The 56,150-nt window shown below is 69.8% G+C and carries 51 protein-coding genes (1 of these 51 running past the window's edge); 24 read left to right on the top strand and 27 right to left on the bottom strand.

The window, feature by feature from the left end; all coding sequences use genetic code 11:
- The 4 genes from AB0F72_RS31930 to AB0F72_RS31915 form a co-directional block, all read left to right on the top strand.
- Positions 1 to 1,276 carry the 3' portion of an extracellular solute-binding protein gene (locus AB0F72_RS31930; RefSeq protein ID WP_360439048.1) on the top strand. Its footprint begins 227 nt before the window's first position, so the window shows 1,276 of its 1,503 coding nt (coding positions 228-1,503); the start codon falls outside the window, past its left edge; the stop codon is at positions 1,274 to 1,276.
- 36 nt (positions 1,277 to 1,312) lie between these two features.
- A complete protein-coding gene (locus AB0F72_RS31925) occupies positions 1,313 to 2,374 on the top strand; it encodes a sugar ABC transporter permease (protein WP_360439045.1) in 1,062 nt (353 codons plus the stop codon).
- Positions 2,371 to 3,258 (top strand): carbohydrate ABC transporter permease, encoded by an 888-nt coding sequence (locus AB0F72_RS31920; RefSeq protein ID WP_360439042.1) that lies wholly within the window; start codon positions 2,371 to 2,373, stop codon positions 3,256 to 3,258. Before AB0F72_RS31925 ends, AB0F72_RS31920 begins: the two co-directional genes overlap by 4 nt.
- Positions 3,259 to 3,480: 222 nt before the next feature.
- A complete protein-coding gene (locus tag AB0F72_RS31915) occupies positions 3,481 to 4,608 on the top strand; it encodes a substrate-binding domain-containing protein (protein ID WP_360439039.1) in 1,128 nt (375 codons plus the stop codon).
- A gap of 151 nt (positions 4,609 to 4,759) precedes the next feature.
- Here the strand turns inward: AB0F72_RS31915 and AB0F72_RS31910 are convergent, their stop codons facing one another.
- From AB0F72_RS31910 to AB0F72_RS31900, 3 genes are all read right to left on the bottom strand, one after another.
- Positions 4,760 to 5,800 carry an LLM class flavin-dependent oxidoreductase gene (locus tag AB0F72_RS31910; protein WP_360439036.1) on the bottom strand — a complete coding sequence of 347 codons (1,041 nt, stop codon included), beginning with the start codon at positions 5,798 to 5,800 and terminating at the stop codon, positions 4,760 to 4,762.
- Between the two features lie 9 nt (positions 5,801 to 5,809).
- Positions 5,810 to 6,313: an SsrA-binding protein SmpB gene (gene smpB / locus AB0F72_RS31905; protein WP_014445216.1), complete on the bottom strand. Its 504-nt coding sequence runs from the start codon at positions 6,311 to 6,313 to the stop codon at positions 5,810 to 5,812.
- 282 nt (positions 6,314 to 6,595) lie between these two features.
- Positions 6,596 to 6,889 (bottom strand): hypothetical protein, encoded by a 294-nt coding sequence (locus tag AB0F72_RS31900; RefSeq protein ID WP_360439032.1) that lies wholly within the window; start codon positions 6,887 to 6,889, stop codon positions 6,596 to 6,598.
- A gap of 162 nt (positions 6,890 to 7,051) precedes the next feature.
- On the opposite strand from AB0F72_RS31900, the gene AB0F72_RS31895 reads away from it, so the two are divergent.
- The gene (locus AB0F72_RS31895; protein ID WP_360439029.1) at positions 7,052 to 7,378 is read left to right on the top strand and encodes a putative quinol monooxygenase; all 327 of its coding nucleotides are present in this window, start codon (positions 7,052 to 7,054) and stop codon (positions 7,376 to 7,378) included.
- Positions 7,379 to 7,473: 95 nt separating this feature from the next.
- Here AB0F72_RS31895 and AB0F72_RS31890 read toward each other — a convergent pair whose 3' ends face one another.
- From AB0F72_RS31890 to AB0F72_RS31875, 4 genes are all read right to left on the bottom strand, one after another.
- Positions 7,474 to 8,604, bottom strand: coding sequence for a cellulose binding domain-containing protein (locus AB0F72_RS31890; protein WP_360439026.1), 1,131 nt, complete (start codon positions 8,602 to 8,604; stop codon positions 7,474 to 7,476).
- 147 nt (positions 8,605 to 8,751) lie between these two features.
- Entirely contained in the window at positions 8,752 to 10,137 is a 1,386-nt protein-coding gene (locus AB0F72_RS31885) for a heterodisulfide reductase-related iron-sulfur binding cluster (protein ID WP_360439023.1), read from the bottom strand.
- 115 nt (positions 10,138 to 10,252) lie between these two features.
- Positions 10,253 to 11,593, bottom strand: coding sequence for an FAD-binding oxidoreductase (locus AB0F72_RS31880; RefSeq protein ID WP_360439020.1), 1,341 nt, complete (start codon positions 11,591 to 11,593; stop codon positions 10,253 to 10,255).
- Entirely contained in the window at positions 11,594 to 13,114 is a 1,521-nt protein-coding gene (locus AB0F72_RS31875; RefSeq protein WP_360439017.1) for an FAD-linked oxidase C-terminal domain-containing protein, read from the bottom strand.
- A 175-nt stretch (positions 13,115 to 13,289) separates the two neighbouring features.
- Here AB0F72_RS31875 and AB0F72_RS31870 point away from each other — a divergent pair, with 175 nt between their 5' ends.
- From AB0F72_RS31870 to AB0F72_RS31860, 3 genes are all read left to right on the top strand, one after another.
- Positions 13,290 to 13,994 (top strand): hypothetical protein, encoded by a 705-nt coding sequence (locus tag AB0F72_RS31870; protein WP_360439014.1) that lies wholly within the window; start codon positions 13,290 to 13,292, stop codon positions 13,992 to 13,994.
- A gap of 780 nt (positions 13,995 to 14,774) precedes the next feature.
- Entirely contained in the window at positions 14,775 to 17,495 is a 2,721-nt protein-coding gene (ppdK, locus tag AB0F72_RS31865) for a pyruvate, phosphate dikinase (protein WP_360439012.1), read from the top strand.
- Between the two features lie 225 nt (positions 17,496 to 17,720).
- On the top strand, positions 17,721 to 18,131 hold the full coding sequence (locus AB0F72_RS31860) for a VOC family protein (RefSeq protein WP_360439009.1): 411 nt from the start codon (positions 17,721 to 17,723) through the stop codon (positions 18,129 to 18,131).
- A 115-nt stretch (positions 18,132 to 18,246) separates the two neighbouring features.
- On the opposite strand, the gene AB0F72_RS31855 is transcribed toward AB0F72_RS31860, so the two are convergent.
- Complete coding sequence (locus tag AB0F72_RS31855) at positions 18,247 to 18,663, bottom strand: DUF4259 domain-containing protein (RefSeq protein WP_360439006.1); 417 nt, start codon at positions 18,661 to 18,663, stop codon at positions 18,247 to 18,249.
- 721 nt (positions 18,664 to 19,384) lie between these two features.
- Here AB0F72_RS31855 and AB0F72_RS31850 point away from each other — a divergent pair.
- Positions 19,385 to 20,017, top strand: coding sequence for a YceI family protein (locus AB0F72_RS31850; RefSeq protein ID WP_360439164.1), 633 nt, complete (start codon positions 19,385 to 19,387; stop codon positions 20,015 to 20,017).
- An 88-nt stretch (positions 20,018 to 20,105) separates the two neighbouring features.
- On the opposite strand, the gene recQ is transcribed toward AB0F72_RS31850, so the two are convergent.
- From recQ to ribA, 3 genes are all read right to left on the bottom strand, one after another.
- The gene (gene recQ / locus AB0F72_RS31845; protein ID WP_360439003.1) at positions 20,106 to 22,019 is read right to left on the bottom strand and encodes a DNA helicase RecQ; all 1,914 of its coding nucleotides are present in this window, start codon (positions 22,017 to 22,019) and stop codon (positions 20,106 to 20,108) included.
- Between the two features lie 66 nt (positions 22,020 to 22,085).
- Positions 22,086 to 23,999, bottom strand: coding sequence for a SpoIIE family protein phosphatase (locus AB0F72_RS31840; protein ID WP_360439000.1), 1,914 nt, complete (start codon positions 23,997 to 23,999; stop codon positions 22,086 to 22,088).
- Positions 24,000 to 24,090: 91 nt separating this feature from the next.
- Entirely contained in the window at positions 24,091 to 24,753 is a 663-nt protein-coding gene (ribA, locus tag AB0F72_RS31835; RefSeq protein ID WP_360438997.1) for a GTP cyclohydrolase II, read from the bottom strand.
- A gap of 123 nt (positions 24,754 to 24,876) precedes the next feature.
- On the opposite strand from ribA, the gene AB0F72_RS31830 reads away from it, so the two are divergent.
- On the top strand, positions 24,877 to 25,782 hold the full coding sequence (locus AB0F72_RS31830; protein ID WP_360438994.1) for a dihydrofolate reductase family protein: 906 nt from the start codon (positions 24,877 to 24,879) through the stop codon (positions 25,780 to 25,782).
- A gap of 275 nt (positions 25,783 to 26,057) precedes the next feature.
- Here the strand turns inward: AB0F72_RS31830 and AB0F72_RS31825 are convergent, their stop codons facing one another.
- The 5 genes from AB0F72_RS31825 to AB0F72_RS31805 all read right to left on the bottom strand — a co-directional run bounded on the left by AB0F72_RS31825 (position 26,058) and on the right by AB0F72_RS31805 (position 31,268).
- Entirely contained in the window at positions 26,058 to 27,221 is a 1,164-nt protein-coding gene (locus tag AB0F72_RS31825) for a lysylphosphatidylglycerol synthase transmembrane domain-containing protein (RefSeq protein ID WP_360438991.1), read from the bottom strand.
- Between the two features lie 56 nt (positions 27,222 to 27,277).
- Positions 27,278 to 28,042, bottom strand: a complete 765-nt coding sequence (locus AB0F72_RS31820; RefSeq protein ID WP_360438988.1) for a class I SAM-dependent methyltransferase — start codon at positions 28,040 to 28,042, stop codon at positions 27,278 to 27,280.
- A gap of 246 nt (positions 28,043 to 28,288) precedes the next feature.
- Positions 28,289 to 29,614, bottom strand: a complete 1,326-nt coding sequence (locus AB0F72_RS31815) for a glycosyltransferase family 4 protein (protein ID WP_360438985.1) — start codon at positions 29,612 to 29,614, stop codon at positions 28,289 to 28,291.
- Positions 29,611 to 30,009 carry a 6-carboxytetrahydropterin synthase gene (locus AB0F72_RS31810; RefSeq protein WP_360438982.1) on the bottom strand — a complete coding sequence of 133 codons (399 nt, stop codon included), beginning with the start codon at positions 30,007 to 30,009 and terminating at the stop codon, positions 29,611 to 29,613. The genes AB0F72_RS31815 and AB0F72_RS31810 overlap by 4 nt, the downstream gene beginning before the upstream one ends.
- Positions 30,010 to 30,260: 251 nt before the next feature.
- Positions 30,261 to 31,268: a dehydrogenase gene (locus AB0F72_RS31805; RefSeq protein WP_360438979.1), complete on the bottom strand. Its 1,008-nt coding sequence runs from the start codon at positions 31,266 to 31,268 to the stop codon at positions 30,261 to 30,263.
- Between the two features lie 195 nt (positions 31,269 to 31,463).
- Between AB0F72_RS31805 and AB0F72_RS31800 the strand changes: the two genes are divergently transcribed.
- On the top strand, positions 31,464 to 32,216 hold the full coding sequence (locus tag AB0F72_RS31800; protein WP_360438976.1) for a CDP-alcohol phosphatidyltransferase family protein: 753 nt from the start codon (positions 31,464 to 31,466) through the stop codon (positions 32,214 to 32,216).
- 106 nt (positions 32,217 to 32,322) lie between these two features.
- Here the strand turns inward: AB0F72_RS31800 and AB0F72_RS31795 are convergent, their stop codons facing one another.
- A complete protein-coding gene (locus AB0F72_RS31795) occupies positions 32,323 to 33,207 on the bottom strand; it encodes a cobalamin-binding protein (protein ID WP_360438973.1) in 885 nt (294 codons plus the stop codon).
- A 63-nt stretch (positions 33,208 to 33,270) separates the two neighbouring features.
- Here AB0F72_RS31795 and AB0F72_RS31790 point away from each other — a divergent pair, with 63 nt between their 5' ends.
- Positions 33,271 to 34,230: an endonuclease/exonuclease/phosphatase family protein gene (locus AB0F72_RS31790; protein ID WP_360438970.1), complete on the top strand. Its 960-nt coding sequence runs from the start codon at positions 33,271 to 33,273 to the stop codon at positions 34,228 to 34,230.
- A 109-nt stretch (positions 34,231 to 34,339) separates the two neighbouring features.
- On the opposite strand, the gene AB0F72_RS31785 is transcribed toward AB0F72_RS31790, so the two are convergent.
- From AB0F72_RS31785 to AB0F72_RS31775, 3 genes are all read right to left on the bottom strand, one after another.
- Complete coding sequence (locus AB0F72_RS31785; RefSeq protein WP_360438967.1) at positions 34,340 to 34,915, bottom strand: hypothetical protein; 576 nt, start codon at positions 34,913 to 34,915, stop codon at positions 34,340 to 34,342.
- A 188-nt stretch (positions 34,916 to 35,103) separates the two neighbouring features.
- Positions 35,104 to 35,964, bottom strand: a complete 861-nt coding sequence (locus AB0F72_RS31780) for an alpha/beta hydrolase (RefSeq protein ID WP_360438964.1) — start codon at positions 35,962 to 35,964, stop codon at positions 35,104 to 35,106.
- Between the two features lie 157 nt (positions 35,965 to 36,121).
- Positions 36,122 to 36,490, bottom strand: coding sequence for a hypothetical protein (locus AB0F72_RS31775; RefSeq protein ID WP_360438962.1), 369 nt, complete (start codon positions 36,488 to 36,490; stop codon positions 36,122 to 36,124).
- 187 nt (positions 36,491 to 36,677) lie between these two features.
- Here AB0F72_RS31775 and AB0F72_RS31770 point away from each other — a divergent pair, with 187 nt between their 5' ends.
- From AB0F72_RS31770 to htpG, 3 genes are all read left to right on the top strand, one after another.
- Positions 36,678 to 36,947 carry a hypothetical protein gene (locus tag AB0F72_RS31770; protein ID WP_360438959.1) on the top strand — a complete coding sequence of 90 codons (270 nt, stop codon included), beginning with the start codon at positions 36,678 to 36,680 and terminating at the stop codon, positions 36,945 to 36,947.
- A 263-nt stretch (positions 36,948 to 37,210) separates the two neighbouring features.
- Positions 37,211 to 38,494 (top strand): nucleobase:cation symporter-2 family protein, encoded by a 1,284-nt coding sequence (locus tag AB0F72_RS31765; RefSeq protein WP_360439161.1) that lies wholly within the window; start codon positions 37,211 to 37,213, stop codon positions 38,492 to 38,494.
- 159 nt (positions 38,495 to 38,653) lie between these two features.
- Complete coding sequence (gene htpG, locus AB0F72_RS31760; protein WP_360438956.1) at positions 38,654 to 40,537, top strand: molecular chaperone HtpG; 1,884 nt, start codon at positions 38,654 to 38,656, stop codon at positions 40,535 to 40,537.
- 75 nt (positions 40,538 to 40,612) lie between these two features.
- Here the strand turns inward: htpG and AB0F72_RS31755 are convergent, their stop codons facing one another.
- Positions 40,613 to 41,455 (bottom strand): PfkB family carbohydrate kinase, encoded by an 843-nt coding sequence (locus AB0F72_RS31755; RefSeq protein WP_360438953.1) that lies wholly within the window; start codon positions 41,453 to 41,455, stop codon positions 40,613 to 40,615.
- Between the two features lie 78 nt (positions 41,456 to 41,533).
- Positions 41,534 to 41,692 carry a hypothetical protein gene (locus AB0F72_RS31750; protein WP_360438950.1) on the bottom strand — a complete coding sequence of 53 codons (159 nt, stop codon included), beginning with the start codon at positions 41,690 to 41,692 and terminating at the stop codon, positions 41,534 to 41,536.
- 136 nt (positions 41,693 to 41,828) lie between these two features.
- Here AB0F72_RS31750 and AB0F72_RS31745 point away from each other — a divergent pair, with 136 nt between their 5' ends.
- On the top strand, positions 41,829 to 43,160 hold the full coding sequence (locus tag AB0F72_RS31745; protein WP_360438947.1) for an MFS transporter: 1,332 nt from the start codon (positions 41,829 to 41,831) through the stop codon (positions 43,158 to 43,160).
- Complete coding sequence (locus AB0F72_RS31740; RefSeq protein ID WP_360438944.1) at positions 43,157 to 43,762, top strand: TetR family transcriptional regulator; 606 nt, start codon at positions 43,157 to 43,159, stop codon at positions 43,760 to 43,762. The genes AB0F72_RS31745 and AB0F72_RS31740 overlap by 4 nt, the downstream gene beginning before the upstream one ends.
- Before the next feature lie 34 nt (positions 43,763 to 43,796).
- On the opposite strand, the gene AB0F72_RS31735 is transcribed toward AB0F72_RS31740, so the two are convergent.
- Positions 43,797 to 44,399, bottom strand: coding sequence for a TetR/AcrR family transcriptional regulator (locus tag AB0F72_RS31735; protein ID WP_360438941.1), 603 nt, complete (start codon positions 44,397 to 44,399; stop codon positions 43,797 to 43,799).
- A 71-nt stretch (positions 44,400 to 44,470) separates the two neighbouring features.
- Here AB0F72_RS31735 and AB0F72_RS31730 point away from each other — a divergent pair, with 71 nt between their 5' ends.
- Both AB0F72_RS31730 and AB0F72_RS31725 read left to right on the top strand, forming a co-directional pair.
- The gene (locus AB0F72_RS31730) at positions 44,471 to 45,142 is read left to right on the top strand and encodes an SDR family oxidoreductase (protein ID WP_360438938.1); all 672 of its coding nucleotides are present in this window, start codon (positions 44,471 to 44,473) and stop codon (positions 45,140 to 45,142) included.
- A gap of 53 nt (positions 45,143 to 45,195) precedes the next feature.
- Positions 45,196 to 46,653, top strand: a complete 1,458-nt coding sequence (locus AB0F72_RS31725; protein WP_360438935.1) for a gluconate:H+ symporter — start codon at positions 45,196 to 45,198, stop codon at positions 46,651 to 46,653.
- Positions 46,654 to 46,777: 124 nt separating this feature from the next.
- On the opposite strand, the gene AB0F72_RS31720 is transcribed toward AB0F72_RS31725, so the two are convergent.
- Positions 46,778 to 47,557 (bottom strand): LLM class F420-dependent oxidoreductase, encoded by a 780-nt coding sequence (locus AB0F72_RS31720; RefSeq protein ID WP_360438932.1) that lies wholly within the window; start codon positions 47,555 to 47,557, stop codon positions 46,778 to 46,780.
- A 10-nt stretch (positions 47,558 to 47,567) separates the two neighbouring features.
- On the bottom strand, positions 47,568 to 48,032 hold the full coding sequence (locus tag AB0F72_RS31715; protein ID WP_360438929.1) for a hypothetical protein: 465 nt from the start codon (positions 48,030 to 48,032) through the stop codon (positions 47,568 to 47,570).
- Between the two features lie 256 nt (positions 48,033 to 48,288).
- Here AB0F72_RS31715 and AB0F72_RS31710 point away from each other — a divergent pair, with 256 nt between their 5' ends.
- Positions 48,289 to 50,271 (top strand): LamG domain-containing protein, encoded by a 1,983-nt coding sequence (locus tag AB0F72_RS31710; protein WP_360438926.1) that lies wholly within the window; start codon positions 48,289 to 48,291, stop codon positions 50,269 to 50,271.
- Between the two features lie 706 nt (positions 50,272 to 50,977).
- On the opposite strand, the gene AB0F72_RS31705 is transcribed toward AB0F72_RS31710, so the two are convergent.
- Entirely contained in the window at positions 50,978 to 52,375 is a 1,398-nt protein-coding gene (locus AB0F72_RS31705) for a DHA2 family efflux MFS transporter permease subunit (protein ID WP_360438923.1), read from the bottom strand.
- Positions 52,376 to 52,447: 72 nt separating this feature from the next.
- On the opposite strand from AB0F72_RS31705, the gene AB0F72_RS31700 reads away from it, so the two are divergent.
- Positions 52,448 to 53,002 carry a helix-turn-helix domain-containing protein gene (locus AB0F72_RS31700; RefSeq protein ID WP_360438920.1) on the top strand — a complete coding sequence of 185 codons (555 nt, stop codon included), beginning with the start codon at positions 52,448 to 52,450 and terminating at the stop codon, positions 53,000 to 53,002.
- Between the two features lie 28 nt (positions 53,003 to 53,030).
- Here the strand turns inward: AB0F72_RS31700 and folP are convergent, their stop codons facing one another.
- Complete coding sequence (folP, locus tag AB0F72_RS31695) at positions 53,031 to 53,900, bottom strand: dihydropteroate synthase (RefSeq protein ID WP_360438917.1); 870 nt, start codon at positions 53,898 to 53,900, stop codon at positions 53,031 to 53,033.
- A 218-nt stretch (positions 53,901 to 54,118) separates the two neighbouring features.
- Here folP and AB0F72_RS31690 point away from each other — a divergent pair, with 218 nt between their 5' ends.
- The 3 genes from AB0F72_RS31690 to AB0F72_RS31680 are packed head-to-tail and all read left to right on the top strand — an operon-like array spanning position 54,119 to position 56,063.
- A complete protein-coding gene (locus AB0F72_RS31690; RefSeq protein ID WP_360438914.1) occupies positions 54,119 to 55,012 on the top strand; it encodes a hypothetical protein in 894 nt (297 codons plus the stop codon).
- Positions 55,009 to 55,437, top strand: coding sequence for a phage holin family protein (locus AB0F72_RS31685; protein ID WP_360438912.1), 429 nt, complete (start codon positions 55,009 to 55,011; stop codon positions 55,435 to 55,437). The genes AB0F72_RS31690 and AB0F72_RS31685 overlap by 4 nt, the downstream gene beginning before the upstream one ends.
- On the top strand, positions 55,413 to 56,063 hold the full coding sequence (locus AB0F72_RS31680) for a DUF3618 domain-containing protein (protein ID WP_360438910.1): 651 nt from the start codon (positions 55,413 to 55,415) through the stop codon (positions 56,061 to 56,063). The genes AB0F72_RS31685 and AB0F72_RS31680 overlap by 25 nt, the downstream gene beginning before the upstream one ends.
- Positions 56,064 to 56,150 lie beyond the last annotated feature (87 nt).

Here is a 56,150-nt window from a genome sequence, read left to right as displayed (position 1 = left end):
CGACCGGGTGCAGGCCACCCAGAAGATCGCCGACGAGTTCACCAAGTCCACCGGCATCCCGGTGAAGATCGTCGCGACCGACGAGAACCAGTTCAGCAGCCTGATCACCTCAGCGGCCGCGGCCGGCACGCTGCCGGACGTGGTGGGCGCGCTCCCGCTCGCGGCGGTGGCGCAGATGGCCTCCAACCAGCTGCTCGACACGGACGCGACGAAGGCCGTGGTCGACCAGCTCGGCCCCGGCACGTTCTCCGCCCCGGCGCTCCAGCTGACCAGCCAGGACGGCGTCCAGTGGTCGGTGCCGTCGGACGGCTGGGCGCAGCTGCTCTTCTACCGCAAGGACCTGTTCCAGCAGGCGGGCCTCGCCGTCCCGGACACGTACGCCGCGATCCGTGCGGCAGCCGAGAAGCTGAACTCCCCGCAGGTCGCCGGCGCCGCGCTCGCCACCGTCGGGAACGACGCGTTCACCCAGCAGACGTTCGAGAACCTGGCCCTCGGCAACAACTGCCAGATGGTCGACGACGCGAAGACGGTGCTGCTCGACTCGCCGCAGTGCGTGGAGACGTTCCAGCTCTACTCGGACCTGGTGAAGAACTGGTCGGTACCGGGCGCCCAGGACGTCGACACCACCCGCGCCACGTACTTCGCGGGCAAGGCGTCCATGGTGGTCTGGTCGTCGTTCCTGCTGGACGAGCTGGCCGGGCTGCGCAACGACGCCCTGCCGACCTGCGCCGAGTGCAAGGGCGACCCGACCTGGCTGGCGAAGAACACCGGCGTGGTCACCGCGGTCTCCGGTCCGCAGGGCAAACCCGCGCAGTTCGGCGAGATCACCAGCTGGACGATCACGGCCGACGGCGCGAATGAAGGTAATGGGTCGAGCACAGATAGAGCCAAGCAGTTCGTCACGTACATGATGAACGAGGGCTACACGGACTGGCTGGGTATCGCCCCTGAAGGCAAGATCCCGGTTCGCAAGGGTACGGCCGACGACGCCACGAAATTCACGACTGCCTGGAACACCCTGCCGGCCGGGGTGGACACCAAGAAGCCGCTCGCCGACCTCTACCCGGAGGACGTGCTGACGGCCCTGCAGAAGAGCCCGGACACGTTCCAGCGCTGGGGTTTCCCGCAGAAACAGGGCGCCCTGGTCGGCGCGACGCTGGGTGAGCTGCCGGTGCCCAAGGCGATCAACAGCTTGACCACCGGCGAACTCGACGCCCAGGAAGCGGCCCAGCGCGCGGCCGAGGACGTCAAGACGATCCAGAAGTCCCTCGAGTAACGGCTCGCAGGCATGGCTGAAACGACGAACACCCCCGTGCCCCCAGCTCCCACGCCCGGCACCCCGCCCAGCACGCCGTCCGGCACGCCGTCCGGCACGCCCGGCACACCGGCCCGCACATCGCCGAAGCAGAAGCGCCCGCTCACCCTGCGCCAGAGGGAGAGCCGCGCCGGTCTCGCGTACCTGTCACCGACTTTGATCGTGGTCCTGGTCGTGGTCGTCCTGCCGATCATCTGGACGGTGATGCTCGCCTTCCAGCGGATCCGGCTGATCAATCTGCGGCGGGCCGGCGTCTTCGGCGAGTACACGCTGTCGAACCTGGAACTGGTACTGACCTCGCCCGGCTTCTGGTCGTCGCTCTGGACCACCATGGTCTACACGGTCGGCTCCACCGTCGGATCGATCGCTATCGGCCTGGTCGCGGCGCTCGCTCTCCGGGGCCGCTTCCGCGGCCGGACTCTGGTCCGGGCTTCGGTCCTGCTTCCGTACGTGGCGCCGGTGGTGTCCGTGACGTTCGTCTGGACCATCCTGCTCAGCCCGCAGTTCGGGCTCGTCAACAACTGGGGTGCGAGGTTCCTCGGCTGGGACCGGCCGATCGCCTTCCTGAGCCAGCGCGAGTACGCCCTCGACCTGAGCTTCTTCGGCCTGTTCAGCTGGCACCTGGACATCCCGCTCGCGCTGCTCACGGTGATCGCGTTCGAATCGTGGCGGTACTTCCCGTTCGCGTTCCTCTTCCTGCTGGCCCGCTTGCAGGCCGTGCCGCAGGATCTGGAGGAGGCGGCCCGGGTCGACGGCGCCGCGCCCACCCAGATCTTCCGGCACATCCTGCTGCCCCAGCTCTCCGCGGTGATCGCGCTGCTCTGCGTGCTGCGGTTCATCATGACGTTCAACAAGTTCGACGACGTCTACCTGCTGACCGGCGGCGGGGCCGGCACCGAGGTGGTCAGCGTCCGCGTCTACGAGTTCCTCACCGCCCGCTTCGACGTCGGCGCCGCGGCCGCGCAGGCGCTCGTCCTGGCCGCCGGCCTGATCGTCCTGCTCGCGATCTACCTGCGCTTCCTGGCTCCGCGCGTAGAGGGAGAGGACGGGGATTCATGAAAGATCGGGCCAGCACCAGAGATCGGGCCAGCATCGAGGCGCGGGTTCTTTCCGTCCTGCGTCCGGTAGTGATCATCGTGCTGCTGGTCGCGACCCTCTTCCCGTTCCTCTACATGCTGCTGCTCTCGGTACGCCCGATCGAGCAGCTCCTCCAGGACCCCGGCCAACTCTGGATCGCCCCGTCCGAGTGGACGCTGAGCACCTACCGCGAGGTGCTCACCTCGGTCGAGGCGGGCGGCCAGGGCTTCCTGCGTTTCCTCGCCAACTCCGCGATCGTCTCGGTGGCCGCCACGGCCCTGACGCTGCTGGTGGCGATCCCCGGCGCGTACGCGGTCAGCCGCCTGCGATTCGCCGGTCGCCGCCAGGTGCATTTCCTGTTCCTGTCGGTCTACCTGTTCCCGTCGATCCTGCTGGCGATCCCGCTCTTCGTGCTCTTCACCCGGCTCGGCCTGCGTGGTTCTCTGGGCGGGCTGACCCTGGTGTACATCGCGCAGACCGTCCCCGTCTCGATCTACATGCTGCGCAACTACCTCTCCACGATCCCGGAGAGCCTGGAGGAGGCGGCAGCCGTCGACGGCTACAGCCGGTTGCAGACGCTGCGCAAGGTCATCCTTCCGCTGGCCGCGCCGGCCGTCATGGCGAACGCGCTGTACGTCTTCATGATCGCGTGGAACGAATTCCTGTTCGCGCTGCTCTTCCTGGTGGAGGATCGCGCCGACTGGACGGTCTCGCTGGGCCTGGCGCAGCTCTCCGGTGGCATCGAGGTCAGCAAGACCGTCCTGATGGCGGGTTCCGTCGTGCTGACGCTGCCGATTGTGATCATCTTCTTCGCGGCGGAACGGCTGCTGACCGAGGGACTCACCGCAGGCGCCGAAAAGGGGTAAGAGCAAACACCCTGCCTATGGGTACGGAGCATAACCTCGCGATTACGGAAAGTTAATGTTCGGCAGTAACCCGTGATTGTTTGGCAGTACCGCGAGGAAAATGAATAATCTTGTTGCTCTGGCCCCCTCCCGATGTTGCCCCCGTGACGCGCTGGCCGATACTAGGCGGGCCGTTCAGCGCCCCCACGCAGCTCGGGACCCCCTGAGAGGACATATATCGCCATGCGCAAGTCTCTGCTCGCCCTGGTCGCCGCAGGCCTGTTGACCACTGTCACACTCACGGCCTGTGACGACGGCACCGACCCTGGTGACTCCGGCGACAGTGGCGCGGCGACCACCAGCAACGGTGGCCAATCGTCCGGCAAGGCGGGAATCGGCGTGATCCTGCCGGACACCAAGAGCTCCCAGCGCTGGAGTCAGGACGACCCGAAGTACCTGAAGGCCGCGTTCGAGGCCGGCAAGGTGCCCTACCAGATCGCGAACGCCGAGGGCGACAAGGAGCAGTTCAAGCGCCTCGCGGACAAGATGCTGGACGAGGGCGCCAAGGTTCTGATCATCGCGAACCTGGACTCGGCGAGCGGCAAGGCCGTGATCGAGGACGCCCACTCCCGCAGCGTCCCCGTCATCGACTACGACCGGCTCACCCTCAACGGCGGCGCTGACTACTACGTCAGCTTCGACAACGAGCGGGTCGGCGAGCTTCAGGCGCAGACCCTGGTCAGCTGCCTCAAGCAGAAGAAGATCGACAACCCGATCGTCGCCGAGCTCAACGGGTCGCCGACCGACAACAACGCGACCCTGTTCAAGAACGGCTACGACCGGGTGCTGGACCAGTACTACAACGACGCCAAGTTCACCAAGGGCCCGGACCAGTACGTGCAGGACTGGGACAACGACGAGGGTCGCGAGATCTTCGCCCAGATGCTCAAGCAGTACCCGAACATCGGTGGCGTTCTCGCCGCCAACGATGGCCTCGGCAACGCGGCCATCGAGGTGCTGAAGGAAAAGAAGCTGAACGGCAAGGTTCCGGTGACCGGCCAGGACGCCACCGTGCAGGGCCTGCAGAACATCCTCGCCGGCGACCAGTGCATGACCGTCTACAAGGAGATCAAGCTGGAGGCCGACGCCGCCGCCAAGCTCGCGATCAACCTGTACAAGAACGTCAAGCCGCCGGTCGACGACAAGCTGAAGGACCCGGAGTCGGGCGCCTACATCCCGTTCGTGAAGCTGGACCCGCAGCCGATCACCGCGAAGAACGTCAAGTCGGTCGTCGAGAGCGGCTTCGTCACGGCGAAGAGCCTCTGCACCGCGAAGTACAAGGCCGCCTGCAACAAGGCTGGTATCAAGTAGGGCCGGTATCAAGTAGGGCCGGTATCAAGTAGGGCCGGTATCAAGTAGGGCCCGTATCAAAGAGGGCCCGTATCAAGTAGCACGACGATGACGAGAAAGGCCGGCGGGTAATCCGCCGGCCTTTGCTCTCACCGTCACGATCAGGGCGCGCTCACGCGGCCAGTAGCTCGCGGACTCGCGGGATGACCTGCGTCCCGTACAGCTCCACGCACGTCATCAGCCGCTCGTGCGGCAGCGTCCCGTGCGCGTACTTCAGGTCGAACCGCTGAATCCCCAGCGCCCGCACCGTAGCAGCGATCTTCTGCGCCACGGTCTCCGGTGAGCCGACATGCCAGGCACCCTCGGTCACGTCCGCCACGAAACGGTCCTTGGTGGTCCGCGGCCACCCGCGTTCCCGCCCGAGCCGGTCCAGCATCCGCCGGGCGTGCGGCCAGAGCACGTCGATGGCCTCGTCGTCGGTCGCCGCCACGAAGCCCGGGCAGTGCACCGCGACCGGCTGCTCCGGCTGTTCCAGCTCCTTGAGCGCCCGGTGGTACAGGTCGACGTACGGCGCGAACCGGGCCGGCTCCCCACCGATGATCGCCAGCACCAGGGGCAGACCGTACTGAGCCGTGCGCACGACGGACTCCGGGCTGCCACCCACACCGATCGACGCCCGGATCCGGCCCGACTCCGTCTTCGGGTAGACCTGCTGGTCGGTCAGCGGCGGCCGCACCGACCCGGACCAGGTGATCGGCCCCTCGGTGAGCAGGTGCGACATCAGGTCGAGCTTCTCCGAGAACAACCGGTCGTAGTCCGCAAGGTCGAACCCGAACAGCGGGAACGACTCGGTGAACGAACCACGGCCCAGGATGATCTCGGACCGCCCTCCCGAGATCGCGTCCAGGGTAGCGAAGCGCTCGTACACCCGTACCGGATCGTCGGAACTCAGAACCGTGACCGCCGTCCCCAGCTTGATCCGCTCGGTCTTCGCGGCGATAGCCGCGAGCACGATCTCGGGTGACGAGATGGCGTAATCGTCACGGTGGTGCTCACCCACGCCGAAAGCGTCGACACCGAGCCGGTCGGCCAGCACCGCCTGCTCCACGACGTTCCGGATCACCTGCGCGTAGGGGAGTGCCGTGCCATCCTCGCCGACTGTCACATCGCCGAAGGTGTCCAGCCCGAACTCAATTGCTGATGGATCTTCCACTCGTAGATCCTAGCGACGACCTCCTCTCACCGACGGCGACCGGCCCTTCAACCGGCGGCCCATCTCCCTGGCGATCTCCTTCTTCGCGTCTCGTTCCGCCATGACCTGCCGTTTGTCATAGGACTTGAGACCTTGCGCGAGGCCCAGCTCGACTTTCGCCCAGCCGTCCTTGAAGTAGAGCGAGAGCGGCACCAGGGTGAGGCCGGAGCTCTCGTTCAGCTTGTTCAGAATCTTGATGATCTCGTCTTTGTGCAGCAGCAGCTTGCGGGTGCGGCGCGGAGCGTGGTTGGTCCAGCTGCCGAAGCCATACTCCGCGATGTGCAGGCCGTAGAGCATGATCTCGCCGTTGTGCTCCTGGGCGAACGTGTCCACGAGTGACACGCGGCCCAGGCGCAGCGATTTCACCTCGGTCCCGGCCAGCACGAGGCCCGCCTCGTACGTTTTCAGGATCGCGTAGTCGTGACGCGCCTTCTTGTTGGAGGCGATCAGTTTGGTCCCGGTCTCCTTGGCCACGGAAGAAACCCTATGCCACCCCGCCTAACACCACCGTGACAGCCATTGTCACGCCCTTGTTAGGCGCCTCGTGGTTGAGTACCCCGTGTCAGGTGAAAGCGGCACGGCTCGGTAGGAGGTGAGCTCGGTAGGAGGTGGGCTCGGTAGGAGGTGAGCTCGGTAGTAGGCGGGCTCGGTAGGAGGTGAGCTCGGTAGGAGGTGGGCTCGGTAGGAGGTGGGCTCGGTAGGAGGTGAGCTCGGTAGTAGGCGGGCTCGATAGGAGGTGGGCTCGGTAGGAGGTGGTCAGGACACCCCGGGAACAGCCGGCGGCTCGGCCGGAATCGGGCGGCGCATCGAGTACGTGACGCTGCTCAGCCGGTGCGGCTCGCCCATCACATGGATGACCGCGCGGTCGTAGGCCTGCCACCCGGCCGCACCCGCACGATTGAGGTGCCGGATGTCGTCGAAGCGCTCGTCGGTGCCCCAGCGCAGCACCCCACCGGGATGGTGGAACGTCGCCGTCCAGTCCATGAAGCGGTCGGATCCCAGCGTGCCCGCCGCGCGGTACTCGAGCCGCGCGTATTCCCAGTTGTCCACCGGATGATTATGCCGTCCGTTTCGGACAGCTACACCCTCTCGGAGATCACCGTTTCCCGGTCGGGTGGTCCGGAGCGGCTGAGGGTGGCGCAGGAGCGGCTGTGACGGGTGCTCCGGGGCACGGTATGGGGCAAGATGGGCGTCGAGGACGAAAGGTGATCAATGATGATCTTCATTACTGCGAAGTTCCTGGTCAAGCCGGAGCACGCCGAGGCCTGGCCGCGCCTTTCGGCGGCGTTCACCGAGGCGACCCGCGCGGAACCGGGATGCCTGTGGTTCGACTGGTCCCGGAGCCTCGACAACCCGCATGAGTTCGTTCTGGTCGAAGCGTTCCGTGACGGGGACGCGGGTGCCGCGCACGTGGGTTCCGCCCACTTCAAGCAGGCTCAGCAGGACCTGCCACAGTATCTGTCCGCCACGCCCAAGATCATTAGCCAGTCGATCGACCAGTCCGGCTGGTCCGAGCTGGGCGAGATGGCCGTCAAATAGCGACCGGGCCGCGCACGGGGCCGGAGACGCTCGTCCCCGACCCCAGCGCGCTCGGCCAGGAGGGCTGGCCAGGAGAGCCGGCCAGGAGAGCCGTGTCAGGAGATCGCCGCGACCACCGCCGGGTACCAGCGGTCGGCGATCTTGATGTTGCCGTCGTCGTCCGGGTGAACGCCGTCGTAGGTGTCGGCCGCCGTGTCGAAGCCGGTCCACTGGTCGACCACGGTGATCGGTGACGCGGCCGTGCTCAGCGACGCCGCCCACGCCGGGATCGCGGCGTTCAGCGTGACCACCCGCTGTCCGCAGTCGGCGCAGGTCGGCGGGTTCAGCGGGATGATCTGTGCGACAAGGATCTTCATGTTCGGGTTGGCGGCGCGCATCTGCCCGACCAGTTTCGTGTAGGCCGCAAGAATCGTGGCGGCCGGGATGTTGCTCCACGCGTCGTTGGTCCCGAAGTGCATCATCACGACGTCCGGGTCGGTGGCGGAGAGCCAGCCGGGCAGCAGATCCTGGTTGGCCACGTTGGTGACGAGGTAACCGCCGTGCCCCTCGTTCTCCCCGTCGTAGGCGAACCCGCACCCCTGCCCGGGTAGCGTCCCGACGAAGTCGACCTCGGCGGCCGGCAGCTTCTGCCAGAGCAGCGCCCGCCAGCACCCCGGCGAACCCGTGATCGAATCACCGAGCGCCATGATCTTGGTCGGTCCATCGCCGGAGGGCTGGGACGGGGACACCGAGGTCGACGGGGACACCGAGGTGGACGGGGACGCGGACGGGGACGGGGACGGGGACGCGGAGGTGGACGGGGGCGCCGACGGCACGACCCCACCGGTACAGACCATGCCGTTCAGGCTGAACGACGCGGGAACCGGGTTGGACCCGGTCCAGGAACCGTTGAAGCCGAACGATGCGGTCCCGCCGCTGGCCAGGCCGGCGTTCCAGGCGACGTTGCGCACGGTCACCGCCGATCCGGACTGCGTGACAGCGCCGTTCCAGAGCTGGGTGATCGTCTGTCCCGCGGCGAAGGACCAGGTCAGCGACCAAGAGGTGAGCGGGTCGCCGAGGTTCGTGACGGTGACCGCGGCCCCGAATCCGCCCGGCCACTGGCTGGACACGGCGTACGAGACGGAACAGCCTGCCGCGGCGTTGGCGCGGGTGGCTAGGGAGAGCGAACCGGCGGCGAGGGCGAGGACGGAGGCGCCGGCGAGGACTGCCAGTCGTCGTTGATGCATGGGGGATCTCCAATCCGCTGGGAGCGCTCCCATTAACCCACATCAATGGCGAAGCGGGAAATACGCCAGCGAGAACGGTCAGGCGAGGCGGTCAGGCGAGGGCGGTCAGACGCGGGCGGTCAGGCGAGGGGGGTCAGACGAGAACGGTCAGAGGAGCGCCGAAACGCCCAGCCCGCGAATCGACGCGTCGAGCACCTGCGCGGTGTGCGCCAGCGCGATCGACCCGCCCCGCCGCCGGATCGCCGCCGCCACCTGCATGAGGCACCCCGGATTCGCGGTGACCAATAGCTGGGCCCCGGTGTCCAGCACCGCTGACGCTTTTCGATCACCGAGCTCGGCGGCCGGGACCGGGTTCAGCACGTTCCACACCCCGGCCGACCCGCAGCAGATCTCCGGTTCGCTGATCGGCCGCACGGTCAGTTCCGGAATCCCGGCCAGCAACGCGCGGGGCTGAGCGGTGATCCCCTGGGCATGCCCGAGATGACACGCGTCGTGATAGGCCACCGAGATCGGCAGCGGATGCCGCGTCGCCACCGGACCCAGCTCCACCAGCAGCTCGGAGAGATCACGGACCTTGGCGGCGAACGCGGCGGCCCGCGACGCGTAGGCCGGATCGTCGGCGAGCAGCTCCCCGTACTCCTTCAGCGACGACCCGCAGCCCGCCGCGTTGACCACGAAGTAGTCCATGCCGGTCTGCTCGAAGAGGCGGATCAGTTTCCGGGCGAACCGCTGCGCCTCGGCCCTGCGACCGTTGTGCACGCTCAACGCTCCACAACACCCCTGACCGGAAGGGATCAGCACGTCACAACCCTCTGCGGCCAAAACCCGTACCGTCGCGGAATTGACCCCGGGGAAGAACGCGGATTGCACGCACCCGGTCAGCATGCCCACGACGGCGCGGCGCGTGCCGCGTGCTCGCACGCGCTCCGGAGGGCGCGGGACCGAGACCAGGCGCGGCGCCAGGCTTTCCAAGGTCGCGAGGGTGGGCGCCAGTCGTTCCAGGAGGCCGGTGCGGCCCACGAGCTTCTGAAAACCCGATTTCTGGTACGCGCGGAGCGGTCCCCGCAGCAGCCGGAGCCGCCGTGGATAGGGGAACACCGCGAAGATCGCCGCGCGCAGTGCCCGGTCCCGCCCCTTACGGTCATGCCGCCGCTCCACCTGCGCGCGGGTGTCCTCGATCAACCGGTCGTACTGCACCCCGGACGGGCACGCGGTCACGCACGCCATGCAACCGAGGCAGTTGTCGAAGTGGTTGACCATCGAGTCGCTGAGCGGCTCACCGGAGAGTCCCTGGCCGATCAGATGGATCCGGCCCCGGGGCGAGTCCATCTCCTCGCCCCACAGCGTGTAGGTCGGGCAGGTGGTGAGGCAGAACCCGCAGTGCACACAGTCCGACACCAGGTCGGCGCTGGGCGGGCGATCCGCGTCGAAAGCGGTGCGGCCGCCTTCCCCGGAGGTCCTGCCCTCCTCGATGGCGCGCAGCACGTCCGGGGGAGGGTTGCCAGTCCCGTGGGTGGCGTCCACATCGGCCATCGCGAACCTCCCCGCATCACATTGGCTCACTCAGATCTCGCTGCTACTCAGGTCCCGCTGCTACTCAGATCTCGCTGCTACTCAGGTCCCGCTGCTACTCACGTCCCGCTATTTCTCAGATCCCGCCGACGAATCGGCCCGGCGCGAACCGGTGCTCCGGGTCGAACTGCGCCTTCACCCGGCGCATCAGGGCGAGCCCCGGCACCGGCCCCCACATGTCCAGCGTCTCCCGCACGCCCTCCGGGGCGGTCAGCACCACGGCGTGCCCGCCGGCCCGGATCGCCGCCGCCCGCATCAGCTCCACCCGCCCGTGCGGCCCGGGGCAGTCCGCCGGGAAAGCCGCGTAGAGCACCCCGGCGCCGGCCGAGCCGGTCACCGTCGCGCCGGCGCCGACCGCCGTCGCGACCAGGACTGGGATCTGCGACAGCACGCCGGTCAGCTTGACCAGGATGTCACCCGGCGGCATCGCGCCCCACCACGGCGGCGGATCGGTCCCGACGTCGACGCTCTCCGGGCTGACGACACTCCCCGGGCTGACGCAGGCGCCGAGCATCCGGGCCACCTCGCCGGCCCGGTCGCGCACCCCGGCGGCGGTGCCCTCGATCAGCACCGCGATCTCCGGGTCGGCGCCGGGCGCAGCGTGCACCTCGAGAGCGCTCGGCGCCAGCTGGGCGGCCAGGATTCGCGCCGCGTGACCGGGGGGCGCGACGGCTCGTACGAAAGCGATCGCAGCCGGCTCCGGATGCAGCCGGAACACACACTCGGTGATCAGGCCCAAGGTTCCGAAGGAACCGGTGTAAAGCTTGCCCAGGTCGTAGCCGGCGACGTTCTTCACCACCTTGCCGCCCGCCCGCGCGATCCGGCCGTCCGGCCGGACCACCGTGATGCCGATCAGCAGGTCCCGGGCCGTCCCGTAACGCAGCCGGCGCGGCCCGCTGGCGTTCGCCGCGACGGTCCCGCCCGCAGTGCCGCCCGCAGTGCCGCCCGCAGTGCCACCCGCAGGGCCGCCGGCAGTCGCGCTCGCAGTGCCGCCGGCACGGCCACCCGCAGTCGCGCCCGCAGCGCCGTCCGGAGTGCCGTTCGGCGTCCCGTCCGCTACCCCGGTCGGAATCGTCATGGCGTCCAGCGCCAGCTGCTGGCCCGGGAGGGCGTGCAAGTCGGCCATCGGCGTGCCGGCCCGGACCACGGTGATCAGGTCGCCGGCCGCGTGCTCGACCACGCCGGTCAGCCGCCGGGTGTCGATGATCAGGTCGAGGGCGCGCGGCGGCGGGCCCCAGGAGAGTTTCGTGCCACTGCCGCGGATCGCCACGGTCAGGTCCGAGGAGGCGGCGATCAGAGCCGCCGCCTCCTCGGTGCTGGCCGGTGCCGCGACCAGCCGGGCCGGCACTCCGCCGACCACGTCGTCCGGGCCCGCCTCGACGGCGCCCGCCGCGAAGAGTTCCTGCGGATCCGCCACTCAGAACACCTCCGCGCCCTCATGGTCGGGAGCGGCCCGATCGAGACCGGCCCGATCGATAGCGGCCCGGTGACGCCCGGGACGTTCGCCGCAGAGGCGTGGCGTGGGGAAGACCTTGCCGGGGTTCGCCAGGTTGTCCGGATCGAACGCGCACCGCACCAGGTGCATGGTCTCCAGGTCGGTGTCGCTGAACATCCGTGGCATGTACCGGGCCTTGTCGACGCCGACGCCGTGCTCACCGGTGATCGAGCCGCCGTGCTCGATGCAGAGGTCGATGATCGCGCCGGAGACCACCTCGGCCCGTTCCGCCTCGCCCGGCACCGCGTCGTCGAAGAGCACCAGCGGGTGCAGGTTCCCGTCGCCGGCGTGGAACACGTTCGCGACCCGCACGCCGTGCTCGCCGGCCACCTCGTTGATCCGCCGCAGGACCTCGGGCAGCGCGGTCCGCGGGATCACCCCGTCCTGCACGATGTAGTCCGGGCTGATCCGGCCGACCGCCGCGAACGCCGACTTGCGCCCCCGCCAGATCAGCTGCCGTTCGGCGTCGTCGGCGGCGACCCGGATCTCGAACGCGCCGGCCTGCTCGCAGAGCGCTGTCACCTCGGTGAACTGGGCCTCCACCTCGGCGGCGGGCCCGTCCAGCTCCACGATCAGCACCGCGCCGGCGCCGGCCGGATAGCCGCAGTGGACCGCGGCCTCGGCGGCCTCGATGGAGAGCGCGTCCATCATCTCGATGGCGGCCGGCACGACGCCAGCCGCGATGATCGCCGAGGTGGCGGCCCCGGCCTGGTCGGTGGAGGCGAACGCGGCGAGCAGGGTACGGACGGTCTCCGGCAGCCGGGTCAGCTTCACCGTCACCTCGGTCGCGACCCCGAGCGTGCCCTCGGAGCCGACGAACGCGCCGAGCAGGTCGTACCCGGGCGTGTCCGGGGCCAGGCCGCCCAGCTCGACCAGCTCGCCGTCCGGGGCGACCACGCGCAGCCCGGTCACATGGTTGGTGGTGAAGCCGTATTTCAGGCAGTGGGCGCCGCCGGAGTTCTCCGCCACGTTGCCGCCGATCGAGCAGATCTGCTGGCTGGACGGGTCCGGCGCGTAGTAGTAGCCGAACGGCGTGGCGGACTTCGTCACCTGCAGGTTGATCACACCCGGCTGGACCACCGCGCGCTCGTCCTCCGGCCGCAGTTCCACGATCGTCCGCAGTTGCGACGTCACGATCAGCACGCCGTCCGCGTGCGGGAGCGCACCGCCACTGAGCCCCGTCCCGGAACCGCGCGCCACGAACGGGACGTGTGCCTCGGCGCAGGCCCGCACGGTCGCGACCACGTCCTTCTCGGAGCCGGCCAGGACGACGAGCGCGGGGATGACCTTGTAGTGGGCGAGCCCGTCGCACTCGTAGGTCCGCAGCTGCTGCCGGTCGGTGAGCACCCGGTCCGCACCGATCTCGGCCCGCAGGCGAGCGGCGAGCGCATCGATCACCGTGGTTGATCCCTGTGGCGGCATGGTGGGCCGTTGTGGCGGCATGGTGGGCCTCCTCGGCAGCGAGTCGCCAGTGACACCGCTATCCGTCACGCTATCCGTGATCCAGGCCCGGCGCGATGGGTGAGTTCGAGCCATGGGACAGCTCGCCGGTTGTGGTGGATCATTCACGCGTTGTCGAGCTTTTCCCTGGATCGGCCGGGTCTGTCAAGATGGCCCGATGTTCGCCCCCCGCCTTGCTGCCAGAGCCGTGTCGTTCGCTGCTGTCTGCGCGCTGGGCCTGGTCGCCGGCTGCGGTTCGTCGGACGAGCCGGATCCCGGGCCCGACGGCGGCCTGGTCAGCGTGACCACGATGCGCGGCGCGTTCCTGCAGGCCTCCGAGATCGGGCCGACCTGGGCGGCCCCCGACGAGAGCGCCGCACCTCCGCAGAAGCTCGTCAGCTTCTGCGGGGGCACGAGCACGCCGCCCGAGGTGCCGCCCGGCGCCGAGCTGGTCTCGTCCTCGCTCGCCGATGAGGGGCAGACCGGCGCGCAGACCCTGCACCAGACCGCCCTGGTCTACCCCGACGCAGCGTCCGCCCAGGCCGGGATCGCGCTGCTGCGGACCGTGGCCGGCCAATGCCCGCCGTCGGCCGAGGTGCCGGCCACCGTCACCGCGGACCGCAACGAGCCGGCCTTCACCGAGACCGCCGAGGTGCGCGAGCTCGACGAGGACGGCTGGACCGGTTTCGTGATCGTCCGGCACAAGAGGTACGAGGCCGCGCACCCGGGAACCGCCGACACCGCGGTAGCCGTGCTGACCAGCCGGAACGTGGTGATCGTCGATACCTACGCGATCTACCGCCTGGACAACGCGAGCGCCTCACCCAGCTTCGAGGCGGACTGGCAGCGGCTCGTCGGGTCCGTCGTCCAACGGGTTGGTTAGCCCGTCGTCCAACGGGTTGGTCAGAAGGGGCCGACCCGTGGGATGGACATCGCGGCCTCAGTAGTCTATTGTTCGCCATGCGCCGTTGCGAGTTCTTCCCCCGTGGAATTCGCAGCGGCGCCCTTATTTTCCGGCCGTCCTCTTCGGCCTCACCCGACTGTCCGATGCGGACTCCACCGTCTTGGTGAACTTTGTTGAGCGTTGTTCGGCGTTCCCCTAGGCTTCTGGTTGGCTCATCAACCTCAGTTTGTGGTCAGCCGGCATCGGGGGATGCGCATCGGCGTTCCTACTGCTCCTGGCGGCGTTCTTGCTGCTCCTGGGCACTGTCGCTGCTCATGGTGACCAGAGGTGGGTCACGGGTCCAGCAGAGGGCCGGCGGGGTGTGGCGCGGAGTGCCCGGTTCGTGAGGGGGGCATTTCCCGTTCGCCGGGAAGCTGGATCGGCTTCTCCGTGCCACCCAGGCGCCCCGGCTTCGAGCCGCCCGCTCTCCCGGCCGTCTCTCACCCGGCCGTCTTTCTCCCGGCCGTCTCTCGCCCGGCTGTCCCTCGTGCGTCGTCCGGTGATCGCCGTGACCACCCGACTGTTCAGCATCTGAGGGTTCCCCTTTTCCGGCCTCTGCGCATAACTGCGCGGAGAGAGCGTGATCCGATCAGGCTTCTTCGTGGCGGTGTGAAAAAGTCATCGGAGTGTTAACTATTCGCTTCTCACGTGCTTAGCCTTACGAATCCCGGGGCAGAAACCATCATCGGCCGCGGATTCTTAACCGGAGGTGGGTGCGGCATGAAGTTCGTCTACGACTTCCATGAGGGAAACAAGGACCTCAAAGATCTGCTCGGTGGCAAGGGCGCCAATCTCGCGGAGATGACGAACCTAGGCCTGCCCGTCCCGCCCGGATTCACGATCACCGCCGAGGCGTGCAAGGAATTCCTCAAGAACGGCACCCAGGTCGACGGGCTCGGCGCGGAGATCGACGAGCACCTCGCCACGCTGGAACGCGCCATGGGCCGGCGACTCGGCGACGCGGGTGACCCGCTGCTCGTGTCGGTCCGCTCCGGCGCCAAGTTCTCGATGCCGGGGATGATGGAGACCGTCCTCAACGTCGGGCTCAACGACGCGTCGGTGGACGGCCTGTCCCGGCAGGCCGGTGGCAACGACAGGTTCGCGTGGGACTCGTACCGGCGGCTCATCCAGATGTTCGGCAAGACCGTCTGCGATGTGCCGGGGCACGAGTTCGAGGACGCGCTGCACGAGGCGAAGGTGGCGAAGGGCGTCAAGGACGACGTCCAGCTCGACGCCGATGACCTGCGGGCGCTGGTCACCGCGTACAAGAAGGTGTTCGTCAAACACACCGGCCACGAGTTCCCGCAGGATCCGCGGGAGCAGCTCGACCTGGCGATCGCGGCCGTCTTCCGGTCGTGGAACGCGGACCGTGCCGTGCTCTACCGCCGTCAGGAGCGCATCCCGGCCGACCTGGGCACCGCTGTCAACGTGGTCGCGATGGTCTTCGGCAACCTGGGCTCCGACTCCGGCACCGGCGTCGCCTTCACCCGCGACCCGGCCACCGGTGAGCAGGGCGTCTACGGCGACTACCTCTCCAACGCGCAGGGCGAGGACGTGGTCGCCGGCATCCGCAACACGCTGTCCCTCGCGGACCTGGAGCGGCTAGATAAGAAGTCCTACGACGAGCTGATGCAGATCATGGCGACGCTGGAGGGGCACTACCGGGACCTCTGCGACATCGAGTTCACCATCGAGCGCGGCAAGCTCTGGATGCTGCAGACCCGGGTTGGAAAGCGCACCGCGGCCGCCGCGTTCACCATCGCCAGCCAGCTCGTCGACGAGGGCGTGATCGACCTCGACGAGGCGCTGGTCCGGGTCAGCGGCGCCCAGCTCGGGCAGCTGATGTTCCCCCGGTTCGACCTCTCGGGCTCGCCCGAGAGCATCACCCGGGGCGTCGGCGCGTCGCCGGGCGCCGCGTTCGGCGAGGTGGTCTTCACCGCGCAGCGGGCCGTCGAAGTGGCCGCCGAGGGGCGGCCGGTGATCCTGGTCCGGCGCGAGACCAACCCGGACGACCTGCCCGGCATGATCGCCGCGCAGGGCATCCTGACCAGCCGCGGCGGAAAGACCTCGCACGCCGCCGTGGTCGCCCGCGGCATGGGCAAGACCTGCGTCTGCGGTGCTGACGAGATGGAGGTCGGCCCCTCGTCGTTCACGGTCGGCTCGAATGCCGGCGGCGCGCGCACCGTGAACGAGGGCGACATCGTCTCGATCGACGGCACGACCGGCCGTGTCTACCTCGGTGAGGTGCCGGTCCGGCCGAGCGAGGTGGTGCAGTACTTCGAGGGTGACCTCGACCCGGCCCACGCCAACGATCCGCTGGTCCTGGCCGTGCACCGGATCATCACGCACGCCGACGAGAAGCGCCGTCTCACGGTCCGCACGAACGCCGACACCGGCGCCGACGCGGCCCGGGCACGGCGGTTCGGCGCCCAGGGCATCGGGCTGTGCCGCACCGAGCACATGTTCCTCGGCGACCGTCGTGAGCTGGTGGAACGCCTCATCCTGGCGCGTACCGACGCGGAACGCGACGACGCCCTCGCCACCCTGCTGCCGCTGCAGCGGGCCGACTTCCTGGACATCTTCCGGGAGATGAACGGCCTGCCCGTCACGGTCCGGCTGATCGACCCGCCGCTGCACGAGTTCCTGCCGTCGCTGGAGGAGCTGGCCGTCAAGGTGGCCGTCGCGCACGAGCACGGCCAGCGGGACGAGCACGACGAGCAGATGCTCGCCGCGGTGCGCCGGATGCACGAGCAGAACCCGATGCTCGGCCTTCGCGGCGTACGGCTGGGCCTGGTCATTCCCGGTCTTTTCGCGATGCAGGTGCGGGCGATCGTCGAGGCGGCGGCCGCGCTTGCCGCCGAGGGCGGCAAGCCGCGGCCGGAGATCATGGTCCCGCTGGTCGGTGCGGTTCAGGAGCTTGAGACGGTACGGGCGGAGGCCGAGAAGATCATCGCGGAGGTGCTCGGGTCGTCGGGCGCCGCGGGTTCTTCTGGCTCGTCCGGTGTCGAGGTTCTGATCGGCACGATGATCGAGGTGCCGCGGGCCGCGCTGACCGCCGGGCAGATCGCCGAGGCCGCCGAGTTCTTCTCGTTCGGCACCAACGACCTCACCCAGATGGCCTGGGGCTTCTCCCGTGACGACGTCGAGGGCGCGTTCTTCTGGCGTTACCTGGAACTCGGCATCTTCGGCATCTCGCCCTTCGAGTCGATCGACACCGACGGCGTGGGCCGGCTCGTGCGGATCGCCACGGAGGAGGGCCGGGCGGCCCGTCCCGGTCTGAAGCTGGGCGTCTGCGGCGAGCACGGCGGCGACCCGGACTCGGTGCACTTCTTCCACGAGGTGGGCCTGGACTACGTGTCGTGCTCACCGTTCCGGGTGCCGATCGCCCGTCTGGAGGCCGGCCGGGCGGCGGTCGAATCCGAGGGCTCGGATCACCGCTGATCCGGTCACCGTTGATCCGATAGCGGCGGGTGCGCGGCGATTCGCCGCGTACCCGCTTGCTTTGTCATTGACAGCCGTCTTATCGCACCCGACGACCTCCATTTACTCGGTTACCGGGCAAAATGATGATTTCCCGGGTCGGCGCGGTATCAGGCGCGGTATCAGGCGGGTGGACGTGCGTCGATCGCGCGAAAAGTGTCGGGGGGTCGGTCTAGCGTCCGGGGCATGACTTCTCGACTGAACCCCTACATCTCGTTCAACGGCAATGCTCGCGAGGCCATGGAGTTCTACCGCGGCGTCTTCGGCGGTGAGCTGACCGTCTCGACGTTCGGTGAGTTCGGCATGCCCGACCCCGCATTCCAAAACAAGATCATGCATGCCCAGCTGGAGACGCCGCAGGGCTACACGCTGATGGCGTCGGACTGTCCGCCGGGCGCGGCGTGGAACCCGGGCGACACCATCACGGTCAGCCTGAGCGGCGGCGGCGACGACGGCTTGCGCGAGGCGTGGGCCAAGCTCGCCGAGGGTGGCGCGGTGACGGTGCCCCTGGAGAAGCAGATGTGGGGTGACGAGTTCGGGCAGCTCGTCGACCGCTTCGGCGTGCCCTGGATGGTGAACGTGGCCCAGGCCGAGTGAGCAGCCCGAGTGGCCAGCTCGAGTAGGCAGCTCGAGTCAGCGGCCCGAGTCAGCGGCCCGAGTCAGCGGCCCGAGTCAGCGGCCCGAGTAAACGGACTCCCCGGTCCGGTGTGCTTCAGGCCGCGGCCTCCTCCAGGACCTCGCGGACCGGGCGGAGGGCGGTCAGCGCCTTCGGCAGGCCGTCCTCCCAGAGGTCGCGCCACTCCGAGTCGTCGCCGGCCACCCGGTCCAGGGCGCGCAACGCCAGGCCCGGGAGGTCGGCGGGGATCTCCAGGCTGCCACCCTCGGTCAGGAAGTCCGGGGCGTAAGCGGACGTGACCGGGGAGCCGCCGGGCAGCTGGGAGGCGACGACCGTGGCGGCCGCGACCGCCGCCGCGCCATCGTCGATGTCCAGGTACTCGCCCTCGTGCAGCACCTCGTTGAGGGTCGCCCGGATCAGCTCGACGCGGCGGGACGGCTCGGTGTCCTGCAGGTCGCCGCACCAGTCGGCGGCGCTGTCGTTGTCGAACGGCCCGAAGTCCCAGGTTCCCATTGGTGTCCTCCGCTGTGGTCGCTGTCCGGGTGCGCTGTCCGGGGTGCGCGCTGTCCGGGTGTGCTGTCCCGGGGTGCGCTGTCCCGGGTGTGTTGTCCCGGGGTGCGCTGTCCCGGGGTGTGCCGCTGCTCCCGAGGAATGATCACATGCCGGGCTCGCCGGGTCACCGGTGGCCGTGGAAGTTCACAGCGGACGGTGCCCGGCGCGCCGAGTAATCGTTGTGTAGTCGCGCATATTCGCAACGTGTCCAATTCTGTGAAGTTATTGCGAACCGTTCCGGTTGTCGAACGAGACGATCCTCACGTTTGCCTACGCTGCGTGGCCGACCGGGTCGCTGTCGAGCTTCCGACAAAACAGCGGGATCCGATTCCGCGATTGTCGGAGGTGACTGTCCTGATCAACGTTTCCGCAGCTCAAGGGCGTTATTGAGCACTGATATGTAACGTGACCAAATCGGACTAAAGCCGGGATCTTGGGCACCTCGGCAACTGTGTCGACCGACACGAAATGTATTCCTCGGGGGCGCGGTTTGATCAACCCGGAGCCTAGAATCGCGACAAATTCCGTGCTTCAAACGAGTTCAGTGGTTGCCGCGAGCTGGTGGGCTCGGGAGCCGCTGTGTCCGCGACCTGTCGACGAGATCTGTCGAGATGGCGCGAAGTTGCCGAGGGGGAGGGGCTACGTGAACGTCGACCGGCCGATCCGGGAGTGGAACGGCCTGATGATTCCGGATCCCGGTGTGTACACACTGGATGAGGCCCACAAAAGGATCGGGTTCGTCGCTCAGCACATGATGGTCAGCCCGATCCGCGGCGAGTTCGCGCAGGGCAACGCCTCGATCCTGGTGGCCGAGGACCCGCTCCAGTCGCAGGTCAGCGCGACCATCCGGGCGGACAGCATCAACACGCACAACCCGGAGCGGGACACGCACCTCTCCAGCGCGGACTTCCTCGACGTTGAGCGCTACAAGACGCTGGAGTTCCGCAGCACCGGCATCACCCGCGAGGCGGACAGCGACCCGATCTTCCAGTGGGCCCGGCTGCGCAACAACCCGCTCGCCCGCCGGGGGAGCCAGGCGGACCTGCCGCCGGCGGCCACCCGGGCGGCCGGGCGGTTCGTGGTGAGCGGCCTTCTGACGATCAAGGACGTGACCCGGCCGATCAACCTGCACATGGAGTTCGGCGGGGCGCGGCGGGACCCGTACGGGCGGGACATCTTCGGGTTCAGCGCGACGGCCGAATTCGAGCGGGAGGACTACGGGCTGGTCTGGAACGTGCTGCTGGAGAGCGGTGGCGTCCTGGTCGGCAAGAAGGTGCGCATCGAGATCGCCGGGGAGGCGATCCGCGAGAGTTGAGCCGGCCCCGTTCATCGGGAGGGCCGCCGTTGAGGGAGGGCCGCCGTTGATCGGGAGGGCCGCCGCGGTTTCCTGCGGCGGCCCCGGCTCATTCCTCGTGCCCCTCCGCGCCGGCGACCTCGCCAGCGACCGCACCGGCGACCTCGCTGACGACCTCCAGCACCTGCTCGCCGAACTTGGCCAGCTTGCTCTGGCCGACACCGGTCACCGTGCCCAGCTGCTCCAGGCTGGCCGGCGCCAGCGCGGCGATCGCCCGCAGCGTCGCGTCGTGGAAGATCACGTAAGCGGGAACGCCCTGCTCCTTCGCCACCGACCCGCGCCACGCGCGGAGCCGCTCGAACAGCGGGGCCGCCGACTCGGGAAAGTCCGCCGGCGCCGCGGCGGGCTGGCGCGAGGAGGACGACGAGGATGAGCGGGACGGCCGCGTCGCCACCTCCCGGCGCATCATCAGCTTGCGCTCGCCGCGCAGCACCTCGCCGCTGCGCTCGGTCAGGGCCAAGGTTCCGTACTCACCCTCGACCGCGAGGAAGCCACCGGCCAGCAACTGCCGCACCACACCGCGCCACTCCGCCTCGCGCAGGTCGGCGCCGATGCCGAACACGGTCAGCTCGTCGTGGCGGAACTGGCTGACCTTCTCGGTCCGCTTGCCGAGCAGGATGTCGATCGACTGCCCGGCGCCGAACTTCTGCCCGCGCTCCTTCTGCAGCCGGAAGACGGTGGAGAGCAGCTTCTGCGCCGGGACCGTGCCGTCCCACGACTCCGGCGGCGTCAGGCAGGTGTCACAGTTGTCGCACTTCTCGGCGATGTCCGTCTGTCCGAAGTACTCGAGCAGCTGGCCCCGCCGGCACGTCACGCTCTCGCAGAGAGCCAGCATCGCGTCCAGGTGACGGTTCGCGTTGCGGCGGAACGCCACGTCGCCGTCCGAGCCGTCGATCAGCTTGCGTTGCTGCACCACGTCCTGCAGCCCGTACGCCAGCCAGGCCGTGGAGGGCAGCCCGTCCCGTCCGGCCCGGCCGGTCTCCTGGTAGTACCCCTCCACCGATTTCGGCAGGTCCAGGTGCGCGACGAACCGTACATCAGGCTTGTCGATCCCCATCCCGAACGCGATCGTCGCGACCATCACGAGACCGTCCTCGCGCAGGAACCGGGCCTGGTTATCGAACCGGGTCCGCGCGTCCAGGCCGGCGTGGTAGGGCAGCGCCGGAATCCCGTTCTGGCTGAGGAACTGCGCGTGCTTCTCCACCGAGGCGCGGGACAGGCAGTAGACGATGCCGGAGTGCCCGGCGTGCTCCGTGCGCAACAGGTCGAGCAGCTGCTTGCTGGGCGAGTTCTTCGGCACGATCCGGTACTGGATGTTGGGCCGGTCGAAGCTCGCGGTGAAGTGCCGCGCCTCGGTGAGCCGCAGCCGGGTCGCGATCTCGTCGCGGGTGGCCGGCGTCGCGGTGGCGGTCAGCGCGATCCGGGGAACGTCCGGCCAGCGCTCGTGCAGCATCGACAGGTTCAGGTAGTCTGGCCGGAAGTCGTGGCCCCACTGCGCCACACAGTGCGCCTCGTCGATCGCGAACAGCGAGATCTTCCCCCGGTCGAGCAGGCGCTGCACCCCGGCCGTGCCGAGGCCTTCCGGAGCGACGTAGAGCAGGTCGAGCTCGCCGGCGACGAACTCGGCCTCGACGATGCGCCGCTCGTCGAGGTCCTGCGACGAGTTCAGGAAGTTCGCCCGGACCCCGAGCGTGCGCAGCGCGGTGACCTGGTCCTGCATGAGCGCGATCAGCGGCGAGATCACCACACCGGTGCCCGGCCGGACCAGCGCCGGAATCTGGTAGCAGAGCGACTTGCCGCCACCGGTCGGCATCAGCACCAGCGCGTCGCCACCGGCGATCACGTGCTCGACGACGGCGCCCTGCTCACCGCGGAACGACGGGTAGCCGAAGATCCGGTTGAGGGCGTCGGTGGCGCTGTCCGCGGGATCGGGGTTAACGGGCACTACGGGAGCCGAAGTCACTCCGCGATAGTAGAGAGCGGGACCGACATCAACGAGGGCCTGTGGACAACTATGGCTCTCTCACAACTATGGGGTGACTCCCGAGAGCCCGACCATCTCCAAGATCTGTCGCGCCGGGCTGCCCGGCACCGCGACGAGCGTGAGCGGCGCATCGTCCCGGTGGATCTCGGCGACCATGTGCAGGGCGGACACGCCGGCGCTGGCCAGATGCGTCACCCCGGAGAGGTCCACGGTCATCGGGACGGTCCCGCCCCGGCTGCGGCGCAGCAGTTCCTGACGGGCGAGCGCGGCGGAGGCGGCGTCGATCGGACCGGCCAGCCGGACCCGGGCCTCGTCGCCGCCGGCCAGCTCGGTGATCATCAGCTCGCCGGGGTTCTCCGGGACGACCAGCGGCTCGTCGAAACTGGTCAGCAGCCGGGCCGGCCGGCTCAGCGGGTGCCGCACGGTCGCCACGGTCCCGTCCGGCCCGGGCTCCACCCGCAGGCTCTGCACCAGCTGGGCGGTGAGCGCGAGACCGCGGCCGCGGGTCGGTTGCCGTTCCGGGATCCGCCAGCCACCGTGATCCGTTACGGTCGCCTCCACCTGCCCGGTCGGGGTGAGCGTAGCCCGTACCCGAATGGTGTCTTTGCCGAAGGCGCCGCCGAAAGCGTGCTCGATGGCATTGGTGGCAAGCTCGCCCAGAGCGTGCTGCAGCACGAAGACGTCATGCTCCGCGGCGCCCTGAGCAGCCAGCCAACCCCCGATCCGGGCGCGCGCTCCGCGTAACGCCGCCGGCTCAGCCGGCAGATCGACAACCAGATCGGGTACGAGTGGAGTGCGTTGCGCCGCGAGAAGGGTGATGTCGTCGGCATGCCCGCCGGCCCGCACCAGCAGCTCGACCGTCTGGGTGCAGACGCGTTCGGCGGCGGTCGCGACCGGATCGTGCAGGGCCCGCCCGGCCGCCGCGTCCGAGGCGACCGACGCGAGATCGTCGGCGCTGTCCGCCGCACCCGGGCGCTCCACGATCCCGTCGCTGTAGAGAAGCAGCAGGTCACCGACGTCGAGGCGCGCGGCGCGGACCGGGAACGCGCCACCGGTGCCGAGCGGCATCCCACCGGTTCCGGGCAGATGGCGGGCCGTCCCCGTACCCGGAATGAGCAGTGGCGGCGGGTGACCTGCGGTGCAGTACGTCAGCTCGCCCGTCCCCGGATCCAGCAGGGCGAGACACACCGTGGCCGCATAGGCGGCCCGCACCCGCTGGGCGAGCCGATCGGCGGCGGCCAGGGCCTCGGCGATGCCGGCGCCGGCGTCGAGGCGTTCCTGCAGCACCGCCCGGAGCTGCCCCATCACGCCGGACGCGGTGACGCCGTGCCCCACCACGTCGCCGACGACCAGGGCGACAGTGCCGTCCGGCCGGGACACCGCGTCGAACCAGTCGCCACCCGCCGCGGTCTCCGCCTCGGCGAGCAGGTAACTCGCCGCCACCTGCAGGCCGGGAAGCACCGGCAGACCGGACGGGAGCAACTCCCGCTGCAACGTCGTGATCACATCGCGGCTCTGCTCGTAGCGGCGGCGCAGCCGGTCCGCCTCCGCCTCCGCGGCCTGCCGGGTACGGGCCAGTTCGGTGACGTCGAACGCCGCCCCGATCACCCCGCGCAGTCCGCCGTCGTCGTCACGCCAGGGCACGATCGTGAAGGTCGCGAACATCTCGTGGACCGACCCGTCCGGCTGCCTGATGTGCGCCCGCCACTGCCGGCCGGCGATCGGCTCGCCGGTCCGGTACACCTCGTAGTACGCGTCGACGAACTGCTGCCCCGAGAGATCGCTGATCACCTCCCGGATCGGCCGGCCGATCACCTCCCGGCCGGGCAGGACCGCGCGGGTCGCCGCGTTGCACGCGACCAGCAGCAGGTCCGGCCCCGCGCAGACGACGACGATGAAGGGCAGCTGATCGACAGCGTCGAGCATCGCGCCGAGTTCGCCCGTTCCCGGAAGGTTCACGCCCGTCACCCTCCTATCCTGACGGAGCGAGCGCCGGAAGGCGCTGAAGGTCACCCGCCCAGGGTCTTCGGCTGTGTGCTTCCTGGTCCGCTCACTCCGCTAGGGGCAGCTCGATCGTGTGTGCCGTGTGTGAGGCTTTGACGCTGAGATAGCGCACGTTGGCCGCGGACAGGTGCACGCCGGTCGGGATCCGCTGGGTCACGTCGATGCCGAGCGCGTCCAGCTGAGCGGCCTTGTCCGGGTTGTTGCTGAGCAGCCGCACCCGCTCCACACCGAGCGCGAGGAGCATCTGCGCCGCCGGCGTGTAGTCACGCTCGTCCTCGCCCCGGCCCAGCGCCACGTTCGCCTGGTACGTGTCGAGGCCCTCGTCCTGCAACGCGTAGGCGTCCAGCTTGGCGTAGAGCCCGATGCCCCGGCCCTCCTGGCGCAGGTAGAGCAGGAACCCGCCCTGCTCGGCGATCCGCTCGACGGCCTCACGCAGCTGCGGCCCGCAGTCGCAGCGCTGGCTGCCGAAGACGTCGCCGGTCAGGCACTCGCTGTGCGGGCGCACCAGTGGCGCTCGCCCGCCGGCGGCCGACTTGGTCAGGGACCGCTGCCAGTCGCCCAGGCCGAGCGCGAGGTGCTCCTTACCGTCGACCAGGCCGTCGAAGGTCATCACCCGCGCGCTCGTGGCGTACCCGTCCGGGAATCGCAGCGGCACGGTGACCTGCCGCCGGATGGTCGCCTTCTCCCAAGCTGCCGGGGCTTCGAACATCGGTCCTCCTCGTTGGTTCCCGCCGTGCCTGGTACTTCGATGAATCAGCCCCTCCATCTGCCCTGAGATCGTCCGCGGCATGCCCCGGATTATCGTGAGGAACATCTTCGACCTAGGGTGACGATGGTGGCTGAACGTCCTTACACCTTGCTGAGCTGTGGCATGTCGATCGACGGCTACCTGGACGACGCCTCCGACAAGCGGCTGCTCCTCTCGAACGACGCGGACTTCGACCGGGTCGACGAGGTCCGCGCCGGCTGTGACGCGATCCTGGTCGGCGCCTCGACGATCCGCCAGGACAACCCGCGCCTGCTGGTGCGTTCGGCGGAACGCCGGGCCGCCCGGATCGCTCGCGGCGAGGATCCCAACCCGGTCAAGGTCACCGTAACCAGCACCTGCCACATCGATCCACAGGCATCGTTCTTCACGGCGGGTGATGCGAGGAAGCTGGTGTACTGCGCGACGCCGGCGCTGGCCCAGGCCAGGGCGTTGTTCGGCGGGCCGGGCGGCGGCGCTGCCGGTCGGGACGCTTGTGCCTCTGTCTCCGGGTCCGCTACCGCGTCTGCGTCCGCCACCGCGTCTGCTTCTGGCTCTGCGCCCGCCGCCGTTTCGGACCCTGCTTCTCCCGCCGCCGCTGCTTCTCCCGCCGCTTTTTCTGCAGCTGTCGCGGCCTCTCCCGCCGCCTCCGGGGGAGGGCTTGCCCGCGGTGGGTTGACGACCGTTGTGGACGGCGGTGACCCGGTTGACGTCCGCCGGATCGTGGACGACCTCGGCGAGCGCGGGATCAGGCGGCTGATGGTCGAGGGCGGCGGCCGCATGCACACCCAGTTCCTCACGGCCGGCCTTGCCGACGAGCTCCAGCTGGTCATCGCCCCGTTCTTCGTGGGCGATTCCCGAGCACCCCGTTTCGTGCACGACGGGGCTTTCCCCTGGGGGCCGGACAACCGCGCCGGTCTCGCGGAGGTCCGCCAGATCGGCGACGTGGTGCTGCTGCGATACGCGCTTTCCGACCGCTTCGACAAGCAGTAGCGGGCGAGCTCCGAACGGGCCGCTGGCCGGGTGCGGGTCGCCGTCCGGGTCCAGTTTGCTGGCCGGGTCCGGTTTGCTGGCCGGGTCCGGTTTGCTGGCCGGGTTCGGGCCGCTGGCCGGGTGTGGGCCGCTGGCCAGTTCGGGAACGCTGGCCGGTTTCCGCTTGAACGGGGCTGGCGCGGGGGACCGGGTCGTGGCCGGCCAGGTCGTGGCGAGCCCGCGGTCCACCGGTTCGAGGGTGGCGCCTCGCGGGGGGACGTGCCCTAACGGGAGGATCAAGCGGCCACACCGCCGGAGTAGGCCGGCTGCCGCACAACGGTTCGCCGGGGCACGGGAAGCTGAGCAACCGGATGCGGCGCTGCCGCAACCGGGCCATCCGCGAGCCGAGCGTCCTGGAGCTGGGTGACGGGAAGCAGCGCCGGGACGATGACCGGTCGTGAGGCCATGACCGGAGCGGGCGAGACCGGGGCGACAAACCGTACCGAAGAGGTCGTGACTGTCGGCTGCGCTTTGGGGCGGGCCACCACCCGGAGCAGCACGATGGCCGCGCCCGGTGCCGCCGCCACGAAGGCCAGGATGCCGTAGGCGACCGCGATCGTCAGACCCTGCGCCGCGCTCAGGCCCGCCGCGCCGAACGCCCACGCCATCACGCCCTCGCGCGGGCCCCAGCCGCCCATGTTCACCGGCAGGCCCATCGCGATCAGCGCCAGCAGCAGCAGCGGCGCCAGCTGCAGGAGCGAGGCAGCGCTCCCGGCGGCCCGCGCCGCCACCATGAAGGTGGCGAGGTGCCCGGCGAGCACCGCGGCCGACGCGATCAGCACGCCGGGACCGTTGCGCCGGGACAGCAGGCCCACGCGGATCTCCGAGACCCCGATCCGCGCCGCCGTCGCCGCGCGAGACGCGCCGCGCCGCAGCCGCCGCAACGCGAGAAGGGCGATTCCGCCGGCCAGGATTACGGTGACGCTCACCGCGGCGACGCCCGCTGCGTGCTCCTTCAGCAGGGACAGGACCGGCGACGGTACGAACACCAGCACGAGTCCGCCGACGAGCAGCAGAACCAGCTGTCCGGCGGTCCGCTCGAGCACCACCGCACGAACCCCGCGGCCCACGTCGCCTTCCGCACGGCCGTGCTGCACCGCGCGTCCGACGTCGCCGAGCACCCCGCCCGGCAGCGCCGCGTTCAGGAAGAGCGCCTGGTAGTAGTCGGCGGTCGCGGCCCGCAGCGAGAGCTTCAGGCCGAGGCCCCGGGCGACCAGGCACCAGCGCCATGCGCTGAGCAGCGTGGTCGCGGCGCCGATGACGAGCGCTGCGGCAAGGGCGCCCGCGTCGAGCACGCGCAGCCCGTCCAGGAACGCGCCGGTGCCCAGCCGCCACAGCACCAGAGCCAGAATGCCGGCGCCGCCCAGCAGTCGCGCCCAGGCCCAGATCGATCGCGTCACGTCCTCGTCCCCTCGTCGCTCTCGAGGACTAGTACGCCGGATCGCCGCGCCCCGGTTCAGATGAAGATCGCTAAAACATCCTGATGCCCTACCGAGACGTGCGGGACGGCGGCCAGCCGTCGATCCAGATAGGGGCTCAGCGGCAGCTCGGGATGCTGCTCGGCAGCGGCTCCGGTCCAGCCCCGCAGCCACTCGGCGGTCAGCGCGGCACGGGCCGGGCCGAGTCGCCACGGGCTCGCTCCGGCGAGAACCCGGGCGCCCGCCTTCTCGAACGCGGCGGCCGCGAACGCAGCCGCATCCGGGCCGAGCAGCCGACGCCCGCCGACCTCGCGGCGCTGGTGCGCGTTGAAGGCAGCCTCCACCTCACCATCCAGCGGATCCTCGGGGACGATGCGCACCTCGCCCGTCACCGAAAGAGTGAACAATGCGCTGACCCGGGCCTCGGCGCACGTCTTCACGAGGCCGTCGACCTCGTCGGCGGTGAGCACGTCGAGCAGCGCGGAACAGGTGACGAGGTCGACGCCGTCCAGGTCAGCAGCGGTCAGCTCGGTGACGTCACGCAGGTGAGTGCTGACCGTGACCTGCGGCGGCATCCCATCGGCCGCGAGCTGCAGCAGCACCGGGTCGCGGTCCGTCATGATCCAGTGCTGAGGCATCGGAAGGCGGGGCGCCAGCCAGCGGCCCATCGAGCCGGTGCCACAGCCCAGGTCGCGGATGACGCGTATGCCGGCCGGCAGCGCCTGCAGCAGGTTGCCGTCACGTGCCTCGGCGTCGGCGGGCTCGCGCAGGGCGAGCCAGTCGGAGCTGAACTCTCCGGTCATGGGTATCTCCGTCCGTCGTTGCCGGTTCGAGCGCTTGTCAGTTTGCCCCTGGCGGCCTAACAGGGCCGTGTCAGTTCTTGTTAGGCCGGTGTTAGGACGCGCTGGATAGCGTTCGTCGTGTGTCAGGGCAGGTCTGCGGCGGCGCCGACCATGCTGGCTCTTTGCGGTGGCTGGCTCTTTGCGGTGGCTGGCTCATTGGGTGGCTGGCTCATTGCGGTGGCTGGGTGATCAGTGAAGTGCGGCGTGTCAGTGGGTGCGGAGGATCTCGGCCAGGTGTGCGGCCGTGTCGTCCCAGCCCGTGAGGCCGGCGCGGCGGGCCAGAGCGGTGGCGCGCCAGTGGGCTCTGAGCGCGGGGTCGGTGAGCCACTCGCGGAGGGCGGTGGACAAGGCATCCGGATCGTCGGGCGGCACGAGGCGACCGGGCACGAGGCGGTCAGGTTGGAGGCGGTCGAGTTGGAGGTGGTCGGGTTGGACGTGGTCGGGTTGGACGTGGTCGGGCTGGAGGTGGGATACCGCGTCTCTCCGGGTGCCAGATGCCGGGGCTGCGGAAGCGGCGGTCGCTGCGGCTGCGGTCCCTGCGGCTGCGGGGCCGGCGGTCCCTAGGTCTGTGGGAGCGACGGTTCCCAGGGCTTCGGGTATGCCGCCGACGGCGCTTGCGATTACCGGGAGGCCGCGGGCGAGCGCCTCGGTGACGACCATGCCGTAGGTCTCGGCGCGGGAAGGGAGGACGAAGAGGTCGGCGTTCGCGTAGGCGGCGTCGAGGGCCGTTCCGGTCAGCGGGCCGGCGAGATGGACGTTCGGGAGGAGCTCCGGGACGGTGGGGCCCGCGCCGACCAGGGTGCAGGTCCATTCCAGGTCGGTGAGCTGCCTCAGGGCCGCGATCAGGACGTCCTGTCCTTTGCGGTGGGTCAGCGACGCCACTGTGAGCAGACGTGCGCCCGACCGAGCTGGCTCGGCGAGCGGGGCGGGGTCGACGCCGGGTGGGGCCACGTGCACGGCGAACGGCTTGTTCGCGTAGGCGGCCTCTCCGGTTTGCTCAGGGCCGGTTTGTTCAGGGCCGGTTTGCTCAGGACCGGTTCGCTTGGTGCCTGTTTGCCCGGTGCCTGTTTGCCGGGTGCCGTTCCTGGCGGTGAGGCCGTGCATCCGCTCCAGGCGGCGGGCGGCTTCGGTGCTGGTGGCTATCACTGTCGCGGCCAGGTGCAGGGAGCGTTTCTCGAGGGCTTGCAGTTCGGCTGCCTCCGGTGCGGAGAGGCCGGTTTCGTCGGAGAGGGGTAGGTGAACCAGGATGGCCAGACGCAGGCGGGTGGCGTGCGGCTCCAAGACGTCGGGGATCCCGCAGGCCACGAGACCGTCCAGGAGAACGGTCTCGCCGTCGGGGACCTTGGTCAGGGTCTCGGCGACGGCCTGGCGGGCGGGCGGCTCGGGACGGGGCCAGGTTCCGGGGACGGCTGTTTCCCGTACCGTGAAAGGGCCCTTCGCCAGGCGATTGAGCACCTCGCGGTCGTATCGGTTGCCGCCACTCGGCGCTGCCGGGTCGTCGATTCCCCCCGGCAGCACCGCGTGCAGAATCACAGGTCGCGCTCGTAGCTTGCCCAGGCGATGTGCGACTCGTGCAAGGTCACCGTGAGGCCGGTCAGGCCGGTTGCTCCGGGGCCTAGCTCGCCGGCCTGGACGCGGACCGCGAGACGGTCGGCGATCACCTTCGCCAGGAACTCGGTGGAGGTGTTGACGCCGGAGAATTCCGGGTCGTCGTCGAGGTTGCGGTAGCTGAGCGTGGAACAGATGGTGTGCAGCTGCTCGCTGGCGCGCCCGATGTCCACCACGATGTTGTCGTCGTCCAGCTCGGGGCGGCGGAACGTCGCGTCCACCACGAAGGTGGCTCCATGCAGGCGCTGTGCCGGTCCGAAGACCTCGCCGGAGAAACTGTGCGCGATCATGATGTGGTCGCGGACGGTGACGCTGAACAAGTGATCGTCTCCTCGGGGTTGCTGGTTGTCGTGGCGGGACGCCGCATTGTGGGCCCGAGCCGCGGGCTTTGGAGGGCGTCGCGGCCTTTCGGGACGGTGCTGTTTCGGGACGGTGCTGGTTCGGGACGGTGCTGGTTCGGGACGGTGCTGGTTCGGGACGGTGCTGGTTCGGGACGGCGCTGGTTCGGGACGGTGCTGGTTCGGGTGGGAGGTGCTGGTTTTCGGGACTACGGTTACCCGTACCGGAAAGATCAATTCGTGGTTGCGTAGTCGATCACGTGGCAGAGGGCGGGGAGGGAGCCGTCGGCCAGGCGGGGGAGGGTCTTCGGGAGGTCGTCGAAGGGTGACCGTCCGGTGATCAACGCTGCGAAGCGGGAGTCCTCCAGCAGGGACAGGGCCAGCGCGAGGCGGTCGGCGTAGGTTCGGTGGCGGTCGGGGCGGATCGCGCCGACCTGGCTGCTGCGGATCGTCAGCCGGCGCGAGTGGAAGAACTCGCCCAGGGGCACGCTCACCGGCTGGTCGCCGTGCCAGCTGAGCTCGACCACGGTGCCCTCGGGACGCAGCAGTTCCAGGGACCGCGTCAAGCCGGCTGATGTCGCGCTCGCGTGAATCACCAGGTCACGGTCCTCGGTGGCGTTCTCCGGGGTGGCGAAGCCGATCTTCAGGGATCGCGCGATGTCGTTCCGGCTCACGTCGGTGTCGACCAGCTGGACGTCGGTTCCGGGGAAACCGGCCAGGACCGCCGCGACGGACAGGCCCACCATGCCGCCGCCGACCACGGTGATCCGGTCACCGAGCTGGGGACGCGCGTCCCAGACGGCGTTCACCGCGGTCTCGACAGTGCCGGCGAGCACGGCGCGGTCCGGTGGCACGCTGTCCGGCACCACTGTCACGTTCGCGGCCGGCACCACGTACCGGGTCTGGTGCGGGAAGAGGCAGAAGACGGTCTTGCCGACGAGTTCGGGGACACCGGCTTCCACCACGCCGACATTGAGGTAGCCGTACTTCACCGGCGCCGGGAAGTCGCCGGCCTGGAACGGCGCTCGCATCGTCGCCCACTGGCTCTCCGGCACCCGTCCCTGGAAGACGAGCGTCTCGGTGCCGCGGCTCACTCCGGAGTGCAGGGTCCGGACGAGAACCTCACCCGGACCGGGATCGGGTACCTCCTCGGTGCGTATCTCGCCCGATCCCGGGCAAGCCAACCAGAAAGCACGGGCCGATGAAGCACGGGCCGATACAGCACGAGCCGATGTCGACAAAGGGGGCGTCCTCTCAGAGGGTCCGCACTCTCAGCCGCTCTGCTCTGTCAGATGTCCTGCTCTGCCAGAGGTTGTGCTCTACCAGATGTTGCCCAGAGCGGCTTCGAAGAACGGATCGGGCTTTTCGTGAACCGAACATCCCCGGAGAGCGTGTCAATCGGGGACAGCGGCTAAACCCTACGTCCAGGAGGAACGGTGACCATCAGTACCGCCACGACCACGACGAGTCCGTCCCGGGCTCCGCTGGCCGGGTTCGCCGCCCAGCTGCTCCTGCTGACCGGCCTCGCGGTTACCTCCGGCCTGAGCAGCTGGGGATGGGTCGCGGGGGTCGTGTTCGGAACCGTTCTGTGCGGGCTCCTGCACCGCGCCGGGCTGCCGTCCCTGGGATGGGCGAATCTGATCACTTTCGGGCGCGCGATCCTCACCGGCGGCGTGACCGCGCTGGTTGCCTCGACCGCGTCCGGGGTGGCCGTGCCGGCCGTGCTCCTGGTCACGATCGCGGTGGTCGCGCTCGCCATGGACGGCGTGGACGGGCAGGTGGCCCGCCGTACCGGAACGAGCACGGCGTTCGGCGCGCGGTTCGACATGGAGGTCGACGCGTTCCTCATCCTGGTGCTGAGCGTGTCGGCAGCGATCGAGTACGGCTGGTGGGCGATCGCCATCGGCGCGTTCCGGTACGTGTTCGTGGCCGCGTCCTGGGCGCTGCCCTGGCTGAACGCGCCGCTGCCGCCCCGGTTCGGCCGCAAGGTCGTCGCCGCGCAGCAGGGCGTCATGCTGGCGGTCGTGGTGAGCGGTCTGCTGCCGGGGTGGCTCGCGGTCGCCGCCCTGGCCGTGGCGCTCGGGTCGCTGGCGTGGTCGTTCGGGCGTGATGTGATCTGGCTCCGCCAGGCGTCCCGGGTGCGGCACACCGCCCGTAGCCGCTGGTCCGCGACCTTGGTGACGCAGTAGGCCCTCGGCAAAGGAGGCCGGGCAGCGGGCAGGCCCGAGAAGCAGCGGGCACGGGCACGGCTGAGGAGCAGCGGCGCGGGCGGAGAAGACGTCTGCGGATCGTGGGTCAGGCGACTCGGGCCACGGAACCGGTGGGGGCGGGCGGGACGGCGCCGGGGTGCAGGATCGCGGCCATCGCCTCGACGCCGTCGATCAGCCGAGGGCCCGGCCGGACCACCAGGCCGTCGCCGTCCATCGCCCATACCTGCGCGTTCGGGAAGTGCGGCGCCACCGCCTCGGCCTGCCGGATCGCGCCGTCCAGGTGGTACCCGCACGGCGTGACCAGCACGATCTCCGGCTCCGGCGCGGTCAGCTCGGCCCAGGACACCTGCACCGAGCGCTGACCCGGCCGGGCCGCCACCGGCTCACCGCCCGCCGCGGCGACCAGGTCCGGCACCCAGTGCCCCGCGCCGAACGGCGGATCCACCCACTCGACCACTGTCACCTTCGGACGCTGGCGGCCTCCGACCGCCGCCGCCACCCGGTCCAGGCGTTGCTTCAGCCGGGCGGTCAGGTCACGGCCCTCATCCGGTACGCCCACCGCGCTCGCCACCTCCTCGAACGAGGCCAGCACCTCGGGGAGGGTGTGCGGGTCCAGTGACAACACGTCCGCCCGGCAGCCGAGGTGGGCGAGGGCGTCCTCGACGTGACCCGACGGCAGCGCGCACACCCGGCAGAGGTCCTGCGTCAGGATCAGATCGGGGGCCAGGTTCGCCAGCGCGTCCGCGTGCAGCGTGTAGAGGTCGCCACCGGCCGCCATCTGCGTGCGGACGTAGTCGTCGATCTCCGCGGGTGTCATCGCCTTCGTGTCCCGGCCGCCGACCACGACGGTCTTCGTGGAGCGGGCAGCCGGTGGCTCGTCACACTCGAACGTCACGCCGACCAGGTCGTCGCCCAAGCCGAGGGCGTACACGATCTCGGTGGCGGAGGGCAGCAGGGAAACCAGGCGCATGCTCCCATCCTGCCCCTTCCGAGCCCGGCTCGCCGCCGTGCGTGCGCCTGGCACCATGTGCCGGTGCCGATCATCGTCGCGGCTCTGCTCCTGTTTCACCGGGCAGTGCCGAACGCCAGCCTCCTCGAGACGTTCCTGCCGTGGCTGGGGCTGGCGATTCCAGTTCTGCTCGTACGGGCCTGGTTCCGCTCGCTGCGCGCGGTGTTCGTCGCCGTCCTGCCGCTCGTCGTCTGGCTCGGCGTCTTCGGGGAACGGCTGCTGCCGCCGTCAGGCGGCACCCACCAGTTCGTCGTCGTGCAGCACAACGTCAGCGACGAGAACACGGATCCGGCCGGAACCGTGCGCACACTGCTCGAGTCGCGGCCGGACTTCGTCGGGCTCGAAGAAGTGACACCGGAGGCGTTGCCCCTCTATGCGGCTGCGTTCGGGGCGGCTGGGTTGGGGGCGGCTGGGTTGGGGGCGGCTGGGTTGGGGGCGGCCGGGTCCGGGGTGGCTGGGTCCGGAGCGGCTGCGTCCGGGCGTGACTATCCGTACGTCACCGTGCAGGGGACGGTGGCGCTCTGGTCGCGGTATCCGCTCACCGAGGCGCGGCTGCTGGACATCCGGCCGAGCACCCAGGGGCCCGACTGGAACCGGGGGCTGCGGGCCGTGGCGCACACGCCGTACGGAGACGTCGCGGTCTACGTGGCGCATCTGTCGTCCGTGCGGCTCGGGCTGGGCGGATTCGACTCGGCGAACCGGGACGAGAGCGCCCGCAAGCTGTCCGCGGCCATCGTGGCCGAGCCTCTCGACCGGGTGCTGCTGCTCGGTGACCTGAACAGCACCGTCGACGATCGGGCGCTCGAGCCGGTCCTGGGACGGCTGCACACCGCGGAGGCCGGGTTCGCGTTCAGCTGGCCGGTGCGCCTGCCGGTGGCCCGGATCGATCATGTGCTGGCCGACGGGATGACTGTCGTCGATGTGCGGACGTTGCCGCGCACCGGCAGCGATCACCTCCCGGTGATGGCGCGGCTGCGCCTCTAGGAGTCCGTTGTTCCTGTGCGGTCCGGTGCGCGTTTGACGGGCTCACCCAGGTGCTGGCGACCCAGGTCAGGGCTGGCCCGGTGAGTGGACCGAGCGGTCCCGGGCGTTTTCAGGGGCGTTTCAGGCCGGCCAGGAGGGCCAGGCCGGCGGTGACCGAGCCGGCGCAGGCGCCCAGGTAGAGGATCAGGAGGGCCAGGCCGCCGGCGAAGCCGGCCAGCACCAGCGCGGCCAGCAGTGCGCCTGCGGCTGAGCCGGTGGTGAGGATCCAGGCTGCCGCTTTCTGCATCGGGGTCCAGCTCGGGGAGCCGGTGGCGATCAGCATGCCGGCGCCGGGGGCGAGGACCGGCAGGACGAAGCCGCCGGCTATCAGCAGGGCCACCGCGGTGTGGTCGGCGCCGCCGCTGGCCGGTGCGGCCCTCTGCGGGGCCGGGGCGGGGCTGGGCAGGCGCAGGTGGGTCGCCATGCCGCCGCGGCGGACGGCGTCGGCGAGCTGCTCGGGGGGACCCAGGCGGGTGAGCACCCGGGCCGGGTCGTCGGCGAGGTCACGGCGCAAGGCGATGTAGCCGGTGACGGTGCTCATCAGATCATCCCGGGCCTCGGGGGAGAGGTCGTCGCCGGCCGCCCAGAGCGCGGCCAGGTAGTCCAGGACAAGGGTGTCGGCGTGGGCCAGCGGAGCCGCGGTCATCGTGATCCTCCAGCGTGGGATGCCAGGTCGGCGATGCCTGTCAGCATCTCGCTCGAGGGCCGGCCCGCGCATCGGACCATGGTGGTATCCGCAGGGGCCGAAGTAGGACTTTCGGCCTACGACGGAAGACGCATGCGGGGTGGAAATGCTGCTCCTCGCCGGGCGGCTGCTCGTCGGGCGACTGCTCGTCAGGCAACCTGGAGGATCTCGTCCAGGACTTTGTCCCATACGGCTCGGGGCGGCAGTTCGTGGCCTACGCCGTCCAGCCAGACCAGGCGGGCCTTCGGGATCGCGTCGGCCAGCTCCCGGGGGTGCTCGGCGGGAAAGCGCTGGTCCAGGGTTCCGTGCAGGATCACGGTGGGCGCCACGATGGTCGCGAGGCGGTCGCGGACGGGCGGGCCGTACCCGGCCATGCGGTGATTGCGGCGGCCTGCCGCCAGGTCGGCGCTGCGGTCGAAGATGCGTTCGGCCAGGCGTCGCAGGTGGGGCTCGGCCGCGGTGAACGGGCCGCCTCGGTCGCGGATCTCGGTGATCAGCCTGGTCACGGCGGCCTTACGGTCGGACCAGTCGATCTCCGGGAGCGAGCGGGTCGCCACGGCCAGCGGCGTCGAGGCCGGGGGCGGCGGTGCGGGGAGGTCGGGGTCGGCGTCGCCGGAGCCTGCGCTTGTGGAGATCAGGGCGAGGGACAGGACGCGGCCGGGATGGTTGACCGCTATCCGCTGGGCTATGCCGCCGCCCAGGGAGAAGCCGACCAGGTGGGCTGACGGGAGGCCGAGGACGTCGAGCACGCCCAGGGCGTCGTTCATCAGGTCCACCCCGGAATAGGCCGGGGAACCCACCGGGAAACACGTGGAACGGCCGGTGTCCCGGTGGTCGTAGCGCACCACCAGCCGGCCGCCGGCGGCCAGGCGCCGGCAGAACTCGTCGTCCCACCAATCCATCGAGCCGCCGTCCCCGGAGAGGAGCAGCAGCGGGGGATCGGCCGGCTCGCCGAACGTCTCGACACACACCTGGATGCCGTTGACCGGCATCATCGTCTCGGTCACCACGAGAACATTGTGGCGAGACTCACTTGCGGGCACGTTAAATGGACATCACATCGCAGGTCCACTTGACGTGCTCGATCGGGCCGGCTGGGGCCGGCGTGACCGGGAGAGCAGCAGAGACGGCCAGGCCGTTGCCGGCCTGGCCGTTCCGGTCGCCTGGCTAGCGGCGACTGGGTGCGGGTACGGCGGTAGCCCGTGCCTGGCTACGGACCACCCGCAAGCTGACGGCCGTGAGGCCGAGGGCGACGGCGAACAGGGTCAGGTGCAGGTACGGGTCGACGATCGGCACGAATCCGATGATCGCGACGGGGACCTGGACCACGGCGATGAGCGCGGCCAGCAGCCAGCGGCGGCCGCCACTCCAGAGCAGGGCGGTCCAGACCGGCGCCGAGGCGACCAGCAGGGTCAGGCCGTCGAGCAGGGCATGCAGGGCCGGGCTGTGCACTCTGTTGTGCGCGAACGCGTTAGCGGGCGCGGCGATCCAGAGGCCGGCGAGGACGAGGGCGAGAACGACAGCGGCACGACGCATGGGTTCCTCCAGCGTTACTAGACCGTTGCTCCGAGTAATCAAGCTATCGAATCCCGGTGGGGCAGGTAAAGGCTCACGTGGATTCATTCGTCTCGGCGGTGATGTCACTCTCCGTGGTACAGCGGGTTGGTGATCTCGACCGAACGGTCGGTTGGATACTTTCCGTGACGGTCGCTAGGCTGCTGGCATGCGCTTGATGGAGACGGTGGTGACGGTGGCGCTCACGGTGAGTGTTGCTGGTGCTTCTTACGCTGCGTTCATCCCGGAGAAGCTGGAGGGTGACGTCCGGGCGGTTGCGGCCGCTGCCACGTGCCGGACGGTGGACACGGCGATCGTGGGGTACATGAGCGTGAACGGGGTGGCGCCGACGTCGACCACGCAGCTGACCGACTGGGTTAAGGGCGATATTTCCGCCTATAGCATCGAAGATGGTGTGGCGGCCGGTCCGGGCTGTTGATCTAGTTAATCGACACGCAACACTGTATCGATCGCTGTAAACAAAGCGGGCCGAGAATCGCGGGACTTTACTTCCACGTGGAAGGAACCCCGATGTCTGAATCGGCACCCCCCGAATCGGCGCCCTCTGGATCGGCACCCCCCGAATCGGCGCCCTCTGGATCGGCGCCCTCTGGATCGGCGCCCTCCGGATCGGCGCCCTCCGGATCGGCGCCCTCCGGATCGGCGCCCCCTGCCGAGGGCAGGCACCCCGTCGACCAGCGCCTGCCGTACGGCCGCCTGGCGGTGCTCGGCTTTCAGCACGTGCTCGTCATGTACGCCGGCTGCGTGGCCGTCCCGCTGATCGTCGGCGGCGCCCTGAAGCTCGACCCGAGCACCATCGCGATCCTGGTCAACGCCGACCTCTTCGTCGCCGGGCTGATCACGATCGTGCAGAGCCTGGGGGTCGGCCGGATCCTCGGCGTGCGGCTGCCGGTCGTGGCCGGCGCGACCTTCGCGGCGCTCACGCCGATGATCCTGATCGGGAGCAAGTACGGGATGCCGGCGATCTACGGCGCGTTCCTGGTCTCCGGCCTCTTCGGGCTGCTCATCGCCAAGCCGTTCGCGAAGATCATCCACCTGTTCCCGCCGCTTGTCACCGGCACGGTCATCACCGTCATCGGCCTCTCGCTGATCGACGCGGGCGCCGGCCTGATCGCCGGCAACGACGAGGAGGCCCCCGGGTACGGTGACCTCGGCAACCTGGCCCTGGCCGGCGCGATCATCCTGATGATCGTGCTGATCAACCGGTTCGCGCGGGGTTTCCTGGTTTCCCTCTCGGTGCTGATCGGCCTGGTCTTCGGCGTGATCGTGGCGTCGTTCATGGGTCTGGTGGACTTCTCCGGCGTCGGTGCGGCGAGCTGGTTCGGGCTGGCCCGGCCGTTCTACTTCGGGCCGCCCGAGTTCCAGGCCGCCGCGATCGTCTCGATGTGCATCGTCATGCTGATCATCTTTGTCGAGTCGACGGCCGACATGATCGCTGTCGGGCAGGCGGTCGGGCGGGAGCCCAGCGAGAACGACATCGCCCGCGGTCTCGCCGCCGACGGCCTCTCCGGCATCCTCGCCGGCGCGTTCAACTCGTTCCTCGACACGGCGTTCGCCCAGAACGTCGGCCTCGTCCAGGTGACCCGGGTGAAGAGCCGGTACGTCGTGACGGCGGCCGGTGTCATCCTGGTCCTTCTCGGCCTGGTCCCGAAGCTCGGCGAGATCATCGCCGCGGTGCCCGGCCCGGTCATCGGGGCCGCCGCGCTCGTCATGTTCGCCACCGTCACGGCGGTCGGCATCCGGAGCCTGCGGCGGGTCGAGTTCGACGGCACCAACAACCTGTTGATCATCGCGGTGTCGATCGGCGTCGGGATGATCCCGGTGGTCGCGCCGAACTTCTACGGCCGGATGCCGGACGAGCTGCAGATCATCTTCGGTAGCTCGATCACCACCACGGTCATCGTGGTCTTCCTGCTGAACCTGCTTTTCAACGGGGCGAGCCGCGGGGTGAGGGTGCACCGGTAGCCGTCGGCCGCGCAGCGGCCGGGACGGCGCAGGGAGATCGCGCGGACTCTCGGGGAGAGAATCGTGCGGTTGGGGGCTGGTTAGCCGTACCGGAAAGGGTGTCGGGTTTCGGAACGTCATACGATCGGCCTGGAGTACCCACGGATATGACGGAAACGGGTGACGATGGAGACGTTGGAGTTCCAAGCAGAGGCGCGCCAGCTGCTGCAGCTGATGGTCCACTCGATCTATTCGAACAAGGACATCTTCCTGCGTGAGCTGATCTCCAATGCGTCCGATGCGCTGGACAAACTGCGCCTCGCCAAGCTGCAGGACGGCCTGGAAGCGGACACCTCCGACCTGCACATCGAGATCGAGGCAGGCGGTGCCGGATCGGACGGGGGGGCGCGCACGCTGACCGTGCGGGACAACGGCATCGGGATGACCCGCGAAGAGGTCGTCGAGCTGATCGGCACGATCGCGAAGTCCGGCACCGCGGAGCTGCTGACCAAGCTCAAGGAAGCACAACTCGCGGCGGCCACCGAAAGTCCGGAACTGATCGGTCAGTTCGGTGTCGGGTTCTACTCGACGTTCATGGTCGCCGACAAGGTCACGCTGGTGACCCGCAAGGCCGGCACCGACGGGCACGGCACGCGCTGGGAGTCGGCGGGCGAGGGCACCTACTCGATCGACGACGCGCCGGACGCGCCGGTCGGGACGACTGTGACGCTGCACCTGCGGCCGAAGGACGAGGAGGACGCCCTCTACGACTACGCCGAAGAGTGGAAGATCAAGGAGATCGTCAAGAAGTACTCCGACTTCATCGCGTTCCCGATCCGGCTGGTCTCCGCTCCGGGCGAGGAGGGCGAGACGCTCAACTCGATGAAGGCGCTCTGGGCGCGGCCGCGCAGCGAGGTCACCGACGAGGAGTACCACCAGTTCTACCGGCACATCAGCCACGACTGGACCGACCCGCTCGAGATCATCAACATGAAGGCGGAGGGCACCTTCGAGTACGAGGCGCTGCTCTTCATCCCGGCCCGCGCGCCGTTCGACCTGTTCCAGCGGGATGCCCGCCGGGGCCTGCAGCTCTATGTCAAGCGCGTCTTCATCATGGACGACAGCAAGGAGCTGATCCCCGACTACCTGCGGTTCGTCAAGGGTGTCGTGGACGCGGCCGACCTGTCGCTGAACATCTCCCGGGAGATCCTGCAGCAGGACCGGCACATCCAGATGATCCGGCGCCGGCTCACCAAGAAGGTCCTCTCCACCATCAAGGACCTGATGACCGGCAACCCGGAGAAGTACGCGACGTTCTGGCGCGAGTTCGGCCGGGCGATCAAGGAAGGCCTGCTCAGCGAGCCGGACAACCACAAGCCGATCCTGGAGATCTCCTCGTTCGCGACGACCGCCTCGGAGGAGCCCACCACGCTCGCCGCCTACGTCGAGCGGATGAAGGAGGGCCAGGAGGAGATCTACTACCTGACCGGCGAGAGCCGCTCCCAGGTGGAGAACTCGCCGCACATGGAAGCCTTCCGCGAGCAGGGCTACGAGGTGCTGATCCTCACCGACCCGGTCGACGAGATCTGGGTCGACGCGGTGACCGAATTCGACGGCAAGAAGCTGCGGTCGATCGCGCGCGGCTCGGTCGACCTGAAGAAGGACGAGGAGTCGCCCGCGGCGGAGGGCGACTTCGGGCCGCTGCTCGGCTTCCTCAAGGAGAAGCTGGACGACCAGGTGAAGGAGGTCCGGCTGTCGCACCGGCTGACCACCTCGGCGGCCTGCCTGGTCAGCGACGCTGACGACATCACGCCGGCGCTGGAGAAGATGTACCGGGCGATGGGGCAGGAAGGGCCGCGGGTCAAGCGGATCCTCGAGCTCAACCCCGGCCACCCCCTGGTCTCCGGGCTGCGGGCGGCGTACGAGCGTGGCGCCGACGACACGACCCTGCCGGACACCGCTGAGCTCCTGTACGGGACGGCGCTGCTCGCTGAGGGTGGCGACCTGGAGGATCCGGCGCGGTTCGCGAAGCTGCTGGCGGATCGGCTGGCTCGGACGGTCTGAGGCCGGCCGGTTCTTGGATTGGTGTCGCTTGGATCGGTGTCGCTTGGATTGGTGTCGCTTGGATTGGTGTTCGCTTCATAGGTGATGGAGCCACGATCTCGGGCCGGCGTGCGCTACGCGTACGCCGGCCACGGCGATGGCCTGCCGGATGGCGGTGTCGAGCGGTTCGCCGCGGATCAGGCTCACCGCCAGGGCGCCGTGGAAGGCGTCGCCGGCGCCGGCGGTGTCGACGGCCCGGACCGGGGGGACCGCGATCTCGACGTGACGGGGGCCGCTGAACCAGTGGACCGGGTCGGGTCCGTGCGTGACGATCACGTGCGGCGCGAGGTGGCGGAGCGGGCTTTCCGGGTGGCGGGGCGGGCTTTCGGGGTGGCGGAAGTCGGCTGAGCAGGCCACCACCTCGGCGTGCGGGAAGATGTCGGCGAAGACCGGGCGCCAGCTTCCGGCATCGACCAGCAGCCGGCGTGCGGCCCGGGCGGCGGCCACGGCCAAGGCCGGATGGTGACCGTCGACCAGGGTCAGGTCCCCGTCGGGAAGGCCGCCGGCGGGGACGGGCACCGTGTGGTTCCCGGCGTTGCGGCTCACGATCGTGCGTTCGCCGGTACCGGACAGGACGGTGACCGCGGAGACCGGTGGCGGATCGGTGCTGGTGGGCGCCGCGTCGATCAAGGTGACCCCGTGGGTGGCGAGATCCGTGCGGATCAGATCGCCGAGCGGGTGCGCGCCGACCGCGCTGACCAGCATGACCTCGATGCCCAGCGGGGCGCCGAGGGCGGCCGCGGTGACGGCGGCGTTCGCGGCCGGGCCGCCGGCGGCTACCTCGACCGACTCGGACTGGACCTTCTCGTCGGGGCCGGGGAGGCGCGCGACGCGTTGCACGATGTCGACGGTTGCCAGTCCGGCGCAGAGGATTCGCATCTGTGGTGGGCGGGCGGCTCAGTCGTCAGCTCAGTCGTTCGTCAGCTCAGTCGTTCTCCAGCTCAGCCGTTCGTCAGCTCAGCCGTTCGCGAGCTCTGAGAAGAACGTGCCGATGTTGCGGAAGATCTGGGCTATCCCGTCGCCGATGCTGCGGGCCACGTCGGCGGCCGGGCTCGGGTTCGTGCCGATCCAGAAGACCAGCAGGAACAGCAGGATCCAGCCGATGACCTTCTTCATCGTGCCCTCCGCTTTCCCCGGGAATCGCCAGGCGAGATCGTGACACACCCTCGCAACGGGACGCTGGCGGCGCGCCGTCAGCTGAGTGGCATCTCGGAAACGACTGTCGCCATCTTTTGAGAGTTACTCTCAAAAGATGGCTACTATCACGAAGCGCTGGTATGCGCTCGCCGCCCTCGCTCTCTGCACCCTCGCCGTCGGGCTCGACGGCACCGTGCTCAGCGTCGCCCTGCCGACGCTCGCCGGTGATCTCGGCGCCTCGACCGGCGACCTGCAGTGGTTCACCACCTCCTACCTGCTGGTTCTCGCCGCGGCTCTGCTGCCCGCCGGGATGCTCGGGGACCGGTTCGGCCGTCAGGGTTGCTGCTCGGCGGGGTGGCTGCTCGATCACTTCCACTGGGGCTCGGTCTTCCTGATCAACCTGCCGCTGGTGGTGTTCGGGCTGATCGCCGTCGCCGCCTGGGTGCCCGAGTCGCACGGCGACCGGGGACGCCGCTTCGACCCGGCCGGGACCGCGCTGTCGGCGGCGGGACTCGTCGCGGTGACGTACGGGATCATCGAAGCCGGTGAACGCGGCTGGGGTGACCCGCGCACCCAGGTCCTCATCGCCTCCGGCGTGCTGTCCCTGGTCGTGCTGGTGCTGTGGCAGCGGCGCGCCGCGGCGCCACTCATCGATCTCGGGCTGTTCCGGAACCGGGCGTTCACCGGTGGCACGCTCTTCGCCACGATCGCCGGATTCGCGTTCTTCGGGCTGCTCTTCGCGCTGCCGCAGCTCTTTCAGGCGGTCGGCGGGCAGGACGCGTTCGGCACTGGGCTGCGCCTGCTCCCGGTGATCGGGGGACTGGTCGCCGGCGCCCGGCTCGCCGGGGCGCTCACCGGCCGGCTCGGCACCCGAGTGATCATCGCGGCCGGGCTGGCGCTGATGGCGGCGGGCTTGTTCGCCGGTGCGGGGACTTCTTCCACGTCGACTTCCAACCCGACTTCCTTTTCGACGGAGGGCTACGTGCCCTACTGGGTCACCGCCTTCTGGATCACGCTGGCCGGGATCGGGGTCGGGTTCACCATGCCGTCGTCGATGAACGCCGCGCTCGGCGCGCTCACCCCGGAACGCAGCGGCGCCGGCAACGGCCTGATCCAGGCGCTGCGGCAGGTCGGCAGCGCGATCGGGGTGGCGGTGCTCGGCATGCTGCTCAACTCCGGATACCGGGAGGCGGTCGACACGACCGGACTGCCCGCACCGATGGCGGACGCCGTCCGGGACAGCGCCACCTCCGGCGCCGCGGTCGCCGGGCAGCTCGGCGACCCGGCACTGCTCGCGTCGGTGCGCGCCGCGTTCGTCTCCGGCATGGACCTCGCGCTGCTGGTCGCGGGCGGGGTGGCGGCGGCGGGCGCGGTGCTGGCGCTGATCGTCATGCCGGCGCGCGGAACCGAGACGGAGCCGGTGGTGCTGGCAGAATCGGGAGTATGACAGCCCCTCCCACCGGATTGCGTGAGCGCAAGAAGGCGAAGACCCGGGCCGCGATCCGCGAACACGCGATGCGGTTGTTCGAGGAGCAGGGTTACGCGGCGACCACCGTGGACCAGATCGCCGAAGCGGCCGAGGTCTCGCCCAGCACGTTCTTCCGCTACTTCCCGGCCAAGGAGGACGTCGTGCTGGCCGACGACGTCGACGCGGTGCTCCTCGACGCGATTCGTGCCCAGCCCGCCGCCGTCCCGCCGGTCGAGGCGATCCTGCGCGGGATCCGCGGCGTGTTCGACGGGATGAGGCCGCAGACGTGGGAGTTCGAGCGGCGTCGCCAGCGGCTGGTGCTCGGTGTGCCGGAGTTGCGGGCGCGGATGCTGCACCAGATGACCGAGGCGATCGACATGGTGGCCGGGGTGATCGCCGAGCGAGCCGGCCTGCCGGCGGACGACTTCTCGGCGCGGGTCACCGCGGGTGCGGCGGTCGGGGCGATGCTCGCGGTGCTGCCGCCGGGGGACTCCGGTCAGGCCGACGGGGTCACGCCTGCGGACTATCACCGGTTGGAGAAGGCGCTGGTGTTGTTGCAGGAAGGGCTCCCGCTGGGCTGATTCTTCCCGGCGGTTTTGCTTCTTGAAGGCTGTTCTACTTTCTGAGGACTGTTGTTTCCTCGAGAGCACTGCGGGCTTCGGCCAGGATGCGGTCGGACAGGTCGGTGCCCGCAGTGGCGCGCGCCAGGATGAGGGCGCCGACCATCGTGCTGAGCGTGGCCAGATCCGGTTCGCCGTGGTCACCCAGGCGGCTGGCGAACGCTTCAACCCCTTGGGCGTACGCCCGGCGGGTCCCGTCGCCACCGGCGGCGCGCGCGATGTCGCCGCCGAAACCCGCGGACGGGCAGCCTGTGCCGGGGTGGTCGCGGTGATCGGGGGAGAGGTAGGCGTCGAGTAGCCCGCCCAGGGATTCCGGCTTTTCCGGCGTCTCCGGCTTTTCCGGCGTCTCCGGGTCGGGACCGCCTGCGCGATCTTGGAATGTTGCTGCCTGCTCGATGAAGGCCTCGGTCACCGCCTCGGCGACCAGGGCGTCCTTCGAGGCGAAGTGCTTGTAGAAACCGCCGTGGGTGAGCCCGGCCTCGGCCATCACGTGGGCGACGCTCACCCCGGCGATGCCGCGCTCGCGGAACAACCGGGCGGCCGTCGCCACGATGTGCGCCCGGTTCTGTTGTGCCTGCGCCTGAGATACCCGTCCCATGGAGCCAACTATAGATGATGTGTGTCATCTATTACCTTGCCGCTATTAGATGATGGTCATAATCTAACGGCATGGACCTCACCACTGCCGTCGCCGTCGTCACCGGAGCCAACCGCGGGTTCGGCCGCCACCTCGCCGCCCAGTTGCTCGAACGCGGCGCCACCGTGTACGCCGCCGCCCGCGACCCGCGCAGCATCGACCTGCCTGGCGCTGTCCCGCTCCCGCTCGACGTGACCGACCCCGCCTCCGTCGCCCGCGCCGCGGCCCGGGCCTCCGACGCCACCCTGCTGATCAACAACGCCGGTGTCTCGGCCGGGCAGCCCGTCATCGGCGGTGAGCTGGACGGGATCCGGCTCGACATGGAGACCAACTACTTCGGCACGCTCGCGGTGACCCGGGCCTTCGCGCCGGTGATCGAGGCGAACGGCGGGGGAGCGATCCTCAACGTGCTGTCCGTGCTGTCCTGGGTGCATCCGGGAGCGCTGGGGTCGTACTCGGCGGCCAAGGCGGCGGCCTGGGCGCTGACCAACGCCACCCGGGAACTGCTCGCGCCGGCCGGGATCAGCGTGACCGGGCTGCACGTCGCGTACATGGACACCGACATGGCCGCGGGCGTGCCGACGGAGCAGAAGACCGACCCGGCCGTGGTCGCGAAGCTCGCGCTGGACGCGGTGGAGCGCGGGGACCGTGAGGTCCTCGGCGACGACCTCACCCGGCAGGCTAAGGCCGGGCTGGCAGCCTAGAGATGGAATCAGCCTGGAGATTGAATGAGGTTTGAGGTGGGTAACGCGGGCGCATGACGCCCCTTGCCGCCGAGGCCATCACCGATGCCGGTACCGGCCAGCTCATCCTGGCAGCGGTGCTCGGCATCGCCGCCGTCGTCCTGCTGATCGCCTGGGCGAAATGGCATCCGTTCCTCGCCCTGATCACCGGCTCCGGGGTGCTCGGCCTCGTCGCGGGTGCCGCGCCGGGAGCAGCCATCGACTCGTTCACCACGGGGCTGGGCACCACGGTCGGCAACGTGGGCGTGCTGATCGCGCTCGGCTCGATGATCGGCGCGCTGCTGGCCGAGTCCGGCGGAGCCGACGGCATCGTCAACCGGATCGTCAACGGGGTCTCCGGGGCGGCGCTGCCCTGGGCCATGGCCGGTGTCGCCGCGCTGATCGGACTGCCGCTGTTCTTCGAGGTCGGCGTCGTGCTGCTGGTGCCGATCGTCCTGCTGGTCGCCCGGCGGACCGACGTGGGACTGCTGAAACTCGGCATCCCCGCCCTCGCCGGACTCTCCGTGCTGCACGGTCTCGTGCCGCCGCACCCCGGGCCGCTCGTCGCGATCTCCAGCCTGAACGCGGACCTCGGCCTGACCCTGATGCTCGGCCTGCTCTGCGCGATCCCGACCGTGATCATCGCGGGGCCGGTGTTCGGGAACTTCATCGCCAAGCGGGTGCCGTTGCCCGTACCCGCGCTGCTGGCCACCGCCGACCGGCCCGGCAGCGGGCCGGCCGGCGGTCAGGACTTCGTCGACCGCACCGACCTGGCCAACCCGAGCGAACCCGGTGAGCTCGTCGACTCGTCGGTCAGCGGGCGCCGCAACCCCGGCTTCTGGGCGGCCGTGCTCACCGTGCTGCTGCCCGTCATCCTGATGCTCGCCCGGGGCGTCGCGGAACTCGTCCTGCCCGAGGGTGACGCGGTGCGCAACGCCCTCGAGGTCATCGGCGAGCCGGTCGTGGCGCTGCTCGCCGGCGTGTTCGTGGCGATGTGGGCGCTCGGCTACCGCGCCGGATTCGACCGCAAGGAGACCTCCGCCGTGATCGGTGGCGCGCTCCCGCCGATCGCCGGCATCCTGCTGATCGTCGCGGCAGGTGGCGGGTTCAAGCAGGTCCTGGTCGACGCCGGGGTGGGCAACGTGATCGCCGACGCGGCCACCGACGCGAACATGAACGCGCTCCTGCTGGGCTGGCTGGTCGCGGTCGGCATCCGAGTCGCCACCGGGTCGGCCACCGTCGCCACGATCACCGCGGCGGGCATCGTGGCGCCGCTCGCCACCAGCCTGGACTCGCCCACGGTGGCGCTGCTGGCGCTGGCCATCGGGGCCGGGTCGCTGTTCTTCTCGCACGTCAACGACGCCGGATTCTGGATGGTCAAGGAGTACTTCGGCATGACGGTGGGGCAGACCATCAAAACGTGGTCGGTGATGGAGACGATCATCTCGGTGGTGGGGTTCGCCTGCGTGATGCTGCTGAGTCTCGTCGTCTGACGTGCTGGTGTGCTGGTGTGCTGGTGTGCTGGTGGTCCGCGGGTGGTCGGTGACCACCCGCGGATTGCTGCTTGTTGACGTCGTCGCTGCTTGTTGACCTCGTTGCTGCTTGTTGACGTCGTTGCTACTTGTTGACGTCGTCGCGCCAGGCGATCCAGTCGCGGAGCCGGGAGAGGTCGGTGCTGTTCGAGCCGACCGTGAAGAGCGACGCGCCCAGTTCCCGCAGCCGCGGGCCGATCGCGGCGGGGTCGTCCTCACCGCCCACCTCGACCGAGACCTCGATCTCGGAGGGGTCGCGGCCGACCGCCGAGCAATGCTCCCGCAGGACGCCGAGCTTGTGCTCCAGCGTCGCGGCGTCGGCGAAGCTGTGCCAGATGTCGGCGTGCTTCGCCACCAGGCGCAAGGTCTTCTTCTCGCCGCCGCCACCGATCAGCACCGGGATCTTCCGGGTCGGCGGCGGATTGAGCTTGCCCCAGCGGGACTCGATCCGGGGAAGCGCCTCGGCCAGGTCGTCTAGGCGGCCGCCGGCGGTGCCGAATTCGTAGCCGTACTCGGTGTAGTCGCGTTCGAACCAGCCGGAGCCGATGCCGAGGATCAGCCGGCCGTCGCTGATGTGGTCGACGGTGCGGGCCATGTCGGCGAGCAGGTCCGGATTGCGGTAGCTGTTGCAGGTGACCAGGGCGCCGATCTCCACCCGGGAAGTGGACTCGGCCCACGCGGCGAGCATTGTCCAGCACTCGAAGTGCAGGCCGTCCTTCTCGCCGTACAGGGGGAAGAAGTGGTCCCAGTTGAACAATATGTCGGCGCCCAGTTCCTCGGCCTGGGACGCGGTGCGGCGGATGGTGGCGTAATCCATGTGCTGCGGCTGCAACTGCAGCCCGATCCGAACCGGCCTATTGATCATGCGATCCAGATTACGGGCAGGTGCCGTCCAGTTTCTGCCCGATGGTCGCGAACTCGCCGTCCAGGAAGGCCTGCGGATCCTCCGCCTTCGCGGCCTGTTCCAGCTCGGTGGCGATCGCCGTGACCTGCTCGCGCTGTGCCGCGTCGGTGCCCGCCGCGCCGGCGGCTCGTAGCTCCTGCGACATCGCGGCGAACGTGTCCCGCAAGCCTTGCTCGCCACCGCCGGTCGCGTTACCGGCCAGCCGCACCGCGCCGTCGGTGAGGATCTTGTAGACGGCCGTGCAGACGTACGCCGGCTGCCCCACCGAGGCCGAGGGCGCCGGCGCCACGCTGAACGGCGCCGGGATCGCATCGGGCGCGATGTCCACTTCGCATCCGCTGAGGGAGGCGGTCACGGCGGCGCCGGCGGCCAGTGCCGCGATCAACGCGGTGGGCGCGGGGGTGCGGCGACGGTGCGGCACGAGATTCCTCTTCATCGATTGAGGGTACGGCCGGAGCATAGCCGTTGTCCGGCGGTGCCACTCGGGTGGCGGACGAGTGGTCCGCCACCTTTGGTGTGGTGGGAAGTTAGCCACCAACGTGGCCAATAAGCTGAAAAAAGGTAAATCGGTGGTCGGGCGGGCCATGCTCGGTGGGATCAGGCGCGGTGGGGTCCAGCTCGGTGGGGTCAAGCTCGGTGGAGCCGGGCGCGGGCGGGGCAAGCTTGGTCTGGTCGAACTCGCGCGGTGGCCCGTGCCGTTTCGGCGGGTGCTGACCATGGGGCTGGCGACGGTGCTCGTCGCCGCCGGTGGCACGGCGTTCGCCGAGATCGTCTCTCCCGATCCGGTGACCACACCGTCCTTCAACGGCTCCGTCTACGCGGTCGCCTACCGTGGCGACACCGTCTACGTCGGGGGCAGCTTCACCAGCGCCATCGTCAACGGGCGGAGCACCCCGCGGACCCGGCTCGCCGCTTTCCACGCGCGGACCGGCACCCTGCTCGACTGGAACCCCGTCGTGGACGCCAACGTGCGGGCCCTTGCCGTCGAAGGGGACACCGTCTATGCCGCCGGTGACTTCGACACCGTCAACGGGGAGGCGCGGGACGCCGTCGCGGGGATCGGAGCGACCACCGGCGCGCTGACCCCGCTGCAGCACACCGTCGTGGGACAGCCGAACGCGCTGGCCGCCGGTAACGGGCGGCTCTACATCGGCGGCCGGATCACCTCGGTCGACGGCATGCCGCGCGGGAACCTGGCCGCCTTCAACCTCGCCACCGGGGCCGTCGACCCGTGGGCGCCGACCACCGACGACATGGTCAACGCGCTCGCCGTCACGGACGACCGGGTCTACATCGGCGGGCGTTTCCACCGGACCAACAACGTGAGCACCACCCTGCGGCTCACCGCGGTCGATCCGGCCACCGGCGTGCTCGACCGGACGTTCCGGGCCAAGCCGGTGTCGCAGGTGTTCGCGCTGGCCGCGCACCCGGACGGCGTGTTCGCGGCACTGGGCGGCCAGGGTGGACGGGCTGTCTCGTACACCCGGACCGGGGAGACCCGCTGGACCCGGGTGTTCGACGGTGACGCGCAGGCGATCGCCCTGCTCGGCGACGTGATCTACGTCGGCGGGCACTTCGACAAGGCCTGCACCACGACCAACAACGGGGCTAAGGGGATCTGCACCGACGGCGCGGTGGTGCGGGGCAAGCTGGCCGCGGCCGACAAGGAGGGCAACCTGCTCGAATGGTCGCCGCAGGCCAACGGCGTCGCCGGGACGCGACAGCTGGTGGCGAGCGAGCCGCTCGGCGCGATCAGTGCGGTCGGGGACTTCACCGTGATCGGCGGGGCGACCCGGAAACGGTACGCGGAGTTCGCCGGCACCTCCCCGTCGGCGTTCATCGAGACCACTCCGGCGCTGACCTCCTCGGCTTCCTCACCCGCAGACGCCTCCTCACCCGCGGACGCCTCCTCACCTGCGGTCGCCTCACCCGCGGCCTCTTCACCCACGGCGTCCTCGTCCTCGGCCTCCGCCCCCTCTCCCGCTCTGCCCTCGTTGGCTTCCTCGGCCGCTTCGCCGGTGGCGGTTGCGGCCTCGTCGGGGCACGTCGCGTCGTACAACTTCGACACCACCATCGCAGACGGGACGTTCGACGACGGGTCGGGCCACGGGAATCTGCTGCGTGCCGTCCTCCGCAACGGCGCCGCGGTGAAGCTGGTGCCGCACGGCAGCGGGCAGGCGCTGAACTTCCCGGCCAAGTGCGGCGGCGACACGTGCCCGCGGCTCATCCTGCAGGCCGGCGACACCGACGACCTGAACCCGGGTGCCCGTCCGTTGCGGTACGGCGCAGGCGTGCTGCTCTCCCCGGCCGAGACCGGCAGCGGTGAGAACATCCTGCAGAAGGGCTACTCGACCGGGGGCGGGCAGTACAAGCTGCAGGTCGACGGGCTCTCCGGGAAACCGAGCTGCGGGATCAGCGACAAGGTGGGCACGACGATGTACGTGGCGCGTAGCCGTACCTCGGTGGCCGACGGTGGCTGGCACTCCCTGGAGTGCCGACGCACCGGCCCGACGCTGGCGATCCTGGTGGACGATCGGCTCGAGGCCAGCGTGGCCGTGCCGGCCGAGCTGGCGGTGGAGTCCGAGCACCCGTTCACGATCGGCGGTAAGGGCGTGGGGCCGAACAACGACCAGTTCCACGGGACCCTCGACGACGTGTGGGTGCAGATCGGCTGAGTCGCCGCCCAGCGCCTCCGGACAACATGTGCTCGCTGCGGGGAGGCCACGGACGAGGACGGCGACGCGATGGCGATGGCGACGGCGGCGGCGACGGCGACGGTGGAGGGCGCGTCGAGGAGGTCAGTGACCAGGCGACCGGGTGCTGTCCCGAGCCGTCATGCTGGCCGGCCGTCGCGGCGGCGGTCGAGCGGCTCGGTGTGTGGCATCCCGGCGGTTTCACGGTTGTGTTCGAGTTCCGGCGGTGTGGAGTGCGGTTCGGTCACCGTGGTGAAGGAGAGCGACTTCGCGTGTGCGGTGTGCGAGAGCGCGTTGCCGGCGGAGTGGAATCTGGCTGATCGCTGAAGTGAAGCCCCGGCAGCCAGTGCGGACGGCGGCAGACCGCCGGGGCGAAATGTGTGTGCCGGTCGGAGGTCCGGCACACACGGCTTCTCGCACCACCGGCGGCGGGCCGGCGGCCTGATTCCGTGGCCGCTGGGGAACGGAGGCACCGCGAGACGGGATCGACCGGTGAGGACGTGGCCGGTTTCTCGTGGTGACCCGACAGCTCGGAATTGAAGGTCATCGTTGCAGCCATGTTGCGGAAGTGCAACAGGCCGGGTGCGTTCCGTTCATCGATGTTTCGTGGCCCGCCGATCGGGAGGGCGGGGGCACAGCGCCCGGCCGGGCACCCCGCCCTCCGCTCCGGCGCGGGAGGAACGCCGCCTCAGGCCCGCCGTGGGAGGAACGCCGCTGCCACGGCGCCGGCCGCGATGACGGCCGCACCGGTCAGGACGGCTGGGACCGCGCCGTCGACGAAGGCCTGGTGACTGGTGAAACCGCCGTACGTGCTGAAGATCGACGACAGCACGGCCACGCCGGTGGCGACGCCGAACTCCCGGATCGTGTTGTTCGTGCCGGACGCCACGCCGCGCTGCTGCTCGCCGACGCTGGCCAGGGTCATCGTGCTGACCGGCGCGAACGTCAGACCCATCCCGATGCCGGCCAGGGCGAACGCCACGACCAGCCGCCCGTACGTGACGTCCGTCGACGTGGCGAGTCCGATCCAGAGGATGCCGGCGGCCAGGAAGATCTGGCCCGCGATGATCAGGTTGCGAAGGCCGAGGCGGGCGCCGAAGATGCCGGCCAGGGGCGCGACCACCATCGGCGCCGCGGTCCACGGCAAGGTGCGCAGGCCGGATTCGAGAGGGCTGAGCCCCTGGACCACCTGGAAGAACTGAGCGAGCAGGAAGACGGCCCCGAACGCTCCGGCCGAGAACGTCAGGGTGACGACGTTGACGACGCTGAAGCCGCGTGACCGGAACAGGGAGAGCGGCAGCATCGGCGTACTGTTGCGGGCCTGCCAGAACAGGAACCCGGCGATCAGCGCGACGCCCCCGCCCAGCATGAGCGGCACCCGGCCGGTGGTCCACCCGTGTTCCGGGCCGTCGACGATGCCCCAGATCAGCAGCAGCATCCCGCTCGCCGACAGCACCAGTCCCAGCGGGTCGAGCCGGCGGGCGCCGCCGCGGGACTCGTCGAGGACCGTGGCCGCGAGGATCAGGGCCACGACGCCGATCGGGACGTTGACCCAGAAGATCCAGTTCCAGGTCAGGCCGTCGACCACCGCGCCACCGATGACCGGGCCGAGCGCGACGCCCAGGCCGGTGATGCCACCCCAGATCCCGACCGCGGCGTTCCGCCGATGATCAGGCACGGCCTGGGCGAGCAACGTCAGTGACAACGGCGTGACGGCCGCGCCGCCGATGCCCTGCAGGGCGCGAGCCGCGGTGAGCTGCCACGGCTCGGAGGCCAGAGCGGCACCGGCGGACGCGAGGGTGAACAGGGCGATGCCGGCCAGGAACATCCGCCGGCGGCCGAGCCGGTCGCCGAGTGCGGCGGCGGTGAGCAGGAACGCCGCGAACGGCAGCGTGTAGGCGTTGACGAACCACTGCAGGTCCGTGATCGACGCGCCCAGCTCGGTGCGGATGACCGGGAGCGCGGTGCTGACGACCAGGTTGTCGAGCGAGCCCATGAACGTCGGGATGCCGACGGCTGCAAGCACGAGGCCGAGCGGCCGGGTTCGGGGCCGGGCGGCCGGTCGTTCGGGTGCGAGTGTGGTCACTTTCTACGTCCCCCTGTAGTTGTTATTCACTGATAACTAACGACGGTATGCATTGACTGATAACCTGTCAACATGGCTCGCACCCGTCTCACCGCCCAGGACCGTCACGCCCAACTCGTCGCGGCGGCCCTGCAGGCCTTCGCCGAGGGTGGATACGCGGGCACCACGACTGACCAGGTGGCGCGCATCGCGGGCGTGTCGCAGCCGTACGTGATCCGGCTCTTCGGCTCGAAGCAGGAGCTCTTCCTCGCCACCCTGCGCTACGCCGGCGACCGGATCGAAGCGACATGGCGCGCGGCCGCCGAGCAGGACCCGACGCTGCACGGGCTCGGCCACGCCTACAAGCAGCTGCTCGCGGAACGGGAACTGCTGATCGTGCTGCTGCACGGGTACGGCGCGGCGGCCGAGACGACGATCGGCGACGCGGTCCGGGCCTGCTACGGCAACCTCTACACGGTGGTGCGCGAACTGACCGGCGCCTCACCGGACGAGATGCGTGACTTCTTCGCGATGGGCATGCTGATCACCGTGCTCGGTGCGATGCGGGTCCTCGGCCCGGACGCCGTCCCGCCGCAACCGTGGATGACGGACCTGCTGGGCAGCATGCCGCATGCCGGCGAGAAGTGATCGAGGAACGATCGCGGAGAAGTAGCCCTCAGTCCATGTTGTGGCGCAGGTAGGCCGGTTCCCGCCAGCCCAGCATCGCCTCGGTCATCCGCACCGCGTCGACCGCCGCACGCACGTCGTGCACGCGCATGATCCGGGCGCCGTGCAGAATGCAGAACACCACCGTGGCCAGGGTGCCGGCCAGCCGCTCGTGCTGCGGGCGGCCGAGGGTCTCGCCGATGAAGTCCTTGTTGCTCAGCGCCGCGAGCGTCGGGTACCCGATGGAGGTGATCTCCTCGAGGCGCTGGGTGAGCGCTAGGGAGTGCAGGGTGTTCTTGTTGAGGTCGTGACCCGGGTCGATGATGATCTGGTCCGGGCGTACCCCGCGGGACAGTGCCAGCTCGACCCGGGCCCGCAGAAACGCCGCGACCTCAGCGGTGACGTCGCCGTACTGCGGGCGCGGGTGCAGGGTGCGCGGAGCGGCGAGGCTGTGGGTGATGACCAGCTGGGCGTCGGTGCCGGCGACCGCGTCAGCCATCGCCGGGTCACGCAGGCCGGAGGTGTCGTTGATGACCCCGGCGCCTGCCTTGATCACCTCGCTGGCCACCTCGGGGCGGAACGTGTCCACCGAGACCACGGCCCGGTCGCGGGCCGCGTCGACGACTGGGAGGACCCGGTCCAGTTCCTCCGCGGCGGTCACCTCCGGGCCCGGGGCGAACGGAACCCCGCCGATGTCGATCCAGTCGGCGCCGTTCTCGGCAGCGGCCTGGACGGCCTCGGTGGCCTTCTCCAGCGCGAAGGTCCGGCCCCGGTCGTGGAAGGAATCCGGTGTGCGGTTCACGATCGCCATCACGACGACGCGGCGGGAGAAGTCGTAGGTCCGGCCGCCGATCACGCGCACGCCGCTGGTTTCGCTCACGGTTGGCGACCTTAACAGGAGGAGGGGAGCCGGTCCCCGTACCCCTGATCTGGGGTTTTATCTGTCTCGGTATTCGCGCTATTCATCACAAAGGAAGATGAGTCGACTCCGGCTGCGCGGGTAGTCCTATGCACAGACGCACAGATTGCAGATGCAGAGACTGCAGACACAAGAACTGCACAGATGCAAGGACCGACCGACCCCCCATCGGAGGAACCATGAGTGACATCTCCCCGGGCAGCCGTCTGCCGGCCGACCCGGCATACCCCGCCGACGTTCCGCCCGAGACGACCGCGACCCAGGCCGTTCCGGCTTACTCGGCCCCGGAATACGAGACCACGACCACCTACCAGGGCGTCGGCACGACCTCGGAGAACGACGAGTCGTCGAAGCCGCGGCAGGTTGCTCAGCAGGCGCGCGAGTCCGCCGGGCAGGCCGCTGCCGACGTGACCCAGACCGCCAAGGAGCAGGCACAGCGGGTGGGGCAGGAGGCTCGGGCGCAGGCCCGCGGCGTCGCCTCGGAGATCCGCGGCAAGCTGGACGAGCAGGCCCGTACCCAGAACAGCCGGCTCGTCGGCAGCATCCGGCAGACCGCCGACCACCTCGACGAGATGCGCGGAGCGCGGGAGGACTCGCCGGCCGCCGCTGTCGTGGCGCGCGTCGCCGACGGCGGCCGTCAATTCGCCGACTACCTGGACCGCAACGGTCCCGACGGCGTGCTGCGCGAGGTCGAGGACTTCGCCCGGCGCCGGCCCGGTGCCTTCCTGGCCACCGCGCTCGCCGCCGGCTTCGTCGTCGGCCGGCTCGGCAAGAGCGTCGCGAAGGCGGACAGCGACGCCGGCAAGCCGAGCACCGACACGTTCCGCCCGGAGTACGAGACGTCCGGAACCGCGGGATACACCACCCCGCCGGCGACGCAGCCGACCACCGGGTACGCCGCGACGACCGAGTACACCGCGACCGGCACCGGCACCCCGGCCGTCGTGCGGGAAACCTACGTGCAGGAGCCCGTCACGCCGGCGGCCACCACGCCGCCGACGACCACCACGCCGACGACCACCACGCCGACGACCACCACGCCGGAGACTTACGTTCCGGGTGAGCGGTCATGACCTCCCCGTACCGTCACGACTCCGCCGACCCGGTTGCCGACCCGGTCGCGGAGACCTCGATCGGCGAGATCATCGGCAACATCAGCAACGACCTGTCGCAGTTGTTCCGGCAGGAGGTGGAGCTCGCCAAGGCGGAGATCCGCCAGGAGGCGACCAAGGCGGGCAAGGCCGCCGGGATGCTCGGCGGCGCCGGATTCGCCGGCTACCTGGCCGTGCTGCTGCTCAGCTTCGCGGTGGTCTTCGGCCTCGGCAACGTCATCGACTACGGCTGGGCGTTCCTGATCGTCGGGATCGTCTGGGCCGCCATCGGCGCCGTCCTCTTCGTGAACGGCCGCAAGAAGCTCAAGACCGTCGACCCGGTGCCGCGCCGCACCGCGGAAACGCTGAAGGAGGACGCCCAATGGCTGAAGAACCCGACCGGTTGAGGCGTGACATCGAGAACACCCGGGCGACGTTGACCCGCGACGTCGACCTGCTGGCCGAGAAGACGAGCCCGCGCCAGGTCGCCCGCCGACGCTGGACCGCGGTGAAGGAGAAGGTCATGGGCACCACCGAAGACACCCGGCACGCCGCTCACGACCAGGCGTCCCGGCTGAGCGACAAGGCCTCCGACCTGGGTGACAAGGCCTCCGACCTAGGTAACAAGGCGTCGGAGACGGCTTCCCACCTCGGCGAGAAGGCGCAGGACAAGGCACACGACGCGGCCCAGGCGGTGCGCACCGCTCCGCGCACTGTGGCCGCGCAGACCCAGGGCAACCCGCTCGCCGCCGGCATCATCGCCTTCGGCGTCGGCATGCTCACCGCCTCCCTCGTGCCGGTCACCGACGCCGAGCGCCGGGCCGGTCAGCAGCTCAAGGATCACAGCGGCGACCTGACCGATCGGGTCAAGGACGTGGCCAGCGATCTCAAGGACGAGCTGGGCGGCACCGTGCAGGAGGCCGCCGGACAGGTTCGTGACACGGCACGCCACGCGGCGGAGACGACGAAGGACACCGCGCGCGCCGACGCGCGGGACGTCCGGGACGAGACGCGCAACGCGGCGACCTCCTGAACGATCACGAAGCGGCGGGCCGGCACGTGCCGGCCCGCCGCGGTGGCGGGGGCGCGGGGCGGGGCGGGCGGCGGCGGCCCCGCGGGG

The organism is Actinoplanes sp. NPDC023936, from assembly GCF_040639325.1.
GTDB lineage: Bacteria > Actinomycetota > Actinomycetes > Mycobacteriales > Micromonosporaceae > Actinoplanes.
The sequence above is the reverse complement of the archived record's forward strand: the minus strand, read 5'-3'. Positions and strand labels throughout refer to the sequence as shown.

Excerpts from the sequence above, each read along its gene's own strand:
- AB0F72_RS31920 (WP_360439042.1), top strand. The coding sequence starts at position 2,371 with ATGAAAGATCGGGCCAGCACCAGAGATCGGGCCAGCATCGAGGCGCGG.
- AB0F72_RS31915 (WP_360439039.1), top strand. The coding sequence starts at position 3,481 with ATGCGCAAGTCTCTGCTCGCCCTGGTCGCCGCAGGCCTGTTGACCACT.
- AB0F72_RS31895 (WP_360439029.1), top strand. The coding sequence starts at position 7,052 with ATGATGATCTTCATTACTGCGAAGTTCCTGGTCAAGCCGGAGCACGCC.
- AB0F72_RS31890 (WP_360439026.1), bottom strand. The coding sequence starts at position 8,604 with ATGCATCAACGACGACTGGCAGTCCTCGCCGGCGCCTCCGTCCTCGCC.
- AB0F72_RS31885 (WP_360439023.1), bottom strand. The coding sequence starts at position 10,137 with ATGGCCGATGTGGACGCCACCCACGGGACTGGCAACCCTCCCCCGGAC.
- AB0F72_RS31875 (WP_360439017.1), bottom strand. The coding sequence starts at position 13,114 with ATGCCGCCACAACGGCCCACCATGCCGCCACAGGGATCAACCACGGTG.
- AB0F72_RS31870 (WP_360439014.1), top strand. The coding sequence starts at position 13,290 with ATGTTCGCCCCCCGCCTTGCTGCCAGAGCCGTGTCGTTCGCTGCTGTC.
- ppdK (WP_360439012.1), top strand. The coding sequence starts at position 14,775 with ATGAAGTTCGTCTACGACTTCCATGAGGGAAACAAGGACCTCAAAGAT.
- AB0F72_RS31860 (WP_360439009.1), top strand. The coding sequence starts at position 17,721 with ATGACTTCTCGACTGAACCCCTACATCTCGTTCAACGGCAATGCTCGC.
- AB0F72_RS31855 (WP_360439006.1), bottom strand. The coding sequence starts at position 18,663 with ATGGGAACCTGGGACTTCGGGCCGTTCGACAACGACAGCGCCGCCGAC.
- AB0F72_RS31850 (WP_360439164.1), top strand. The coding sequence starts at position 19,385 with ATGATTCCGGATCCCGGTGTGTACACACTGGATGAGGCCCACAAAAGG.
- ribA (WP_360438997.1), bottom strand. The coding sequence starts at position 24,753 with ATGTTCGAAGCCCCGGCAGCTTGGGAGAAGGCGACCATCCGGCGGCAG.
- AB0F72_RS31830 (WP_360438994.1), top strand. The coding sequence starts at position 24,877 with ATGGTGGCTGAACGTCCTTACACCTTGCTGAGCTGTGGCATGTCGATC.
- AB0F72_RS31820 (WP_360438988.1), bottom strand. The coding sequence starts at position 28,042 with ATGACCGGAGAGTTCAGCTCCGACTGGCTCGCCCTGCGCGAGCCCGCC.
- AB0F72_RS31795 (WP_360438973.1), bottom strand. The coding sequence starts at position 33,207 with ATGCGCCTGGTTTCCCTGCTGCCCTCCGCCACCGAGATCGTGTACGCC.
- AB0F72_RS31785 (WP_360438967.1), bottom strand. The coding sequence starts at position 34,915 with ATGACCGCGGCTCCGCTGGCCCACGCCGACACCCTTGTCCTGGACTAC.
- AB0F72_RS31775 (WP_360438962.1), bottom strand. The coding sequence starts at position 36,490 with ATGCGTCGTGCCGCTGTCGTTCTCGCCCTCGTCCTCGCCGGCCTCTGG.
- AB0F72_RS31770 (WP_360438959.1), top strand. The coding sequence starts at position 36,678 with ATGCGCTTGATGGAGACGGTGGTGACGGTGGCGCTCACGGTGAGTGTT.
- AB0F72_RS31755 (WP_360438953.1), bottom strand. The coding sequence starts at position 41,455 with ATGCGAATCCTCTGCGCCGGACTGGCAACCGTCGACATCGTGCAACGC.
- AB0F72_RS31750 (WP_360438950.1), bottom strand. The coding sequence starts at position 41,692 with ATGAAGAAGGTCATCGGCTGGATCCTGCTGTTCCTGCTGGTCTTCTGG.
- AB0F72_RS31745 (WP_360438947.1), top strand. The coding sequence starts at position 41,829 with ATGGCTACTATCACGAAGCGCTGGTATGCGCTCGCCGCCCTCGCTCTC.
- AB0F72_RS31740 (WP_360438944.1), top strand. The coding sequence starts at position 43,157 with ATGACAGCCCCTCCCACCGGATTGCGTGAGCGCAAGAAGGCGAAGACC.
- AB0F72_RS31735 (WP_360438941.1), bottom strand. The coding sequence starts at position 44,399 with ATGGGACGGGTATCTCAGGCGCAGGCACAACAGAACCGGGCGCACATC.
- AB0F72_RS31730 (WP_360438938.1), top strand. The coding sequence starts at position 44,471 with ATGGACCTCACCACTGCCGTCGCCGTCGTCACCGGAGCCAACCGCGGG.
- AB0F72_RS31725 (WP_360438935.1), top strand. The coding sequence starts at position 45,196 with ATGACGCCCCTTGCCGCCGAGGCCATCACCGATGCCGGTACCGGCCAG.
- AB0F72_RS31720 (WP_360438932.1), bottom strand. The coding sequence starts at position 47,557 with ATGATCAATAGGCCGGTTCGGATCGGGCTGCAGTTGCAGCCGCAGCAC.
- AB0F72_RS31715 (WP_360438929.1), bottom strand. The coding sequence starts at position 48,032 with ATGAAGAGGAATCTCGTGCCGCACCGTCGCCGCACCCCCGCGCCCACC.
- AB0F72_RS31700 (WP_360438920.1), top strand. The coding sequence starts at position 52,448 with ATGGCTCGCACCCGTCTCACCGCCCAGGACCGTCACGCCCAACTCGTC.
- AB0F72_RS31690 (WP_360438914.1), top strand. The coding sequence starts at position 54,119 with ATGAGTGACATCTCCCCGGGCAGCCGTCTGCCGGCCGACCCGGCATAC.
- AB0F72_RS31685 (WP_360438912.1), top strand. The coding sequence starts at position 55,009 with ATGACCTCCCCGTACCGTCACGACTCCGCCGACCCGGTTGCCGACCCG.
- AB0F72_RS31680 (WP_360438910.1), top strand. The coding sequence starts at position 55,413 with ATGGCTGAAGAACCCGACCGGTTGAGGCGTGACATCGAGAACACCCGG.